Annotated in this window: 44 protein-coding genes, 1 tRNA gene and 2 pseudogenes (1 of these 47 running past the window's edge); 22 read left to right on the forward strand and 25 right to left on the reverse strand. The window is 66.7% G+C overall.

The genetic code is table 11. The annotated features are described in order from the left end of the window. The 3 genes and pseudogenes from istA to PE061_RS09375 all read left to right on the forward strand — a co-directional run. Window positions 1-104 (forward strand): annotated as a pseudogene (istA, locus tag PE061_RS09365) (IS21 family transposase) (it extends 1,410 nt beyond the left edge of the window). Next, window positions 91-819, forward strand: a complete 729-nt coding sequence (gene istB / locus PE061_RS09370; RefSeq protein ID WP_031304487.1) for an IS21-like element helper ATPase IstB — start codon at window positions 91-93, stop codon at window positions 817-819. Before istA ends, istB begins: the two are co-directional and overlap by 14 nt. 172 nt (window positions 820-991) lie before the next feature. Continuing rightward, window positions 992-1,300, forward strand: coding sequence for a hypothetical protein (locus PE061_RS09375; protein WP_271258820.1), 309 nt, complete (start codon window positions 992-994; stop codon window positions 1,298-1,300). Window positions 1,301-1,303: 3 nt separating this feature from the next. Here the strand turns inward: PE061_RS09375 and PE061_RS09380 are convergent. Together PE061_RS09380 and PE061_RS09385 are read right to left on the reverse strand one after the other, a co-directional pair. Beyond that, window positions 1,304-1,377, reverse strand: a tRNA-Gly gene (locus PE061_RS09380). Window positions 1,378-1,504: 127 nt separating this feature from the next. Further along, window positions 1,505-1,819, reverse strand: coding sequence for a hypothetical protein (locus PE061_RS09385; protein ID WP_271258821.1), 315 nt, complete (start codon window positions 1,817-1,819; stop codon window positions 1,505-1,507). Window positions 1,820-2,131: 312 nt separating this feature from the next. Here PE061_RS09385 and PE061_RS09390 point away from each other — a divergent pair, with 312 nt between their 5' ends. Beyond that, window positions 2,132-3,022: a LysR substrate-binding domain-containing protein gene (locus PE061_RS09390; RefSeq protein WP_271258822.1), complete on the forward strand. Its 891-nt coding sequence runs from the start codon at window positions 2,132-2,134 to the stop codon at window positions 3,020-3,022. Between the two features lie 255 nt (window positions 3,023-3,277). After that, window positions 3,278-3,670 (forward strand): PilZ domain-containing protein, encoded by a 393-nt coding sequence (locus tag PE061_RS09395; protein ID WP_271258823.1) that lies wholly within the window; start codon window positions 3,278-3,280, stop codon window positions 3,668-3,670. Window positions 3,671-3,674: 4 nt separating this feature from the next. Here PE061_RS09395 and PE061_RS09400 read toward each other — a convergent pair whose 3' ends face one another. The 3 genes from PE061_RS09400 to PE061_RS09410 are packed head-to-tail and all read right to left on the reverse strand — an operon-like array spanning window position 3,675 to window position 6,203. Continuing rightward, on the reverse strand, window positions 3,675-3,809 hold the full coding sequence (locus PE061_RS09400; RefSeq protein ID WP_271258824.1) for a DUF2474 family protein: 135 nt from the start codon (window positions 3,807-3,809) through the stop codon (window positions 3,675-3,677). Continuing rightward, window positions 3,796-4,800 (reverse strand): cytochrome d ubiquinol oxidase subunit II, encoded by a 1,005-nt coding sequence (cydB, locus tag PE061_RS09405; protein ID WP_271258825.1) that lies wholly within the window; start codon window positions 4,798-4,800, stop codon window positions 3,796-3,798. Before cydB ends, PE061_RS09400 begins: the two co-directional genes overlap by 14 nt. Continuing rightward, window positions 4,797-6,203, reverse strand: coding sequence for a cytochrome ubiquinol oxidase subunit I (locus PE061_RS09410; RefSeq protein WP_271259165.1), 1,407 nt, complete (start codon window positions 6,201-6,203; stop codon window positions 4,797-4,799). The genes cydB and PE061_RS09410 overlap by 4 nt, the downstream gene beginning before the upstream one ends. Before the next feature lie 220 nt (window positions 6,204-6,423). Between PE061_RS09410 and PE061_RS09415 the strand changes: the two genes are divergently transcribed. Both PE061_RS09415 and PE061_RS09420 read left to right on the forward strand, forming a co-directional pair. Continuing rightward, a complete protein-coding gene (locus PE061_RS09415) occupies window positions 6,424-7,239 on the forward strand; it encodes a ferredoxin--NADP reductase (RefSeq protein ID WP_271258826.1) in 816 nt (271 codons plus the stop codon). 54 nt (window positions 7,240-7,293) lie between these two features. Continuing rightward, a complete protein-coding gene (locus tag PE061_RS09420; protein ID WP_271258827.1) occupies window positions 7,294-7,965 on the forward strand; it encodes a peptidylprolyl isomerase in 672 nt (223 codons plus the stop codon). Window positions 7,966-7,969: 4 nt separating this feature from the next. Here the strand turns inward: PE061_RS09420 and PE061_RS09425 are convergent, their stop codons facing one another. Genes PE061_RS09425 through PE061_RS09440 form a run of 4 tightly spaced genes read right to left on the reverse strand, consistent with a single transcriptional unit; the run spans window position 7,970 to window position 12,481 of the window. Beyond that, complete coding sequence (locus PE061_RS09425) at window positions 7,970-9,154, reverse strand: dihydrolipoamide acetyltransferase family protein (protein WP_271258828.1); 1,185 nt, start codon at window positions 9,152-9,154, stop codon at window positions 7,970-7,972. A gap of 6 nt (window positions 9,155-9,160) precedes the next feature. Next, on the reverse strand, window positions 9,161-10,165 hold the full coding sequence (locus PE061_RS09430) for an alpha-ketoacid dehydrogenase subunit beta (protein WP_271259166.1): 1,005 nt from the start codon (window positions 10,163-10,165) through the stop codon (window positions 9,161-9,163). A gap of 13 nt (window positions 10,166-10,178) precedes the next feature. Continuing rightward, on the reverse strand, window positions 10,179-11,408 hold the full coding sequence (locus PE061_RS09435; protein ID WP_271258829.1) for a thiamine pyrophosphate-dependent enzyme: 1,230 nt from the start codon (window positions 11,406-11,408) through the stop codon (window positions 10,179-10,181). A gap of 17 nt (window positions 11,409-11,425) precedes the next feature. Beyond that, window positions 11,426-12,481, reverse strand: coding sequence for a Leu/Phe/Val dehydrogenase (locus PE061_RS09440; protein WP_271258830.1), 1,056 nt, complete (start codon window positions 12,479-12,481; stop codon window positions 11,426-11,428). A 120-nt stretch (window positions 12,482-12,601) separates the two neighbouring features. On the opposite strand from PE061_RS09440, the gene PE061_RS09445 reads away from it, so the two are divergent. Next, window positions 12,602-13,087, forward strand: a complete 486-nt coding sequence (locus PE061_RS09445) for an Lrp/AsnC family transcriptional regulator (RefSeq protein ID WP_420794386.1) — start codon at window positions 12,602-12,604, stop codon at window positions 13,085-13,087. Between the two features lie 14 nt (window positions 13,088-13,101). On the opposite strand, the gene PE061_RS09450 is transcribed toward PE061_RS09445, so the two are convergent. Beyond that, window positions 13,102-14,256, reverse strand: a complete 1,155-nt coding sequence (locus PE061_RS09450; protein WP_271258831.1) for an acyl-CoA dehydrogenase family protein — start codon at window positions 14,254-14,256, stop codon at window positions 13,102-13,104. A gap of 7 nt (window positions 14,257-14,263) precedes the next feature. Further along, on the reverse strand, window positions 14,264-15,616 hold the full coding sequence (locus PE061_RS09455; RefSeq protein WP_271258832.1) for an MATE family efflux transporter: 1,353 nt from the start codon (window positions 15,614-15,616) through the stop codon (window positions 14,264-14,266). 286 nt (window positions 15,617-15,902) lie between these two features. On the opposite strand from PE061_RS09455, the gene PE061_RS09460 reads away from it, so the two are divergent. Next, complete coding sequence (locus PE061_RS09460; protein ID WP_271258833.1) at window positions 15,903-17,336, forward strand: serine hydrolase domain-containing protein; 1,434 nt, start codon at window positions 15,903-15,905, stop codon at window positions 17,334-17,336. A gap of 5 nt (window positions 17,337-17,341) precedes the next feature. After that, window positions 17,342-18,556 carry a cytochrome P450 gene (locus PE061_RS09465; protein WP_271258834.1) on the forward strand — a complete coding sequence of 405 codons (1,215 nt, stop codon included), beginning with the start codon at window positions 17,342-17,344 and terminating at the stop codon, window positions 18,554-18,556. Here PE061_RS09465 and PE061_RS09470 read toward each other — a convergent pair. Continuing rightward, window positions 18,553-20,178: an N-acyl-D-amino-acid deacylase family protein gene (locus PE061_RS09470; RefSeq protein ID WP_271259168.1), complete on the reverse strand. Its 1,626-nt coding sequence runs from the start codon at window positions 20,176-20,178 to the stop codon at window positions 18,553-18,555. The two genes, PE061_RS09465 and PE061_RS09470, sit on opposite strands and share 4 nt — an antisense overlap. 87 nt (window positions 20,179-20,265) lie before the next feature. Here PE061_RS09470 and PE061_RS09475 point away from each other — a divergent pair, with 87 nt between their 5' ends. Further along, complete coding sequence (locus tag PE061_RS09475; protein ID WP_271258835.1) at window positions 20,266-21,366, forward strand: NAD(P)/FAD-dependent oxidoreductase; 1,101 nt, start codon at window positions 20,266-20,268, stop codon at window positions 21,364-21,366. Between the two features lie 7 nt (window positions 21,367-21,373). On the opposite strand, the gene PE061_RS09480 is transcribed toward PE061_RS09475, so the two are convergent. Together PE061_RS09480 and PE061_RS09485 are read right to left on the reverse strand one after the other, a co-directional pair. After that, window positions 21,374-22,009: a helix-turn-helix domain-containing protein gene (locus PE061_RS09480; RefSeq protein WP_271258836.1), complete on the reverse strand. Its 636-nt coding sequence runs from the start codon at window positions 22,007-22,009 to the stop codon at window positions 21,374-21,376. Window positions 22,010-22,157: 148 nt separating this feature from the next. Further along, window positions 22,158-24,521 carry a penicillin acylase family protein gene (locus tag PE061_RS09485; protein WP_271258837.1) on the reverse strand — a complete coding sequence of 788 codons (2,364 nt, stop codon included), beginning with the start codon at window positions 24,519-24,521 and terminating at the stop codon, window positions 22,158-22,160. A 359-nt stretch (window positions 24,522-24,880) separates the two neighbouring features. Here PE061_RS09485 and PE061_RS09490 point away from each other — a divergent pair, with 359 nt between their 5' ends. Next, window positions 24,881-27,709 (forward strand): TonB-dependent receptor, encoded by a 2,829-nt coding sequence (locus tag PE061_RS09490; RefSeq protein WP_271258838.1) that lies wholly within the window; start codon window positions 24,881-24,883, stop codon window positions 27,707-27,709. 152 nt (window positions 27,710-27,861) lie between these two features. After that, the gene (locus tag PE061_RS09495) at window positions 27,862-30,237 is read left to right on the forward strand and encodes a penicillin acylase family protein (protein WP_271258839.1); all 2,376 of its coding nucleotides are present in this window, start codon (window positions 27,862-27,864) and stop codon (window positions 30,235-30,237) included. Between the two features lie 27 nt (window positions 30,238-30,264). Here PE061_RS09495 and PE061_RS09500 read toward each other — a convergent pair whose 3' ends face one another. Further along, window positions 30,265-31,908, reverse strand: coding sequence for an N-acyl-D-amino-acid deacylase family protein (locus PE061_RS09500; protein ID WP_271258840.1), 1,644 nt, complete (start codon window positions 31,906-31,908; stop codon window positions 30,265-30,267). A 108-nt stretch (window positions 31,909-32,016) separates the two neighbouring features. Here PE061_RS09500 and PE061_RS09505 point away from each other — a divergent pair, with 108 nt between their 5' ends. The 4 genes from PE061_RS09505 (at window position 32,017) to PE061_RS09520 (ending at window position 37,464) form a co-directional block, all read left to right on the forward strand. Next, complete coding sequence (locus PE061_RS09505) at window positions 32,017-32,691, forward strand: helix-turn-helix domain-containing protein (protein ID WP_271259169.1); 675 nt, start codon at window positions 32,017-32,019, stop codon at window positions 32,689-32,691. Between the two features lie 218 nt (window positions 32,692-32,909). Continuing rightward, entirely contained in the window at window positions 32,910-35,210 is a 2,301-nt protein-coding gene (locus PE061_RS09510; protein ID WP_271258841.1) for a TonB-dependent receptor, read from the forward strand. Between the two features lie 38 nt (window positions 35,211-35,248). Further along, window positions 35,249-36,283, forward strand: coding sequence for a DUF1611 domain-containing protein (locus tag PE061_RS09515; protein WP_271258842.1), 1,035 nt, complete (start codon window positions 35,249-35,251; stop codon window positions 36,281-36,283). A 32-nt stretch (window positions 36,284-36,315) separates the two neighbouring features. Then, window positions 36,316-37,464, forward strand: a complete 1,149-nt coding sequence (locus PE061_RS09520) for a serine hydrolase domain-containing protein (RefSeq protein ID WP_271258843.1) — start codon at window positions 36,316-36,318, stop codon at window positions 37,462-37,464. Between the two features lie 35 nt (window positions 37,465-37,499). Here the strand turns inward: PE061_RS09520 and PE061_RS09525 are convergent, their stop codons facing one another. From PE061_RS09525 to PE061_RS09545, 5 genes are all read right to left on the reverse strand, one after another. Further along, window positions 37,500-38,459 (reverse strand): HpcH/HpaI aldolase/citrate lyase family protein, encoded by a 960-nt coding sequence (locus tag PE061_RS09525; RefSeq protein WP_271258844.1) that lies wholly within the window; start codon window positions 38,457-38,459, stop codon window positions 37,500-37,502. Between the two features lie 11 nt (window positions 38,460-38,470). After that, window positions 38,471-39,946 carry an aldehyde dehydrogenase gene (locus PE061_RS09530; protein ID WP_271259170.1) on the reverse strand — a complete coding sequence of 492 codons (1,476 nt, stop codon included), beginning with the start codon at window positions 39,944-39,946 and terminating at the stop codon, window positions 38,471-38,473. A 2-nt stretch (window positions 39,947-39,948) separates the two neighbouring features. Continuing rightward, window positions 39,949-41,334 carry an aspartate aminotransferase family protein gene (locus PE061_RS09535; protein WP_271258845.1) on the reverse strand — a complete coding sequence of 462 codons (1,386 nt, stop codon included), beginning with the start codon at window positions 41,332-41,334 and terminating at the stop codon, window positions 39,949-39,951. A 142-nt stretch (window positions 41,335-41,476) separates the two neighbouring features. Continuing rightward, window positions 41,477-42,244, reverse strand: coding sequence for a GntR family transcriptional regulator (locus PE061_RS09540; RefSeq protein WP_271258846.1), 768 nt, complete (start codon window positions 42,242-42,244; stop codon window positions 41,477-41,479). A gap of 114 nt (window positions 42,245-42,358) precedes the next feature. Further along, window positions 42,359-43,573, reverse strand: coding sequence for a CaiB/BaiF CoA transferase family protein (locus PE061_RS09545; protein ID WP_271258847.1), 1,215 nt, complete (start codon window positions 43,571-43,573; stop codon window positions 42,359-42,361). Window positions 43,574-43,808: 235 nt separating this feature from the next. On the opposite strand from PE061_RS09545, the pseudogene PE061_RS09550 reads away from it, so the two are divergent. Further along, window positions 43,809-45,168 (forward strand): annotated as a pseudogene (locus tag PE061_RS09550) (IS3 family transposase). Between the two features lie 30 nt (window positions 45,169-45,198). Here PE061_RS09550 and PE061_RS09555 read toward each other — a convergent pair. The 5 genes from PE061_RS09555 to PE061_RS09575 all read right to left on the reverse strand — a co-directional run bounded on the left by PE061_RS09555 (window position 45,199) and on the right by PE061_RS09575 (window position 52,556). After that, the gene (locus tag PE061_RS09555) at window positions 45,199-45,978 is read right to left on the reverse strand and encodes an alpha/beta fold hydrolase (RefSeq protein WP_271258848.1); all 780 of its coding nucleotides are present in this window, start codon (window positions 45,976-45,978) and stop codon (window positions 45,199-45,201) included. Window positions 45,979-46,015: 37 nt separating this feature from the next. Continuing rightward, window positions 46,016-48,478 (reverse strand): FAD-binding oxidoreductase, encoded by a 2,463-nt coding sequence (locus PE061_RS09560; protein WP_271258849.1) that lies wholly within the window; start codon window positions 48,476-48,478, stop codon window positions 46,016-46,018. Between the two features lie 83 nt (window positions 48,479-48,561). After that, a complete protein-coding gene (locus tag PE061_RS09565; RefSeq protein WP_271258850.1) occupies window positions 48,562-48,933 on the reverse strand; it encodes a c-type cytochrome in 372 nt (123 codons plus the stop codon). A 17-nt stretch (window positions 48,934-48,950) separates the two neighbouring features. Next, window positions 48,951-50,747: an SMP-30/gluconolactonase/LRE family protein gene (locus PE061_RS09570; RefSeq protein WP_271258851.1), complete on the reverse strand. Its 1,797-nt coding sequence runs from the start codon at window positions 50,745-50,747 to the stop codon at window positions 48,951-48,953. Window positions 50,748-50,891: 144 nt separating this feature from the next. Continuing rightward, window positions 50,892-52,556 (reverse strand): flavin-containing monooxygenase, encoded by a 1,665-nt coding sequence (locus tag PE061_RS09575; RefSeq protein ID WP_271258852.1) that lies wholly within the window; start codon window positions 52,554-52,556, stop codon window positions 50,892-50,894. A 414-nt stretch (window positions 52,557-52,970) separates the two neighbouring features. Between PE061_RS09575 and PE061_RS09580 the strand changes: the two genes are divergently transcribed. Genes PE061_RS09580 through PE061_RS09595 form a run of 4 tightly spaced genes read left to right on the forward strand, consistent with a single transcriptional unit; the run spans window position 52,971 to window position 57,567 of the window. Continuing rightward, a complete protein-coding gene (locus PE061_RS09580; RefSeq protein WP_271258853.1) occupies window positions 52,971-54,161 on the forward strand; it encodes an acyl-CoA dehydrogenase family protein in 1,191 nt (396 codons plus the stop codon). Beyond that, window positions 54,161-55,294, forward strand: coding sequence for an acyl-CoA dehydrogenase family protein (locus PE061_RS09585; RefSeq protein ID WP_271258854.1), 1,134 nt, complete (start codon window positions 54,161-54,163; stop codon window positions 55,292-55,294). Before PE061_RS09580 ends, PE061_RS09585 begins: the two co-directional genes overlap by 1 nt. Next, window positions 55,275-56,894, forward strand: coding sequence for an AMP-binding protein (locus PE061_RS09590; RefSeq protein ID WP_271258855.1), 1,620 nt, complete (start codon window positions 55,275-55,277; stop codon window positions 56,892-56,894). The genes PE061_RS09585 and PE061_RS09590 overlap by 20 nt, the downstream gene beginning before the upstream one ends. A gap of 28 nt (window positions 56,895-56,922) precedes the next feature. Beyond that, window positions 56,923-57,567, forward strand: a complete 645-nt coding sequence (locus PE061_RS09595; RefSeq protein ID WP_271258856.1) for a TetR/AcrR family transcriptional regulator — start codon at window positions 56,923-56,925, stop codon at window positions 57,565-57,567. Window positions 57,568-57,671 lie beyond the last annotated feature (104 nt).

Raw genomic sequence — 57,671 nt, forward strand, 5'->3', positions numbered from 1 at the left:
CACCCCACAGCATCGTCACTTCGGAAGACCGGATGCTGCAGCATCCTCCGCTCGCCGACTGTGCCCGCTATGATCTGCTGCGAGGCTATGATGCAGCGGCATGATATGATCGACACGATGCGCGGCCTCGGACTCAAGGGCATGGCGGCGGCGTTCGACGAGGCGGTCACCACCGGCCTCCAGCGCAAGCGCACCACCATGGAGATACTGACCGACCTGCTCCGTGCTGAGGCGACCCACCGGGATGCAGCCTCCATCCGCTATCGGATGACGGCTGCGAGGCTGCCCGTGGTGAAGGACCTGGAGCGGTTCAGCTTCGAGGGCACACCGATCAATGAGGAGATGATCCGCTCCCTTCACGATGGCTCCTTCCTCCCGCCTCGCCGCAATATCGTGCTGGTCGGCGGCACGGGGACAGGCAAGACCCACCTCGCCATCGCGATCACCGCCAATGTCGTGCGAAGGGGCGCTCGCGCCCGCTACTTCAACACCGTCGATCTGGTGACACGCCTCGAAGAGGAGACCCGGATCGGCAAAGGCGGGACCCTGGCGGCGCAGCTGTCGCGGCTCGACCTGATCGTGCTCGACGAGCTCGGTTATCTGCCGTTCGCCCGCTCGGGAGGGCAGTTGCTGTTCCACCTCATCAGCAAGCTTTATGAGCGGACCAGCGTCATCATCACCACGAACCTCGCCTTCGGCGAATGGCCGACCGTGTTCGGCGATCCCAAGATGACCACGGCGCTGCTCGACCGCGTCACCCACCACTGCGATATCGTCGAGACGGGCAACGACAGCTGGCGCTTCAAAAACCGCAGCTGACAGCCACCTTCGGCGCCTTCAAAAATCTATCTTGCGCTGCGCGCGCCTCCGGTCGGGCTACGCCCGCCCTCCGCCGCACGCAGCGCAAGGCCATCTTCAACAAACCAGCATCATATTATCCGAAAAGGGGGTCCCTCTTCGACGCCGATCGGGGGTCCCTTTTGAACGCCGTTTGACACACCTCGCGATCGAGGACAAATGGCTTTACCCCGCGCTGATCCGCGACGGCTCGACGCGCGCCTCGACGATGGCGCTCAACTTCCAGCGCGAGATGGGCAGCCTCATCGCGACCTTCAACGCCTACATGCTGGACTGGAACGAGGACCGCATCACGAACGAATGGGAAGCTTTCCAGACCGCGACATGGAAACTCGTCGAAGCGCTCGACCTGCGCACTCGCCGCGAGAGCGCCCAACTCTATTCGCTGGCGGAGGCGGAGCGGGCGGCCGTGCGGCCTGCGGGCGGCACGACCCGGCCGTAGCGCTGGAGCGGGTGAAGGGAATCGAACCCTCGTCGTAAGCTTGGAAGGCTTCTGCTCTGCCATTGAGCTACACCCGCGCCCTTCGGCAGCGTCCGCTTGCCACAAGCCTGCCGCGGAGGTCAACGTCGCTTCGCGATGTTTGCAGACATGAAAGGGCCTTGCCGGACGTGCGCCGGCAAGGCCCTTTCATCGCGATGCGGACGATCAGCCGGGATCGCGCTGCGCGAGCACTTGCGGGGCGTCCTCGCCGCCGACCCAGCGGTCGACCGAGGTGCCTTCCCACGTGCCGGTGATGTGGCCCTTGCGCGAGACGCGAAGCGCGAACGTCTTGCCCGTGTCGGGGTTTTCGCCCTTGAGGTAGAGCACGCCGCTCGCGGTGCGGCGGCCGGATACCTCGTAGCCGGTGGGCGCATGGGTGAAATCAATGCGCGAACGATAGTAGCTGTACGGATCGGCGGCAGCCGGTGCGGACACACCGGCGATCATGCCCACTACGGCCAGACCGAGAATGATCTTCATGATGAGTCTCCTTGCTCAGCAAACGATCAAAATCGTTCGTTTGTGCGTCGCAGCATATGAAACGGGGCGTTGGCGGCCATCGCGACCTTGACAACATGGATTTCCCGTTTTGCAACGATGGGCGTAAGTCTATGGAATCGTTCTGCGTGTGATCGGGGCGTATTCCGAATGAGGTTTCAACTCTTGCCAAAGTCGTGCTGCGCTGCAACAATATGCCTGCAATCGCCGCTCGCAAAGGCGCGGAGCGGGTGGAAGCTTGAGAGGCGATGATGTCTGTCCGGTGCCTCGTCGGACCGGCTGCGGTGGCCTGATATGCGCCGCCTGCCGCCGATGGGCTCGCTCGAAGCGTTTGTCGCGGCCTATCGCGGCGGGACGCTGCGCGCCGCCTCCACCGAACTCAACCTTTCCGTTTCGGCGCTGAGCCGGCGGCTCCAGTCGCTGGAGGCGCACGTGGGGCGGCCGCTGTTCGAACGGCGGCACCACGAGCTGAAGCCGACGCCCGAGGGCGCCCGGCTGTTCACGCAGATCGCGCCGCACTTCGATGCCATCGGCCGCGTTCTCGGCGAGGTGCGCTCGGACGGCGAACGCAGCCTCGCCGTCGGCGTGCCGCCGTCCTACGCGAGCGCCTGGCTGCTGCCGCGCCTTGCCCGCTTCCGGGCGCGCTATCCCGACATCGTGCTGCGCTTCGATTCCTCGGGCACGCCGTTCGAGAAGCTGGGCGCCAGCCTCGACGCCATCATCGTGTTCGCGGAAACCGTGCCCGAGGGGTTCGAATCCTGCAAGCTGAAGCCGCAGGCGGGTTTCGCCGTCTGCGCGCCGGGCCTCGTGGCGCCGGGCACGCCGGTGCGCGAAGCGCTGCGCGACCACACGCTGCTGCTGCACAGCGGGCTTTCGAAGGTGCTGCCGCTGTGGCTGCAGACGATGGGCCTCGACGAGCGCGCGCTGGCGCGTACCGAGCAGTACGACAGTGGCCCGATGCTGATCGCGGCGGCGGAGGCGGGGCTCGGCATCGCGCTGACGCTCGAGGATTCGGTGCGCTTCTACGAAGGCGACGCCCGACTCGAGCGCCCGTTCGGCGAAAGCGTCGCGACGCCCTACAGCTACTGGTGGGTTTCCCGGAAGCCGGGCGCGTCCGACGCCGCGCTGCGGCGCTTCCGCGACTGGATCTTTGCCGAATCCGCCGTTCGCGCCGCGGCCGCCTGATCCCCGCGAAAAAGAAAAGGGCCGACCCGAAGGCCGGCCCCGAAAAGTAAATCCTTGGGGAGGATCGCCATTTCTGGCAGGCCCTTTGTTGCACCTGCGAAGAGGGTGTGACCACCGCAAAGTCTGCATCGTGCATTGCAGGAATTGCAACGTTCGGTGGAATCAACTTCCGCGGGCATGTCTTAAGACTTTGTTTACACTTTGAGCGCAAACCGGGGCTGCGGGGGATCACGGGCTTCGGAAGGGGCGGCTCAGATGATCCAGTTTTTTGCACGGTTGCAGGACGTACTTCCCACGTGGCGCGGCGAGGACGGCAAGGCGCTCGCCGGCGGGCCGGAGCGGCGCGGCGCCACGCGGTCGCTGGCGCTGTTCTGGTCGGCGCGGATGCGGACGCGGGGATGGGCCGGGCCCGCGACCGTCGTCGAGATTTCCGCGCGCGGGATGCGGCTGCGCAGCCCCTATTACCCGGAAATCGGCGCGCGCGTGGTGGTGGACCTGCCGGGCAATGCGCCGCTCGCGGGCGTCGTGCGCTGGGCGGAGCACGGCCGGTTCGGGATGCAGTTCGACCGCGAGGCGGACGTCGTGACGATCCTCAGGGCGCACAAGCGGGCGACCGGTCGGCACCTCGGCGTGGACGAACCCGCCTGAGGGCTCAGCGCAGCCAGGCTTTCAGCAGCATCGCGACCGCGCCGAGCACGGCGACGCTCGCCGCCCAGATCGCCGCCATCCACAAGAGCCGCTTCCACAGTGGCGCGTCGGCGTCAGGGCTTCGCCTAGTGGTAGCCATGACTGCCGACCTTGCCGCGGAACACCCAGTAGGCCCAGCCGGTATAGGCGAGGATCAGCGGCATGACGAGGACGACGCCGACGAGCATGAACATCTGGCTGCGCTCCGGCGCGGCGGCATCCCAGATGGTGACGCTGTCCGGCACCACGTAAGGGAACATGCTGATGCCGAGGCCGATCGTGCCGAGCAGGAACAGCCCGAGCGAGAGCAGGAACGGCGACCACGTCGCGCGCTTTTTCAGCGTGCGGAACAGGAAGTAGCTGACGATCGCCACGAGCAGCGGCACCTGGCTGGTGAACAGCATGTTCGGCATCTCGAACCAGCGCTGCCAGTAGCGGTGCTCGAGGAACGGTGTCGCGAGACTGACCGCCACCATCAGCGCGAGCGTGGCGAGGGCGGCGCGGCCCGCGAGGCGGTAGGCGTGATCGAGCGCGCCGCCTTCCACCTTCACGATCAGCCATGTCGCGCCGAGCAGCGCGTAGCCCGCGACGACGCCCGCGCCGGTGAGCAGGCTGTAGGGGCTGAGCCAGTCGAGCCAGCCGCCCGCGTAGGCGCGGCCGTCGACGGCGATGCCTTGCAGGATCGCGCCGAGGATCATGCCCTGCGCGAAGGCGGCGACCAGCGAGCCGCCGGTGAACGCCATGTCCCAGAAGGCGCGGTGGCCGGGGTCGCGCCAGCGGAACTCGAAGGCGACGCCGCGGAACACGAGGCCGAGCAGCATGGCGATGATGAGCGGATAGGTGGCGGGCAGGATGATCGCGTAGGCGAGCGGGAAGGCCGCGAACAGCCCGCCGCCGCCGAGCACCAGCCACGTCTCGTTGCCGTCCCACACGGGGGCGATGGCGTTCATCGCCTGATCCCGCTCCCCGCCCTTGAAGACGGGAAACAGGATGCCGATGCCGAGATCGAACCCGTCCATCACGACATAGGCGAAGATGCCGAAGGCGATGATGAAGGCCCAGACGGTGGTGAGATCGACGTTGACGCTCATTGTCCGCCCTCCAGCGCGGATGCGGGGGTGATGCCCGCCGTTCGGGTCGGGCCGGGTTCGGCCTCGACGCCCGCCTCGCCGGACTTCGGCCGCTGCGCCATCAGCTTCAATATGTACCACGTGCCCGTGCCGAACACCGCGAAGTAGATGACGACGAAGGCGACGAGCGAGGCGCCCACGGCGGGCGCGGCGAGCGGCGAGGCGCTGTCGGCGGTCCGCAGCAGGCCGTAGACGGTGTACGGCTGGCGCCCGACCTCCGTGGTGATCCACCCCGCGATGACGGCGACGAAGCCCGACGGTCCCATCAGCATCGCGGCGCGGTGCAGCAGCGGCCAGTCGTAGAGGCGGCCCCTGACGCGCGCGGCGAGGCTCCAGAGGCCGAGCCCCAGCATCAGCAGGCCGATGCCGACCATGATGCGGAAGGACCAGAACACGATGCTGACGGGGGGATGCTCCCCGCGCGGCACGGTGTCGAGCCCGGCGAGCGGCGCATCCGCATCGTGCTTCAGGATCAGCGACGACGCCTTGGGAATCGCGACGGCGTAGTCGACGCGCTGCGCCTCGCTGTTCGGGATACCGAAGAGATAGAGCGGCGCGCCCTCCGGGTGGCTCTGATAATGACCTTCCATCGCCATCACCTTCACCGGCTGATGCTCCAGCGTGTTGAGGCCGTGCAGGTCGCCCGCGAGGATCTGCACGGGCGCGACGAGCGCGGCCATCCACATCGCCATCGAGAACATGATGCGCGCGTGCGGGTTCGCGCGGTCCTTCAGCAGGTGCCACGCGCCGACCGCGCCGACGACGAATGCCGTGGTGAGATAGGCGGCGATCACGGTGTGGACGAGGCGGTAGGGGAAGCTCGGGTTGAAGATGATCGCCCACCAGCTCTCGCCGGGCAGGAACTGGCCGTTTTCGCCGATGATGTGGCCCGTGGGCGTCTGCATCCACGAATTGGCGCTGAGAATCCAGAAAGCCGAGATGAAAGTGCCGACCGCGACCATCAGCGTCGCGGTGAAGTGCAGCCGGGGCCCCACCTTGTTCATGCCGAACAGCATGACGCCGAGGAAGCCCGCCTCGAGGAAGAAGGCCGTGAGCACCTCGTAGGCCATCAGCGGCCCGATGACCGGCCCGGCCTTGTCGGAGAACACCGACCAGTTCGTGCCGAACTGGTAGGACATGACGATGCCCGAGACGACGCCCATCGCGAAGGCGACCGCGAAGATCTTCAGCCAGTAGCGGAACAGGTCGAGATAGTGCTCGCGGCCCGTCTTCAGCCACAGCGCCTCCAGCACGGTGAGATAGCTCGCCAGCCCGATCGAGAAGGCCGGGAAGATGAAATGGAAGCTGACCGTGAACGCGAACTGGATGCGCGCGAGAAGCACGGGGTCCACGGCACCGAACAGTGATTCGAACGGGGCTTCGAACACGGCGGCGACTCCTTCGTTGTCGGCCTGTCTGCTTGATCTGCCGGACGCATGTCCTCCCTGTGCGCGAACGCGGCAATGCGGCGCGTTGTTCCGCGACGTTCTGCCTCGTTGAGCCGCCTGCGGATCAATATTTGCAAATCATTCTCAATAGCGTAGAAGGTGCGCCGATTCGTGGATGACGACGAAAGGCCCTTTCATGAGTGACCGCGCCGCGGCAGCCCGCGTCCTCGCGCCGTCCGATGCGCTGACCGTGGAGACCGTGCGCTCCGTTCGGCACTGGAACGAGCACCTGTTCAGCTTCACGATCACGCGGCCGCCGAGCTTCCGCTTCCGCTCCGGCGAATTCGTGATGCTCGGCCTGCCCGGCGAACGGCGCCCGCTGCTGCGCGCCTATTCGATCGCGAGCCCGGCATGGGCGGAGGAGCTGGAATTCCTCTCGATCAAGGTGCCGGACGGGCCGCTCACCTCGCAGCTCCAGCGCGTCCGGCCGGGCGACCAGCTCTTCCTCGGGCGCAAGCCGACGGGAACGCTCGTCGCCGACGCGCTGCTGCCGGGGCGGCGGCTGTTCCTGCTCGCGACCGGCACCGGCCTTGCGCCGTTCATGAGCCTCGTGCGCGATCCCGACATCTACGAACGGTTCAACCAGATCGTGCTCGTCCATTCGGTGCGGCAGGTGAGCGACCTTGCCTATCGCGCCGATCTCGAAAGCCATCTCGCGGGCGATCCGCTGGTGCAGGACCAGGCGCTGCTCCAGCTCTCCTACCTGCCGACGGTGACGCGCGCGCCGTTCCGCATCACCGGCCGCATCGACGCGCTGATCGACGACGGCACGCTGTTCGGGCCGCCGCTGACGGGTCCGAAAGCCTTCGATCCGGAAATCGACCGCGTGATGCTGTGCGGCAGCATGACGATGATCCGCTCGCTTGCGGCGCGGCTGGAAGCGGAGGGTTTCGCGGAAGGATCGAACGCCGGGCCCGGTCATTACGTCATCGAACGCGCGTTCGTCGGTTGAGGGGAGGCGGTTTTGCGATTCCGCCGGACGGCAAGCCGCACTAACCTTGCCGCCATGATTCGCCTGACCGCCCTTTGCACCGCGCTGCTCGCCGTTGCCGTTGCCATGCCCTCGCTCGCGCAGAGCGAGCCGCAGACCCCCGCAACACCTGCCGAAACGCCGCCTCAACCGCCGCCCGTGCCGGAAAAGGTTTACGAGACCGTGCGCGTCGCGATCGCGACCAGCGAGGGGCCGATCATGCTGGCGCTGGAAAAGGAACGCGCGCCGGTGACGACCGCGAACTTCCTGCGCTACGTCGATCAGAAGCGGCTTGACGGCACGGCCTTCTACCGCGCGCTGAAAGTTTCGGACGACGGCAGTTACGGCCTCATCCAGGGCGGCACGCAGGGCAACCTCAAGGCGATGCTGCCGCCGATCGCGCACGAGCCGACGACGAAGACCGGGCTTTCGCACATCGACGGCGCGGTCTCGATGGCGCGCGGCGCGCCGGGAAGCGCGGCCGGCGATTTCTTCATCACCGTCGGCGCGCTCGAATCGCTGAACGCGGACCCGTCGAAGCCCGGCGACAATCTCGGCTTCGCCGTGTTCGGCCATGTCGTCGAAGGCATGGACACGGTGCGCAGGATCATGAATGCGCCGACCTCGCCGACGCTCGGCGAAGGCGCGATGAAGGGCCAGATGATCGCCAGCCCCGTGCGTATCCTGACCGCCCGGCGGGCGCAGTAAGGGTTCAGCGCGCCAGGAGCAGCGTCGGGGCTTCGAGCAGCGCCTTCACCTCGCCGATGAACCGCGCCGCGTCGTAGCCGTCGACCACGCGGTGGTCGAACGACGAGGAGACGTTCATCATCTTGCGGATCTCGATCGCACCGCCGCGCACGACCGGGCGCTCGACGAGGCGGTTGGGACCGATGATCGCCACCTCCGGATGGTTGATGACCGGCGTCGTCGCGATGCCGCCAAGCGTGCCGAGGCTGGTGATGGTGATCGTGGAGCCGGACAGTTCCTCGCGGCGCGCGGTGCCGTTGCGCGCCGCGGCGGCGAGGCGGGCGATTTCGGCAGCGAGGTCCCAGAGGCCGAGGCTTTCGGCGTTGCGCACGACGGGCACGATGAGGCCATTGTCGGTCTGCGTCGCGATGCCGGCGTGGACGGGCGCGTAGCGGCGGACGATGCCGGCCTCGTCGTCGTAGGTCGCGTTGATCTGCGGGAACTCCGGCAGCACGCGGACGAGCGCCTGGATGAAGAACGGCAGCAGCGTCAGCTTCGGGCGCTCGTTTCCGTAGCGCGCGTTGAGTTCGGCGCGCGCGGCTTCGAGCGCGGTGAGATCGACCTCCTCGACATAGGCGAAATGCGGGATGCGCCGCGCGGAGATCTCCATCTTCTCGGCGATCTTGCGGCGCAGGCCGACGAGCTTGACCTCGGTGAATTCGCCCGCAGCGGGTGCTGCCTGCGGCTGCCGCAAGGCCGCGACATGCGCCTCGAAATCCGGGCGGCGGATGCGGCCGTAAGGGCCGGAGCCCTTCACGTCCTCCAGCGCGACACCGGCCTGCTTCGCGAGGCGGCGGACCAGCGGCGAGGCTTTCGGGCGCGAGGTCGCGGGCGCAGGGGCAGGGGGCGGCGCTTCGGCAGGGGCCGGAGCGGGAGCCGTTTCCTCCACGGGTTCGGCGGGCGCATCGCCTTCGAGCGCGAATTCCACGAGTGCCGAACCGATCTGCCGGAGCTGCCCGACCTCGCCGTGGATCGCGACGACGGTTCCCGAAACCGGCGAGGTGAGTTCGACGGTCGCCTTGTCGGTCATCACGTCGGCGAGCGGCTGGTCCTCCGCGACCGCGTCGCCGGGTTTCACGTACCACTGGACGAGTTCGGCCTCGGCGATGCCCTCGCCGATGTCGGGCAGCTTGAAGACGTAGTTCGCCATCGCGCCTCAGGCCTCCATCGCGCGCCGGAGCGCCTCGCCGACGCGCTTCGGGCCGGGGAAATATTCCCATTCGAAGGCATGGGGGTAGGGCGTATCCCAGCCCGTCACGCGTTCGATCGGCGCTTCGAGATCGAAGAAGCAGTGCTCCTGCACCAGCGCGGCAAGCTCGGCGCCGAAGCCGCAGGTGCGCGTCGCCTCGTGGACGACGACGCAGCGGCCGGTGCGGCTCACCGACTGCGTGATGGTTTCGAGGTCGAGCGGCACCAGCGTGCGCAGGTCGATGACCTCCGCGTCGATGCCGGTTTCTTCGGCGGCCGTGAGCGCGACATGCACCATCGTGCCGTAGGCGAGCACGGTGACGGCATTGCCGGCGCGCACGATGTTCGCCTTGCCGAGCGGCACGACATAGTGCCCTTCCGGCACCTCGCTCGCCGGGTGCTTGGACCACGGCTCCACCGGGCGGTCGTGATGCCCGTCGAACGGGCCGTTGTAGAGCCGCTTCGGCTCGAAGAAGAGCACGGGGTCGTCGTCCTCGATCGCGGCGATCAGCAGCCCCTTGGCGTCGTAGGGATTGGACGGGATCACCGTCTTCAGCCCCGCGACGTGCGTGAAGATGCCTTCCGGGCTCTGGCTGTGCGTCTGCCCGCCGTAGATGCCGCCGCCGTAGGGGCTGCGCACGGTGATCGGCGACCACCATTCGCCTCCCGTCCGGTAGCGCATCCGCGCGGCCTCGGAGATGAGCTGGTCGGTGGCGGGGTAGATGTAATCGGCGAACTGCACCTCGACCACCGGCCGCTTGCCGTAGGCGCCCATGCCGATCGCGACAGCGACGATGCCACCTTCCGAAATCGGCGCGTCGAACACGCGGGTGAGGCCGTGCTTCCGTTGCAGGCCGTCCGTCGCGCGGAACACGCCGCCGAAATAGCCGACGTCCTGCCCGAAGATGGTGACGGCAGGGTCGCGCGTCAGCGCCACGTCCATCGCGCTGTTCAGCGCCTCGATCATGTTCATCGTCGCCACGGCGCTACACTCCCGCCTGCCTGCGCTGAAGCGCGAGATGGGGCGGCATTTCCTTGTAGACGTCGTCGAACATGGTGGAGGCCGGGATGCGCGCGCCTTCCTTCAGAGTGCCGTAGCTCTCGGATTCCTTGCCCGCGCGGCGCACCTCGTCCTCGAGTTCCTTCTCGAGTTCGGCGTGTCGTTCCTCGCTCCACAGCCCCGCGCCGATCATGTGCGCTTTCAGCCGTTCGATCGGATCGCCGAGCGGCCATGCGCCGGCCTCCGCTCCGGGACGGTACTTGCTCGGATCGTCGGAGGTGGAATGGCCTTCGGCGCGATAGGTGAACAGCTCGATCACCGTGGGGCCGAGGCCGCTGCGCGCCCGGTTCGCCGCCCAGCGCGTGACGGCGTGGACGGCGAGGAAATCGTTGCCGTCGACGCGCAGCGACGGGATGCCGTAGCCGAGCCCGCGCGAGGCGAAGGTCGTGCGCTCGCCGCCCGCGATGCCGGAGAAGGACGAGATCGCCCACTGGTTGTTGACGATGTTGAGGACGACCGGCGCCTGATAGACGCTTGCGAAGGTGAGCGCATAGTGGAAGTCGCCCTCCGCCGTCGCGCCCTCACCGATCCACGCGGCGGCGATGCGGCCGTCGTTGTCGGCGGCCGACGCCATCGCCCAGCCGACCGCCTGGCTGTACTGCGTGCCGAGATTGCCGGAGATCGAGAAGAAGCCGGCCTCGCGGCTCGAATAGAACACCGGCATCTGCCGGCCTTTCAGGCGGTCGCGGCTGTTCGAATAGACCTGGTTCATCATGTCGACGAGCGGCCAGTCGCGCGCCACCAGCAGGCCCTGCTGGCGGTAGGTGGGGAAGCACATGTCGCCGTAGTCGAGCGCGAGCGCCGCCGCGACGGCGACCGCCTCCTCGCCCGTGGACTTCATGTAGAAGCTCGTCTTGCCCTGCCGCTGCACGCGCACCATCCGCGCGTCGTAGGCGCGGGTCAGCATCATCGCGCGCAGGCCCTTTTCGAGCATGTCCGGGGAAAGGCCGGGGTCCCAGTCGCCGACCGGATTGCCGTCATCGTCCAGCACGCGGATCAACGCCCATGCGAGATCGCGGATTTCGGCGGGATCGACGTCCTCGGCCGGGCGGCGGACCTCGCCCGCGGGCGGCACCTTGATGCGCGACATGTCCGGCGTTTCGCCGGGGCGGCAGCCGGGCTCGGGAATGTGCAGGCGCGAACTGTTCTTCAGCATCGGCGTTCCCTTGCGGTTCAGGCCGCTGCCCGCTGTCCGCGCGCGATGATGCGGCGGGCGAGGGTGTCGGCGACGATATTGGCCGGCAGGTTGTCCCGCGCGGTGACTTCGAGGATGCCGGTGAGGCGCGGCGCGATCTCGCCGATGCGTCGCTCGACCGCTTCCGGCGCTTCGCCGAGATACTCGGCGGAGACGTTGATGATGCCGCCCGCGTTCACGACATAATCCGGCGCATAGACGATGCCTCGTGCAAGCAACGCTTCGCCGTCTGCTTCGGTTGCAAGCTGGTTGTTCGCCGCGCCGCAGACGAGGCGTGCCTTGAGGCCGGGGATCGTGCGGCCGTTGAGGACGCCGCCGAGCGCGCAGGGCGCGAGGATGTCGGCGTCGGCGGCGAGGATGTCGTCCGCGCTGACGGCGCGCGCGCCGAGTTCGGCGACCAGCGCATCGACGCGGCGGCGGTCGACGTCCGCGATCGCGAGCCGCGCGCCCGCCGCGCGCAGCATCCGGCAGAGCGCCGCGCCGACGTTGCCGGTGCCCTGCACCGCGACGGTGAGGCCATCGAGATCGCTGCCGAGCGCGAAGCGGGCGGCTGCCTGCATCGCTTCGAACACGCCGCGCGCCGTCCACGGCGAGGGGTCGCCGCCGCTCTTGCCCGGCTCGGCGTGGAGTCCCGCCACATAGCGCGTGCGTTCGCGGACGCGTTCCATGTCGGCGACGGTCGTGCCGACGTCCTCGGCGGTGATGTAGGCGCCGCCGAGGCTTTCCACGGCGTCGCCGAAGGCGCGGAACAGCGCGGCGCGGTCGAAGCCGCCCTCGGGACGCCGGAGCACGGCCTTGCCGCCGCCGAGCGGCAGGTCCGCAAGCGCGTTCTTGTAGCTCATGCCGCGCGCGAGGCGGATCGCGTCGGCGGTGAGGTCGGCGTGGCTGTCGTAGTGCCAGAAGCGGCAGCCGCCCGCCGCCGGGCCGAGCGCGGTCGAATGGATGGCGATGACGCCGATCGCCTCGCCCTGCGCGTTGCTGACGACGTGGATGTCTTCCTGAAAATCCGTGACTTCGTGCGGCCGGTGGACCATCGGACCTCCCTTTCGCGCAACAGCGTATCACGGGCCCGGCTGATAAAAATTGCTCGTATGTGGGCGATGGGCGATTTATGGAATGTGTTATTCGATAAAGATGAAATAACGGAATAGATCATGCTGGAAGAGCTGGACCCGTTCGAGCGCAGGATCCTCGCCATCCTCCAGAAGGATTCGTCGCGGCCGACGACCGAGATCGCGGAGGAGGTCGGGCTGTCGCAGGCGCCCTGCTGGCGGCGCATCCAGCGGCTGAAGGAGGCGGGCTACATCAAGGCGCAGGTGAGCCTGCTCGACCGGCGCAAGATGGGCCTCAACACGCAGGTGTTCGCGCAGGTGAAGCTCACCCGCCACGGCCGCTCCAACCTCCACGAGTTCTCGGACGCGATCCGCGAGTTCCCCGAAGTGCTCGACTGTTTCGTGTTGCTGGGGCCGGTCGACTTCATGCTGCGCATCGTGACCCGCGACATCGAAACCTACGAACGCTTCTTCTTCGAGAAGCTCTCCCAGCTTCCCGGCGTGCAGGAGGTGCACTCGATGGTGGCGCTGTCCGAGATCAAGTCGACGACGGAGCTGCCGATCCTGGAAAGCGAGGGGGCGGCGTAGGGCTCAGGTACGCACTAGAACGACTTCGGCAATCCCAGCGCGTGTGTCGCCACATGGCTGAGGATGAGGTTCGTCGAGATGGGCGCGACCTGATAGAGGCGGGTTTCGCGGAACTTGCGCTCGATGTCGTATTCCTCGGCGAAGCCGAAGCCGCCGTGCGTCTGGAGGCACATGTCGGCGGCGTGCCATGAGGCTTCGGAGGCGAGCAGCTTCGCCATGTTCGCCTCGGTGCCGCAGTCGGCGCCTGCGTCGAACAGCGCGGCCGCCTTGTCCACCATTTCCGCCGCGGCGGCGACCTCGACATAGGCCCGCGCGATCGGGAACTGCACGCCCTGGTTTTCGCCGATGGCGCGGCCGAACACGCTGCGCTGCTTCGCATAGGCGGCGGCGCGGTCGATGAAGAAGCGGCCGTCGCCGATACACTCGGAGGCGATGAGGATGCGCTCGGCGTTCATGCCGGAAAGGATGTAGCGGAAGCCTTGCCCTTCCTCGCCGATCAGGTTCCCGGCCGGAACGGCGACATCGTCGAAGAACAGCTCGGTCGTCGCGTGGTTGAGCATCGTGCGCACCGGGCGGATGGTGAGGCCGTTCTTCACCGCCTCGCGGATGTCGACGATGAGGACGCTCATGCCGTCCGAGGGCTTGGCGACGGCCTCGCGCGGCGTGGTCCGCACCAGCAGCACCATGAGATCGGAGTGCTCGGCGCGGCTGATCCAGATCTTCTGGCCGTTCACGATGTACCTGTCGCCGTCGCGGCGGGCGAAGGTGCCGATGCGCGTTGTGTCCGTGCCCGCGCCCGGCTCGGTGACGCCGAACGCCTGCAGACGGAGCGCGCCGGAGGCGACGGCGGGCAGGTAGCGCTGTTTCTGTTCGGCGGAGCCGTGCTTCAGGATCGTGCCCATCGTGTACATCTGCGCGTGGCAGGCGCCGCCGTTGCAGCCCGCGCGGTGGATTTCCTCGAGGATCGCCGTCGCCGCGCCGAGCCCGAGCCCGGAGCCGCCGTAGTCCTCCGGGATCAGCACGGAGAGGAAGCCCGCGCGCGTCAGCGCCTCGACGAATTCCACGGGATAGGTGCGCGCGCGGTCGTGCCGCTGCCAGTATTCGCCGGGAAAGTCGGCGCAGAGCCGCCGCACGGCATCCCTGATTTCCGGAAACGACGGATCGGACATGATGACGCTACCCCCGGCCTTGTGCTGCACTCCTGCTATCACGCGCGGCCGGTTCGCCAAGGCTTTTCACGAGGCGCGGCAGGCAGACGCCGAGCGAGAGCGCACGGTAGGCGTAGCTCGCCAGCAGCGCGATCCAGACACCGACGTCGCCGAGACCGCGCAGGAGAAAGTCCGTCGCGAGATAGGCGATCGTCACCAGCACGCCCGCATTGCGGAGCACGCGGCCGCGCGTCGCGCCGATGAAGACGCCGTCGAGCAGCCAGCTCGGTACGCCGATGAGCGGCACGAGCGCGCAGAAGGGCAGCATGGCGTGCGCCTGCGCGCGCACGGCGGCATCCTCGGCGACGAGGTCGATGAGCGCGCCGCCGGAAAGCGCGATCAGGCCCGTAAAGACAAGCCCGCCCGCCAGCGAGAACTCGCCGGTGAGCCGCACGGCGCGCAAAAACGCCGCACGCGACCCGGCACCGATCGCCGCCCCGACGCGCGCCTCCGCCGTGAACGCGAAGCCGTCGAGCACGAAGGCGCTGACGCTGATGAACTGCATGAGGATGTGGTTCGCGGCGAGCGGCACCGCGCCGAGCCTTGCGCCGGAGCGGGCGAACCAGCTGATGAGGATGAGCAGAGCCAGCGTGCGGATCATGATGTCGACGTTGACGGCGAGGAGCCGCCGCGTCGGTTCCCATGCGAACAGCGCGCCGCGCGCGTGCCCGCGCCACCAGCCGGGGCCGAGCAGGCGCGAGACGGCAACGAGGCCCGCGGCGAGCGCGCACCATTCCGCGACCGCCGTGCCGATGCCGACGCCGAGCGCGCCCATGCCGAACACGGCGACGAGCAGCAGGTCGAGCACGATGTTGATGCCGTTCATGATGATCTGGCAGGCAAGCGCGGCGCGCGTGCGGCCGAGGCCGAGCAGCCAGCCGTTCACCGCGTAGAAGCCGAGCGCGGCGGGGGCGCCGAAGAAGCGGGCGAGGGTAAAGTCGCTCGCGGGCCCCTCGGCCTCCGGCGGCGCGGCCATCACGTGGAGCGCGGCCGGCACGACGAGCGGCGCGAGCGCCAGCAGGACGAGGCCGATACCGCCGCCCATCACGAGCGCGCGCTGCACGGTCGCCGAGACCTCCGCGTCGTCGCGCGCCCCGTGCGCCTGCGCCGTGATCCCGGTGACGCCCATGCGCAGGAAGCCGAACGTCCAGAAGACGAGGTTGATCACCGTCGCGCCGAGCGCGACGCCCGCGAGCGCGCCGGCATCGCCCGTGCGCCCGATGACGGCGACGTCGACGATGCCGACGAGCGGCACGAAGGCCTGCCCGACGATGATCGGCCAGGCCTGGGAAAAGACGGCGCGGCGCGACAGCGAACTCATGCGTCGGCGGCTTCCGGACAATGTGCGGTCACGCGGAAATGCTGCCCTTGCTCAGCCGGGTTTCGGTCCCGAGCCTTATGGGGATTTCGCGCCCGCGGGGGAAGCGGGCGCCTACGGCTGCGAACCGCTCGGCGGGGTGCACGAAAGCACGCATTCTCCGGCAATACACGGGCGCCGGTTTCATTGCGGCGCTGCCGCCTGTTGCATCGGATCGGCAAGTGCGTATAAGAATATTTTTCTTATACGCTAAATTCTGCTTGCATCCATCCATGAACGGGACCTCGGCATGAAACTGTCCATTCTCTGCGCCGTGTCGACGTTTGCCTTGCTGTCTTGCTCGCTTGAGGCTGGCGCAGCGGCGGGCGCGACGGAAGCCGTTGTCGCTGCCGATGAAGATGCGCGCGCCGATGCCGCCGCGCGCGCCGCGCTGGGGGACGGACCCTTCGCAGGCATTGCCGTTGCCGTCTCCCGCAACGGAAAGATCGTTTATCGGGACGGCTTCGGATTTGCCGATGTCGAACGCCGAATACCCGTGAACGCGGACACGCGCTTTCCGGTCGGCTCGATCACCAAGCCGATCACCTGCCTGTCCCTCCAGCAGCTCGCCGCCGCGGGCCGTGTCGATACGGACGCAAAGGCGGGGCTTTATCTTCCCGATCTTTCCGCGCCCGCCCGCGACGTGGCGATCCGGCATCTCCTCGATCATACCTCGGGCATCGAGAACTATATCGAGGTCGGGGAATTCCCGTATCGCCAGCCGACTGGCCTCTCGCGCGGCGACATGACGGCGTTCTTCGCCGGAAGGCCGCTGCGCTTCCCGTCCGGCGAAAAATTCAGCTACTCGAACTCGAACACCTACCTGCTCGGCCTTATCATCGAGGCGGTGAGCGGCGAAAGCTACGATACCTATGTGAAAGGCCACGTGTTCGCGCCGTTCGCCATGACGCGCAGCGACTTCGAGGCGCGGCCGGAGGGTGATGCGAACCGCGCGCTCGGCTATCAGAGCCGGAGCGGCACGTTCTCGCGGGCGATCGGCTATGATTGGCTGGTGCCGTTCTCGGCGGGCGCTGCCGTCTCGACCGCGCCCGACCTGCTGCGGTTCGCCGACGGCCTGTTCGGCGAGGCGACGAAAGGCGTGCGCGAGCGGTTGCTGGCGCACGGCACGCTGGGAGACGGCACGCGCAACGCGTACACGCAAGGCTGTCTCGTCGAGGGGCGGCTCGGCGACGCTCGCAGGTTTTCCCACTCCGGCGCGATCTACGGCTTCTCCGCCCATTTCGCGCACTACCCCGATCAGAAGCTGTCGGTGGCGGTGCTCGCCAACAGTCAGGGCGAGAACTTCGGCGCAATCACGCTGTCCAACCGCATCGCGCGGATTTTCCTCGGCCAGAGCGAACCCGAGCAGATCGACAGGCCGCTCGATACGGCGGCCGCGTCATGGATCGTGGGCGATTATCATGTCGGCAATCGCCGCCTCGGGATCGACCGCCTGCGCTTTTCCCTCCGCGACGGCAAGTTGTGGCTGGAGACCGGCACGCCGGGCAGGGGCGGGCAGCCGGGCGAAAAGCAGGAGATTCCGCTTGTCCATCTCGGAGAGGACCGCTTCGTTTCGCCGCGCGACAGCGAACAGCGCTTCCGGTTCGAGAAATCGGCCGAAGGCGTGAAGGTCCTTCTGGACTACCACGGCGGCGACATGCCCTTTCATCGTGTGAGCGAGTGAACCCGATGTTGTCACCCTATGCGATCTACGACGGCGCGCCGCCGCCCGGTGTGCCCGTTCTCGACATCGACCCGTTCTCGGCGCCGTTCTTCGACGACCCCTATCCGGCGCACGAGGCGATGCGGGAGGCGGGGCCGTTCGTATGGCTCGGCCGCTACAATATCGGGGCGGTGGCGCGGTACGAACACGTGCGCGAAGCGCTGACCGACTGGGAACGCTTTTCGTCGGCGCGCGGCGTCGGCATGGAGGATTTCGAGCGGCACGGCCGCTTCCGTCTGCCGAGCCTGATCCTGGAGGCGGACCCGCCGCTCCACACGCGGTCGCGGGGCGTCTTGAGCCGGGCGCTGTCGCCGCCCGTGCTGAAAGGGCTGCGCGCGCGCTTCGCGGCGGAGGCCGAAGCGCTCGTCGAACGTGTCGTCGCGGCGGGGCGTTTCGACGCGATCGGTGATCTTGCCGAAGCCTATCCGCTGCGCGTGTTCCCGGACGCGATGGGCATGAAGCGCGAGGGGCGCGAAAAATTGCTGCCGCACGCGGAGATGCTGTTCAATTCCTTCGGGCCGCGCAATGCGCTGTTCGAGGCCTCGCGGGAGAAGGCGAGTTTCGACTGGATCGAGGAGCAGGGCAGGCGCGAGAACCTGTCGCCGGGTCTCGGCCTCGTGATTCACGAAGCCGCCGACCGCGGCGAGATCAGCCACGAGGAAGCCCCGCTGCTGGTGCGCGCGCTGTTGCAGGCCGGGCTCGACACCACGGTGAACGCCATCGGCGCGGCGCTCTATTGTCTCGCGCGCTTTCCGGACCAGTGGGAGCGGCTGCGCGCCGGGCCCGCGCTCGCAAAGGCGGCGTTCGATGAAGCGATCCGCTTCGAATCGCCGGTGCAGACCTTCTTCCGGACGGCGACGCGAAACACCGAAATCGGCGGCGCGCCGGTGCAGGAAGGCGACAAGATCCTGATGATGCTGGCCTCCGCGAACCGCGACCCGCGCCAGTGGGAGATGCCGGACCGATACGACATCACGCGCAGGACGCTCGGCCACGTCGGCTTCGGCGCCGGCATTCATCAATGCGTCGGGCAAATCCTTGCGCGGATGGAAGGCGAACTGGTGCTGGACGCGCTCGTGCGGCGCGTGAAGCGGATCCGCATTGCAGGCGATGTGGTCCGCCGCCACAACAACACGCTGCGCGGGCTTGCAAGCCTGCCTGTCGAGGTGGAGCGCGCCTAGCGCCGGCGCGGCACGAACCGCCCCGCGGCGACGCCGGTCGGCGCGCCGTTCTCGAAGGCGACCTTGCCGTTGACGATCACGGTGACGATGCCAGTGGAAAGCGCGGCCGGGTCCGCATAGGTGGCGCGCGCATTGACGGTGGCGGGATCGAACAGCACGACGTCGGCGGCAAGCCCCGGCAGCAGGCGGCCGCGGTCGCCGAGCCCGAGATGCGCTGCGGGAAAGCCCGTCATCTTGCGGATCGCCTCCTCCAGCGGGAACAGCTTCAGATCGCGGCTGTAGTGGCCGAGCACGCGCGTGAAGCTGCCGCTGGCACGCGGGTGGGCGTAGCCGCGCGCCAGCGATTGCTCGTCGATGTAGGCGCCGTCGCTGGCGATCATCACCCACGGTTTCACGATGAGCGCGCGGATGTCGGCCTCGTCGATCGTGCCGAGCGTGACGCGGACATTCCTACGGGTCGCGAGATCGGCGAGCAGGTCGAACGGAGTGATGCCGCGCCTGCCTGCGAGCAACGCGATGTTCTCGTCGACGAGGTCCGGGTCCTCCGGCGCGTCGACGATCCGCATGTTCCCGTAGCCGACGGCCTTGATCCACGAGAAGCCTTTCCCGACGCCCGCTTCCGTGGCGTGGCGAACCGCTTCGCGGCGTGCCGGGTCAGCAAGCGCCGCACGGACTTCCGCCTCGGTCACGCGCCGGTCGCCGCGCCCGTCCGGGAGGACGAAGAGATCGTAGACGGCGCGCACGGTGGCGCCGTCGAACGGATACTGGTCCGCGACGATGGCGAACCCTTCATCGCGCACCGCCTCGACCATCGCGATGACCTCGCCGATGCGGCTGCGGTTGAGGAGGCCCGTGGCCTTGAGATGCGCCAGCTTCGCCGGGATGCCCACGGCCTTGCCGAGTTCGATCGCCTCGCGCTCCGATTCCACCATGCGGAAGCCGGGGTCGCGCGTGTGCGAATCATAGGTGCCGCCGTAGGGCTTCACCTCGGCTGCAAGCGCCTGCACCTCGGCTTTCGTCGCGAACATGCCGGGGTCGTACATGAGGCCGGTGGAGAGGCCGGCGCAGCCCATCTCCATGCCTTCGCGCACCAGCGCCGCCATGCGCGCGATCTCGTCGGGCGCGGCGGCGCGGCGCTGCCCCGGCATCACCGCGTCGCGGATGCCGTTGTGGCCGACGTAGCAGCCGTGATTGACGCCCATGCCCTTCGCCGCCAGCGCCCCGGTGAGCTGCCGCATCACGCGCGGCGACAGCCCGCCGTCGGGGCTCGCCATGATCGTGGTGACGCCCTGCGACAAGTCCTGCACGTCGATGAACGGCCCGTCGACGCGCTCCACGGCCTCGGGAACGTGGCTGTGCGCGTCGATGAAGCCCGGCGCGACGGCGAGGCCGCGCGCGTCGAGCGTGCGCGCTGCAACGACGCGGGCCGGGGCCTTGTCCACGAAGCGGATTTGCCCGTCCGCGATCCCGACATCGGCGCGGCGGGGCGGCGATCCCGTGCCGTCATAGACGAGCCCGCCGCGGACGAGCAGGTCCAGCCGCCCGGGCTGACCCGCACAGGCGGAGAGCATCAGCAGCCCGGCGATGACGCGGACGGCCTTGAACGAAACCGGGTTCAGCATCGTCACCTGATCAGGACCTTCCGCAGTTTTCGCTAGACGAATTGATTTTAGCGTATAGGAAACATTCTGGTCATACAAGGCTAGGTCATGCGTTTCGATTTCATCGTCATCGGCGGCGGTATCGCCGGCCTGTCGTCGGCTGCGGCGCTTTCACATCACGGCAAGGTCGCATTGCTCGAGCGCGAGGCCCAGCCGTGCCACCACAGCTCGGGGCGGTCGGCGGCGATCTTCGTGCGCAGCTACGGCAACGACACCGTAAGGGCGCTGACGGCGATCAGCGAACGCGCCTTTGCCGCGGATGCGGCCGCCGGCCACGAAACGCTGGGGCGCAGGCGCGGCATCCTGATCGTTGCGCGAAAGGATGGCGATCCCGGCGCGCCTGCGCACGGGCGGGAACGCATCCCGGCGGAGGCGGCCGCTGCGCACATGCCGCTGCTGCGGCCCGAACGTCTCTCCCACGCCTGGCTGGAGGCGGACGCGCGCGATATCGACGTCCACGCCATGCACATGGGCTACATGAAGACGCTGAAGGCGAACGGCGGATCGCTTCTGACCGGCTTCGACGCGCAGGCGGCGATCCGCCGGGAGGGCCTCTGGCATGTTTCGGATGGCGTGCGAACCGTGGCTGCGCCCGTCGCGATCAACGCCGCAGGCGCATGGGCGGATGCGGTCGGCGTCATGTTCGGCGCCGCGCCGAAGGGCATCCGGCCGCTGAGACGAAGCGCCGCCTTGATCGACCCGCCCGCAGGCAGCGCGATCGACGACTGGCCGATGGTCGTCGATGTCGAGGAAAGCGTCTACTTCAAGCCGGAGGCCGGGAAGCTGATGGTGTCTCCCGCCGACTGCACCCCCTCGCCGCCTTGCGACAGTTGGGCCGACGACATGGATATCGCCGTCGCGATCGACCGCTATCAGGACCTGACCGGTCAGGAGGTGCGGCGCGTGACGCACACGTGGGCGGGGCTTCGCAGCTACGTGGCCGACGAAAGCCCGCTGATCGGCGCGGACGCGGCCGTTGCGGGCTTCATCTGGCTTGCCGCGCTCGGTGGTTTCGGCGTGCAGACCGCACCGGCGGCCGGTGCCGTCGCCGCCGCGCTGGCGAGCCGATCGACGCTGCCCGAGGGCGTGACGCCGGCATTGCTGCGTGCGGTCGATCCGGCACGCGCCGGATGCACGGGTCCGGCTTGAAAACGCCTCAGGATTTGCGCCGGGCCGGGTGATCGACGGCGTTCACCGCGTCGATCAGTTCGGTCTCGTTGCCCGAGCACACCGCGAGCACGCGGCATGGCGCATCGCCGTGCGCGACGTAGGCGTGGCCCATCTGGCTGTCGAGCCACATCGATTCGCCCGCGTTCAGGATCACCGGCTTGTAGTATTCGGTGTGCACCTCGAGCGCGCCCTCGAGGACGTAGACGAATTCCTCGCCGCCGTGCCGCACGTAGTCGGGGAAGGCCGCGAAGGAATGCGACTGCGGGGTCGCGACGAGGGGCACGAACGCCTTGCCGGACACGTCGGTGCTGAGATAGCAGTGATCATAGTGCTCGGTGCGCACGACGACGCCGTCGCCGATCCGGTTGATGCTGCGCCGCCCCTTCGCCGAATTGTCGCCGGACGTTGGCGCGGGGCCGCCCAGCAGGTCGGCAAGATCGACGCCGAGCCCCTGGCAGAGCTGCGTGAGCTTGTCGTAGGTGAGCGACATCTTGCCGGATTCCACCTTCGAAAGCGTCGAAATGGCGATGCCCGTGCGGCGGCTGACTTCCGACATGGTGAGGCCCATGCGGCGGCGGAGCGCCCGCAGGGCTTCAGCCAGTTTCGTGGGCGGTCGGCCCATCCATGAACTCCCAGGCGATTTTCAACGAACAGACACGCATTAGGTCAAACGGAAAGAAAGCGGAACAGCCATCCATCGAACCGCCTTGTCGGCAATCCATTCCTATACGCTAAACTTCGCATTGGAAACAGCGATGGCCCGGTGCGGATCATTGTCCCGGCCTCAATGTCAGCACGCCCACGGCGTCCTTGCGCAGGTCCGCGGCGCTGCCCGCGAGGGTGAAATAGCGGCCTGCCGCCCAGTCTTCCGCGAGGTGGCCGAACCACGGCGACAACACGTTCCCGGAAACGCCGGGGGCGATCATGTAGAGGCTGCGGGCTGGATCGGCGAGGTCCACGATCTGCCGGTAGCGGGCGCCGTAGACATCCGCATACGGGTCGTCGCTCCAGAGCCTGCTGAGGCCGGCATTGACCGTGGAGGCGTCGCCCGGCGCGGCGGGCGACGCCACGATCCGCCGCCCCACGACGGGCAGGTGCGAGAAGATGTCGTGCCTGAAACGCACGCGGTGCACATCGCCCCAGCGCCAGCCGCGCATGTCGCCATGCTCTGCGCGCAGGTCCTGCGCCGCCGCGTCGAGCGCGTTGGCAGCGATGGCCCGACATTCCGGCGGCGCGCACCAGCCGCCTTCCCCGGCGAGCAGCCGTTCGAGGCGCGGCCTGTTCGACTCGAGATAGTCCTTCGCGAGGGCGCCGAGCCTCGGCTCCAGAAGCGCCAGCGCGGTTGCCCTGTACCATGCCGACCAGATCAGCGGCCCGGCGGCGCCGATCTCCATGTTTCCGTCCCAGCGCCGCAGCGCGGCGAGGGCGGCGCGACCCTCCGCGGTGGCGGGCGACATCGCCGTGAGCACCGGTTTCAGTGCGGCGACCTCCGCCGATACCGTATCGAGCTGGAGCCGCCGCATCGTTTCGCGATCGGCGCCGTTCGCCTTGCCGAGTTGGTCGACGATCCGCGCGGCGCGCCAGCCCGGTTCGAACGCGGTGCTGTCGTAGAGACGGTCGCCGATGAGCGTGCGGTTGTTGGCGTTGGCGACGTAGCCCGACATGGGGTTCACCGTTCGCGGCATGTCCGCGGGATAGGCATGGCCGTTCCACGCGAAGCGCGCCTCCCAGCCGGGGGCGGGCAGGAAGCCGTCGCCTCCGCGGCGCGGGATGCGGGCGGCGGTCGCCATCGCAATCGTTCCCGACCGGTCGGCGAAAGCGAAATTGTGCTGGAAATGGAAATCCCCGATCGCACGTTCAAACGTGGGCCAGTCGCGTGCTGCCGCGATCTTCGCGAAGGCTTCCATGATCGGCTGGCCGTTCGGGAACTGCACGCCCGCAAGCGCGACGACATGCCCCGGCGGCAACTGCTCCCGCGCCAGCCGCCCGGCGTCGGCGTCGATGTCGGACAGCACCGGTCCGTTCGCCGTGTAGCGCAGGACGACACGTTCGGGCGCTGCGTCCTTGACCGGAATCGTCACCGTCCGCGTCAGGAATTTCCGCGGCCCCGAGGGCGTGAGGTAGCGCGACGGATCGGCGGGATCGAGGCGTTCGACGAACAGGTCCGTCTGGTCCGCCATCACGTCGGTGATTCCCCACGCGATGTCGCGGTTGCGGGCGCTCGCGAAGCCCGGTGAACCGGGACGGGACGCGCCGACGATCTCGAAATCCGTGCCGACGATGCGGACGGGGTAATAGTCCGCGGGCGCCGTGAGCGGCCCGTGCGGGTCGTTGGCGAGCATGGGCTTGCCGGTCTTCGTGCGCGCGCCCGCAATCGCCCAGCTGTTCGACGCCGGGAGGGAACGGCCGAAGGGCAAGGGCTCTGCCGCCGCCGCATTCACCCGCGTCAAGGGCAGTGCGCCGCAGGTGTCGGCGGCCGGCGCAGCAGCCGCTGGCGGCGCGTCTGGATGCGTCGCCGGGCCGCCATCCGCTGGCGAAGCGAACAGCGAACGCAGCGCGTCGCAGCTGATCGCGGGGAGCAGCCGCGCGCGCAGCAACTCGTCGCGCCAGTCGCCGAAGCCGAGCGTCAGCAGTCCGGCGACGCGGCTGACGTCGCGTTCCTCCCAATGCTCCGGCGTCATGCCCGCCAGCAGGAATTCGGGCGGGGGCGGCCCGCGCCGTGCGTCCAGCGCCGCGTTGATGCCCGCGACATAGGCGCGGATCGCGCTCCGGGTTGCCTGCGAATATTGACGCTCCGTGCGCGCGGCGATGGCTTCGATGTCGAATGCCGCGACGAGCTTGTCGGTGGGAAGCGCGTCGCTTCCGACGGCTTCGGAGAGACGGCCGCGCGCGGCGCGGCGCGTCGTTTCCAGCTGCCAGAGCCGGTCCTGCGCGTGAACGAAGCCGAGCCCGAAATAGCCGTCCTCGCGCGTGGCTGCGAAAATGTGCGGAACGGCGCGCGCATCCCGCACGATCTCGATAGTGCCGCCGAGCCCGGCCACGCTGAGTTCGCCGGAATAGTCCGGCAGCGACGCGCGCAGCCAGCCATACGTGCCCGCCAACGTCAGCGCGCCGAAGACGGCGCCTGCGAGCATCCATTTGCCTCTACCGAACCTTTTCATTCCGTCGACCTGATCCTTGCCGATGAAGCATGAAGGCTTAGCCTTCGTACTCCGGCCGTATTTTCATATACACTAATTTCTGGCCATCGCCAGCCGTGGCGGGACGCTCATTCCTGTTTCTGTTTTCCTCGGAATTTTATCCTTTAAAATTCATGAGATATGATATTTTCGGTATCTGGCGCGTATGGTGACGGGCCGCACTGTCATGGTTTGAATGAAGCTGGATTGACATTATAGGAAAAGTTGGAGCTATATAGGAAAATTAATTGAACGAACCGCGCCGGCGGTATCCGAACGCATCGGGGGCGGGCGACGGGAGAGAGGGGGAAACAATGATACTGACGACGCGTGTGGAGCCGCCGTGTGGATCGCAGGTCCGTTCGGCGCCGTGGGGCAGGGCGATGGAAGTGGCGGTGCGGGCCGCGCTCCTGTCCGGCGGCCTTCCGGTGATGCTTTCGGTCTTCGTCCATCCCGCCAGCGCGCAGGACGCACAGGCCGGAGAGGCCGGAAAAAGCGAAGACATCGTCGTCACGGCATCGCGCATCACGCGCAGCGGCTTCACCGCCCCGACGCCCACCACGATGCTGGATGCCGACAACGTCGTGCTTCAGGGCGCGTCGACCCTCACCGAGGCGGTCAACCAGATCCCGTCCTTCCTTCCGAACACGACGCCGGCGACGGCCGGGAACAGCACGGCCACCGCCGGCGCCAACTTCCTGAACCTGCGCGGCATCGGCGCGCCGCGCACGCTGGTGCTGGTCAACGGCCGCCGGTTCGTGCCCTCGGCGACGCAGGCGGCGATCGCGGGAACGGTGGACGTCAATCTTATCCCGCAGGCGCTGATCGACAGGGTGGAGGTGGTGACGGGCGGCGCGTCCGCCGCATGGGGTTCCGATGCCGTCGCCGGTGTCGTCAACTTCATCCTCGACCGCGACCAGAAAGGCCTGGAAGTCGGGCTTCAGGCGGGGATCAGCAGCCGGGGCGACAACGCGGAGACGCAGGTTTCGGCGCGCTGGGGAACGGATTTTGCGGACGGCCGCGGGCATTTCGTGATCTCGGGCGAATATTTCGACAGCCGCGGCATCCTCAACCAGCAGGACCGGAAATGGGGCGCCGAAGGCTGGCAGGTGTTCGTCAATCCGCTGTATACGCCGACCAACGGTGAGCCCGCGCGCATTCTTTCCGCAGACGTCCACCAGTCCAACCGGACGGAAGGCGGCCTCATCCTCACCGCGGGGCCGCTGCGCTACCTTCAGTTCGGTCCGGGCGGCACGGTTTCACCGTTCGCGACCGGCAGCTATCTCGGCTCGACCTACATGGTCGGGGGAGACGGCATCAATCAGGGCAAATACATCTCGCTGGTGACGCCGCACCGCCGCCGCAGCCTCTACGCGATGTTCGACTACGACATCGCCGACAATGTCCGCCTGTCGCTCGAAGGCTCCTATGCGCGGTCGACGAGCAACAACGAGACGACGGCATCGTTCAGCCTGTCGCCCTACACGATCACGCAGCAGAACGCGTTCCTTCCGGACGCGGTCCGCGGCACGATGCTGACGAACGGCATCACCCAGTTCCAGATGGGCCGGATCAATACCGACTTCGGCTATATCACCACCGATCTCGACGCCAAGGTGTATCGCGCGGTCGCCTCCCTCGACGGCAACTTCGGCGACACGTGGCGATGGTCGGCCTATTACACCTATGGCGAGACCCGGCGTCTCGACAGGTCGCTCGGCAATGTCGTCAACGCCCGCCTGGCGGCGGCGATCGATTCCATCGTCGATCCGGTAACCGAACAGCCGGTGTGCCGAAACCTCGCGACCAACCCGGGCTGCGTTCCCATCAACCTGTTCGGCTACGGCTCGCCCTCGGCGGCGGCGATCGACTATGTGACCGAGGATCAGGTCGTCGCCTCCAAGATCCGGCAGCACGCGGCCGCGCTCGACTTTTCGGGGGAACCCTTCTCGACGTGGGCCGGGGCGGTCTCCCTCGCCTTCGGCATCGAGTATCGCCGCGAATCCGTGAGGTCCGTCGCCGACGCGATCTCTCTCGCCAACGGCTTCATGATCGGAAACCCCAAGAGCCTCGCGGGGCACTACGACGTCAAGGAGGCCTATGCCGAGGCCGTGGTGCCGCTGCTGCGCGACGTGCCGTTCGCACGGCTTCTCGAGCTCAACGGCGCGGTGCGCTACACCGACTACAGCACCGGCGCGAGCGTGACGACGTGGAAGCTCGGCGGCACCTACGTGCCGACGGACGGGCTGAAGCTGCGCGGCACGCTCTCCCGCGACATCCGCGCGGCGAACCTCACCGAGATGTTCAGCATCTCCGGCCTGAGCTTCGCCAATGTCCGCGATCCGCGCGACGGCTCGTCGCCTTTCATCAGCTCGCTGAGCGCAGGCAATCCCGGGCTCGCGCCCGAGAAGGCCGATACGTGGACGGCGGGCGTCGTGCTCGAGCCGGCGATGCTGCCCGGGCTGCGCCTCTCGGTCGACTACTACGACATCGACATCAGCGGCGCGATCGGCACGCTGACGACGCAGAACATCATCGACCGCTGCTTCATCGGCGGCGCCGCGCAGCTCTGCGACCTGATCGAACTCAATCCCGACACCAGCATCCGGCACGTCAACAACTTCTTCGTCAATATCCAGACCGTGCAGACACGCGGCGTCGACGCGGAACTCGCCTATCGAACCGCGCTGGGGTCGGACAGCCTCAGCGTCCGCCTGCTCGGCACCTACGTCGCCGATCTTGTCACCGGCGACGGCGTCACCTCGGTCGACCGCGCCGGGCAGGCGCAGGGAACCGGCGTGCCGCACTGGACGGGGCTGGCGAATATCGTCTACGCCACCGGTCCGCTGTCGCTGGGCGTATCGGGCCGCTATGTCGGCGGCGGCGCGTTCGACGTGACGTTCGGGCCGAACGACATCAACGACAACAGCATATCCGGCCGTTTCTACATCAACCTCTCCGCGCAGTACGACATCGGCCGGGGCGACGGCTGGACGATGGAACTGTACGGCGCCGTGAAGAACCTGCTGGACAAGGACCCGCCCATCGTCGGCTCGACCTTCCAGGCGCCGTTCGCGACCAACGGCGCGCTCTACGACATGGTCGGCCGCTATTTCACCGTCGGGGCGCGGGTGAGGTTCTGATCCCGTCGTCCTGCCGGTCCCGGAGATCGGGGCGGGCCCGCTCTTGCCTGTTGAGCCTGCCGGACATCCCGGCATAGATTGCGGCGCCGGTTCCCGCATAGGGTTGATCGGACTTGGGAGCGGTCCGGCTCGGCATGGCGGGAGGGTATGGCTTGACCAGAGGAATCCGGGCTTTCGCGGTATTCGCGGCCGCGCTGTCGGCGACGGCCTTGCAGGCGGAGCCCGTCGCCGAGAACTGGCAGGTCCGCGGCCTCGAGGCCCCGGCGGAGATCATCGTCGATCGCTGGGGGCTGGCCCATATCTACGCGGGGAGCGCCCGGGACGCCTATTTCCTCCAGGGCTACAACGTCGCGCGCGACCGGCTGTGGCAGATCGACCTGTGGCGCAAGCGCGGGCTCGGGCTGCTGTCGGAAAGCTTCGGAGAGGCCTATGTGAAGCAGGACCGCGCCGCGCGCCTGTTCCTGTATCGCGGCGACATGGCGGGCGAGTGGCGTCGCTACGCGCCGGGCGCGCGCGGCAACTACGAGGCTTTCGCCGCCGGCATCAACGCCTATGTCGATGAAGCGCTGGCCGGCAGGAAACCGATGCCGGCGGAATTCGCGCTTACGGGCAGCAAGCCCGCGCATTGGCGCGCGGAGGACGTGGTTCGTATCCGCAGCCACGCGCTGGCGCTCAACGCGCGCTCCGAAGTGCAGCGCGCGCGCCTGATCTGCAAGGGCGGGGTCGAGGCCGATCGCTTCAACCAGCGCCTCTATCCCGGCCATACGCCTCGGGTGCCCGAAGGTCTCGATCCGTGCTCCATCGACGCGGACGTCATGGACGAATACGCGCTGGCCACCGGCCCTGTCGGCTTCGAGGGTCTGGCGAGGCGGGTGGAGGCGTCTTCCGCTGCCCCGGCCGACGATGCGATGGAGGGTTCCAACAACTGGGTCATCGCGGGATCGCGCACCACCACCGGCCGGCCGATCCTCGCCAACGATCCGCACCGCGCGCTCACCGTGCCGGGCCTGCGCTACGTGGTGCATATGGAGGCGCCGGGATTGTCGCTGATCGGTGCCGGGGAGCCGGGGGTGCCCGGCATTTCCTTCGGCCACAACGGCAAGGGCGCCTTCGGCCTCACCATCTTCAGCGCGGATCAGGAAGACGTCTACGTGTACGAGACGCAGCCGGGCCGCCCCGACACGTATCGGTATCGCGGCCGCTGGGAGAAGATGCGCGTCGTCCGGGAAACGATCCCGGTCAAGGGCGGGAAGCCGGTCACGGTGGAGCTTCCCTTCACCCGGCACGGCCCCGTCATCCATCGAAGCGCCGAGCGCAATCGCGCCTACGCGGTCCGCTCCGTCTGGTCGGAGCCCGGAACATCGGCCTATGCGGCGGCCTCGTGGCTTGCAGGCGCATCGGGCTGGGACGATTTCAGGACGGCCGCGGATCATTGGGGCACGCCGCCGCTCAACCTGATCTGGGCCGATCCGGGCGGCGCGATCGGCTGGGCGGCCGCGGGCCTGACGCCGGTCAGGCGCAACTGGGACGGGCTGCTGCCTGTTCCCGGCGACGGGCGCTACGAATGGGACGGTATGCTCGCGCCGCGCCGCCTGCCCAGCGTCAGGGACCCCGCCGGGGGCTGGATCGCCACTGCAAACGAGATGAACCTGCCGGCCGGCTATCCCGCGGATGTGCCGATCGGCTTCGAATTCGCCGACCCCAGCCGGTCGCATCGGCTTGTGCAGCTTTTTTCCGGCAAGGACCGCTTCTCCGTGGCGGACGCGGCGGCGATGCAGATGGACACGCGCGATCTCTCGGCGCTGCGGCTCGTCGCCTTGCTCAGCGACATGCAGGGCTGGGATGCCGACAGCGCGCTGGCGCTGCGCCTGCTGAGGGAATGGGACGGCGATGCCCGCGCGGACAGCGCGGCCGCCGCGATCGCGGCGACATGGCTGGCGTCGCATCTGGGGCGCACGCTGGTCGCCCATGTCGTCCGGCCGGAAGCGCAGCCGCTGGTCCAGCGCGCGTCGGCCGATGCCGCGCTCCATGCCCTCGAAACGAACGACCCGCTGCTCGGCCCCGATGCCGCCGCCACGACCCGGAGGGTGCTGAAGGAGAGCCTGACGGCCACTCTGGAGGACCTTCGGCACCGGCTTGGCCCGCACATGGAAAGCTGGACGTGGGGCGCCGTGCACAAGCTCGAACTGAAGCCCGCTGTCGGCTTGCTCCTCCGCCCCGATGAGCTTGAGGCCGTGACCGTCGGACCGCAGCCTGTCGGCGGCTCGGGAACGACCGTTGCACTGGCATCGCCGGGCAAGGACCTCGCCGCCGTCCACGGTCCCTCGGTTCGCATCGTCATGGATGTCGGCGACTGGGACAGGTCGGTGTTCATGAACATGCCCGGCCAGTCGGCGGACCCGTCGAGTCCGCACTACCGCGATTTCCTGCCCGGGTGGCTCGAAGGCCGCTTCGCCCCGCTGACCTATACGCGCCCGGCCGTCGAAAAGGCGGCCGGGCGCGTGATCAGCCTGACCCCCGCGCGTTGAACCCGGGCCGGCGCGCGCCTGCCCTCGCTACCGCTTGCCCGCCTTGCCGGGCGGCATGTCCCCGCGTCGCGGAACGAAGCGGCCTGCGGCCACGCCCGTGGGCTTGCCGCCTTCGACGGCGACCTCGCCGTTGACGATGACGGCGACCATGCCTTCCGCGCGCGCAGCGGGGTTGCCGTAAGTTGATCGGGCGGCGACCTTCGCCGGATCGAAGACGGCGATGTCGGCGGCGAGGCCCGGTTTCAGAAAGCCCCGGTCGGCGAGGCGGAGATGCTCGGCGGGCAGGCCGGACATCTTCCGCACGGCTTCGGCCAGCGGGAAAAGCCCCAGATCGCGGCTGTAGTGGCCGAGCACGCGGGCGAAGCTGCCCGTCGCGCGCGGATGATAGCCCATGATGTCGATTTCGGCTCCCTCGGGCGCGCTGTAGCCGCCGTCGCTCGCGATCATCACCCACGGCTGGACCATGAGTTTCTGCACGTCGGCCTCGTCGATCGTGCCGAGCGTGATGAGCAGCGAGTCGGGCTGGTCCTCGACGAGCCGGGCGACGAGGTCGAACGGCTCCATCCCCCACGCCTTCGCCAGCAGCTCTATGTTCTGGTCCACGAGTTCGGGCGCGCCCGGCGCATCGACGATTCGCATGTTGCCGTAGCCGACGGCCTTGACCCACGAGAACCCGCCCGCCTCGCCGTGCTCGGTCGCTTCGCGGACGGCGGCGCGCTGTTTCGGGTCCTTGAGCGCGGCGCGGACCTCGGCCGCGGGCGGCATGTCCTTGCGGCCCGGCAGGACGAAGATGCCGCTCAGGGGGCCGGTGGCCGCCCCGTCGTAGGGGTACTGGTCGGCGACGACCTCCTGCCCCGCGGCGCGGGCTTCCTCGACCGCCGCGATCACGTCGCCGATGCGGCCCCTGTTGATGAGGCCGGTCGCCTTCAGGTGCCCGAGCTTCGCCGGGATGCCGGCCCGCCGCCCGATCTCGATGGCTTCCTTTTCGGATTTCAGCATCTGCAGGGACGGGTCGCGCGTGTGCAGATCGTAGGTGCCGCCGAACGGCTTCACGGCGTCCGCCAGCGCCACGATCTCGTCCGTATCGCTGAACATGCCGGGGTCGTACATCAGCCCGGTCGACAGGCCGACGCAGCCCATCTCCATGCCCTCGCGCACCAGCGCGGCCATCGCCGCTGTTTCGGCCGCGTTCGCCGGGCGCTGGATGCCGGGCATGACCTGCGCGCGGATGCCGTTGTGGCCGACATAGCAGCCGTAGTTGACGCCCGAGCCGCGCGTCTGGAGCTGTGCCGTGCGCTGCCTGATCTGCTCCGGGGAATAATAGCCGTCCGGGCCGAGCAGGATCGTCGTCACGCCCTGCAGCAGGTCCTGATCGTCGAGCATCGGCCCCGGGCGATCTTCGAGGCCGAAATCGACGTGGTTGTGCGCGTCGATGAAGCCGGGGGCGACGGCAAGGCCGCGCGCCTCGATGATCTTCGCCGCGCTGCCGCGCACGCGCTTGCCCACGGCGGCGATCTTTCCGCCGCTGACGGCGACGTCGCCGACATAGCCGGGCCGTCCCGACCCGTCGTAGATCGTGCCGCCGCGGATCAGCAGGTCGTAGTCGCCGGCAGCGGCGGTCGGGGTTGACGCAACCAGCATTCCCAGAGCCAGAAGTGCGGCCTTCGACATGCTATTTCCTCCCTGTACCCGATTTCCAATGCTTTCCGATATGGAAACATTGCGCCCTTGGCAATCCGTTGCGATAAGCTTCCGCAAGCAGTCGAAACGGTGAGCACGATGATCGAGCAGGGCGGCCTAGGCCAGAAAATCAAGGCATTGCGAATGGCCCGGGGCATTCCGCTCAGCGTGATGAGCGAGCGCACCGGCTATTCCGTGTCGGCGCTCTCGAAGATGGAAAACGATCGCCTCGGCCTCACCTACGACAAGCTGACGCGGCTCACGGGCGCGCTCGGCGTGGATATCGGCAGCCTGTTCACCGACCACGCGCAGACCGCAGTCCATGCCGGCGGCCGCCGCAGCGTCGCGCGCAAGGGGGAGGGGCGCAACATCCGCACGGGCAGCTACGACTATCTGTATGTCTCGCCGGAGCTCAGCCGCAAGCGCATCGTGCCGATCAAGGGGCGCGTGCACGCCGCGACGCTGGAGGAGTTCGGCCCGCTGATCCGCCACGACGGCGAGGAGTGGATATACGTGCTCGACGGCGTGCTCGAGGTGCACAGCGAGTTCTACGAGCCGGAGATCCTGCATCCGGGGGACAGCATCTACATCGACAGCCGCATGGGCCATGCGTACCTCTCGAAGACGCCCGGGGGCACGGAAATCATCGCCGTCTGCACCGAGCAGACCGACAGCCTCGTATACGGCGAGTCGCCCGCCGCCGCCGCCGACGACGACGCTATGCCGCCGCGTGCCGCGCGCAAGCCGCGCTCCGGCAAGTCGAGGGCGCGCTGATCCCGCGCCGCAGGACCTCTTTTTCGGGGAATGATGACAAAGCGCTGCATTCGACGCCTTCCCGCCATGCACGGGCCGCGTTTCCGTATTTCCAAAACAGAAATATTATTGACATGAAATAAACATTTGCTAGTTCTGGGACAGGGATGGCCCGAACGGGTCTGGGATGCGATGCGTCGCCGCAAGGCGGTCCATTCGCAAATGTGGGGGACTGGCAGATGTTTCGACGGCATGAAGGGTATCTTTCGGCGACGGTTTCGGCCCTGGCCTTGCTGATCGGCGCGCCCGCGATCGCGCAAACCGCGGGCGGCGAGGCCGAGGAGCTGACTGGCAGCGAGATCATCGTCACCGCGACCAAGCGCGAGCTGCGTCTCGTCGACGTGCCGCTCAGCATCAGCGCGATCGGCGGGCAGGACCTGGAGCGGCGCAACCTCACGCAGATCGCGGATTTCGTCTCGCAGGTTCCCGGCTTCTCCATTCAGGCGACCGGCAACGGCGCGACGCGCCTCGTGCTGCGCGGGCAGAACGCCGGCGCTCCGGGCGCTTCGGTCGCCACGATGGTGGACGACATCGTCGTGTCCTCGGCCTCGTCGCTTTCCAACGGCGCGCTGCTCACCGCCGATCTTCTCGCCTTCGATCTCGACCGCGTGGAGGTGCTGCGCGGGCCGCAGGGCACGCTGTACGGCGCCACGGCGCAGGGCGGCCTGCTGCACTACATCACCAACAAGCCGAAGCTCGGCGTCTTCGAGGCGCGCGGGCAGGCCGGTTTCGATTCCGTGCGCCGCGGCGAGACCGGCTGGATCGCGCAGGGCGTCGTGAATGCGCCGCTCGGCGACATGGCCGCGCTGCGCGTGACGGGCGCATATCAGGACGTCGCCGGCTACATTGACAACTTGACCCTCGGGAAAACGGACGTCAACGGCGGCGAGCAGTACAGCCTGCGCGGGCAGTTCCTCGTCGAACCCGCGGAGGGCCTGAGCGTGCGCCTGACCGCCGGCCTCCAGCGCAGCGATTTCGACGGCAGCGGTATGCTCGAGCTGGTCGGCGGAATGGACAACCATCCGTCCGTCGGCGCGAAGGTCGCGAACGGCGGCGACCCGGTGCTCCGCACCTATGCGCCCGAAAGTTCGCGGCGCCGCTTCCAGTACTACAACGGCGTGATCGAATACGATTTCGGCGCCGCCAGCCTGTTCTCATCGACCAGCTACAGCAAGTACAAGACCTTTTTCCGCAACGATATTTCGGACCTGCCATTGGTGCCGGGCGTGACCGCCGCGATGATCTTCGCGGGCGCATACGGAGAGCCCATTGCAATGTGGGGGCGCCAGGAGAACAGCTTCAAGAAGTTCAACGAGGAGATCCGGCTCGCCTCGAACGAGGATGTCGATCTCGGCTTCATGCGTTTCGACTGGCAGGTCGGCGGTTTCTATACCTACGAGGACATCACCTTCACCCAGTACTATGACGCTGCCAGGCAGAACGACATATCGGTGCTGCTGGAAGACCCGCTGCCCCTCGGCGGCAGCAATCTGCCAGCACGTTACAAGGAATATGCCGGTTTCGGCGAAGCCACGCTGAAGTTCGGCGACAGCTTTGAACTGTCGGTCGGCGGGCGTTATTCGCGCAACCGGCAACGTTCGCAGGTCACGAACGATCCCGGCCTGATCGGCAGCGGCGGACCGGAGCCCATCGTGAACCCGGAAATCCGGTCGAGCGAGGGCAAGTTCAACTACTCGATCGCGCCCCGTATCCTGCTGAACCCCAACATCTCGATCTACGCACGGCTGGCGACAGGCTACCGCCCGGGCGGCCCGGTGCTGACCGTACCCGGCGCTCCCGACGATTTCCCGACCTTCTACCGGTCGGACAACACGACGAACTACGAGCTCGGCATCAAGGGGTCGACAGCCGACAGGGTGTTCAGCTTCGATATCGCGGTCTACCGGATCAACTGGACCGATATCCAGCTCACCACGGATTTCGTATCCGAGACCAACGGCCAGACCTTCTCGGTGCAGGGGAACGGCGGCGACGCGCGCAGCGAGGGTCTGGAATACACGCTGAGCGTGAACCCGGTGAAGCCGCTGACCATCGCGGTTACGGGCGGCATCACCCATGCCCGGCTGACTGACGACGCACCCGCCTTCGGCGGCGCGGCCGGCGAGCGGCTGCCTTATGTGCCGGAATTCCAGAACGCGGTTTCGATCGACTATGTCCATGAGATCGGGGATGATACAAGCCTGTCGGCCGGTCTCACGTGGGCCTATGTCGGCGCCCGGTACAGCGACTTCTCGACCTCGCCCGCGACCGCGAACCACGTCCGGATCCCGGACTACAACACGCTCGACCTGCGGCTTGCCGCGCGGTTCGGGCAGATCTCGGTCGAGGCTTTCGCCAAGAACCTGAACGACTCGCAGGGACTCACCAACTATTCGAGCGGCGGCGGCATGGGTTTCCTCGGCAAGGGTGTCATCATCCAGCCTCGGACGCTCGGGATGCGGCTCGGCTTCAGATACTGAAGCCGGTTCCTCTGCGCCTTCGGACAAAGGTCTTCCGGGTGACTGATATCGCAAAGCCCTATCTGCTGTTCCTGGCGGACGCTGAAAACCCGGCGCTCGCCAAGACGGCGCTCGGCGTGCGGGACTGGGCGCGCGAGGATTGCGTCGGTCAGTTGCGGCTGACGCCGTCCACGATCGACATCGGGCTCCCCGACCTGACGCCTTCGGAGGCGGCGGCGCGGGGCGCGCGGTCGCTGCTGATCGGGGTCGCGCCGGTCGGCGGACAATTGCCCGAGGCATGGCAAACCATCCTGCTGGCGGCGCTCGAGGCGGGGCTCGACATCGTGAGCGGCCTGCACGTCCGGCTGGAGGCGTTTCCGGCGCTCGCCGAGGCCGCGGCGCGGCTGGGGCGCACACTCCACAACGTGCGTCACAGCGACACGGTCTTCCCGGTGGCGACCGGGCGCAAGCGCACGGGACGCCGCCTGCTGATGGTCGGCACGGACTGCGCGCTCGGCAAGAAGTACACGGCGCTCGCGCTGACGAAGGCGATGCGCGAGCGCGGCATTGATGCGACGTTCCGCGCGACGGGGCAGACGGGCATCATGATCGCCGGCGGCGGCATCGCCATTGATGCCGTCGTTGCGGATTTCATCGCCGGCGCGGCCGAAACCCTGTCTCCCGACGCTGCGCCCGATCACTGGGACGTGATCGAAGGGCAGGGCGCGCTTTTCCACCCGGCCTACGCCGGCGTGACGCTCGGGCTGCTGCATGGAAGCCAGCCGGATGCCCTCGTGCTCTGCCACGATCCGGCCCGCAGCGTGACGAGCTTCTTCCCGGACTATCCGCTGCCCACGCTCGAAGCCGCGATCGCCGCCTACCTGCCGCACGCGCAGCGCACGAATCCGGCGGCACGCTTCGTCGGCGTCAGCTTGAACACGTCGGCACTCGATGAGGATACGGCGCGGCGCGCGCTCGAAGACGCGCACGCGCGCACCGGGTTGCCTGTCTTCGATCCGCTGCGCTTCGGTATCGAGGCTGTCGTGGACGAGATGCTTTCAGGACCGTTTCAGGCCGCCGTTGCGGCGGCGTGACCGGGATTCAAGTGCAACGTGGGAGGTCTGACATGATCGTATCGGTGCGGAATATGGCGGCAGGCGCGGTGTTCAGCGTGCTGCTTTGCGGAACCGCGTTTGCGGCGGACAACGGCGAACTCGCGGCCGCCATCGACAAGGTCGCCCAGGACGCGATTGCCGCCGGCGAAAGCCCCGGTCTTCAGGTCGCGGTCTACAAGGATGGCGCCCCCGTGTTGGTGAAGGGATATGGGTCCGCCGATCTCGAGCTGAATGCCCCGGTGAACAACGACAGCGTCTTCCGCATCGGTTCCGTCACCAAGCAGTTCACGGCAGTCGCGCTTCTGAAGCTCGAGGAGGAAGGCAAGCTCTCGCTCGACGACAAGCTCTCCAAATACTATCCGGATTTCCCGCGTGCCGCCGATGTCACGCTGAAGCAGATGCTGCATCACACCTCCGGCATCCACAGCTACACCGACGACCCGAGCTTTCCCGAGGAAGCCCCGCTGAAGCGCACAACGGACGAATGGGTCGCGCATTTCGCGAAGATGCCCAAGACGCAGGACTTCGAGCCGGGCACGGGCTGGTATTACAGCAACACGGCTTATTTCATCCTCGGCGGCGTGATCGAGAAGGTGGAGGGAAAATCGCTCGCCACCGTCCTTCAGGACCGCTTCTTCGGTCCGCTCGGCATGAAGCACACCGCGCTCGACGACGAAGGCGCGATCGTGCCGGGCCGTGCCGCGGGCTATGACGCGGCCGGCCCCAACCAGTTCAGGAACGCCGCGTTCATCTCGATGACCATACCGGGCGCGGCGGGCGCCATGCGGTCGTCGGCGAGCGACCTCGCGCGCTGGAATGTCGCATTGTTCGGCGGCAAGCTTCTGAAACCCGCATCGTTCAAGGCGATGATCGCGCCGGGCAAGCTGAGCAACGGGCAGAACAGCGGCACGGTGATGCCCAAGATGGAAGGCTTCGGCCCGTTCGAATATGGCTATGCGCTGTTCATCGCGGACGTGGACGGGCACCAGCGCATCGGCCACGGCGGCGGCATCTTCGGATTCAGTTCCTCGCTGAACGAATTCCCGAAGGACCGTCTCACCGTCTCCGTCATCGCCAACGGTATCGGAAAGGGTGTCGGCGCCGGCAAGGTCGCCGATCGCATCGAACGCGTGGCTCTCGGGCTTCAACCCAAGGAGTGATCGCGCCGGCGGAGGTCCGCGGCGTCCGGCAATGCTCAACTCGCCGCGCGCCGCCGTTCGATGGATTGAGTTTTGTGCAGGAGCGACCTGGCTTGCTTGATGTGGGCCAGGTCGATCATTTTGCCGTCCAGTTGCACCGCACCCGCACCGCCTGCAAGCGCCTCTCCCATGGCGTCCTCGATACGACGTGCCCAGGCTATCTCGGCGTTGCTGGGCGAAAACACATGGTTTGCGTGCTCGATCTGGTCGGGGTGGATCGCCCATTTGCCCTCGAAGCCGAGCGCGCGCGCCCTGCGGGCACAGGCCCGATAACCTTCGGCGTCGCTGAAATTGGTGAACGGGCCGTCGATGGGCCGCAGTCCGTTCGCGCGGCAAGCATTGCCGATCCGCGCGAGTGGGTAGTGCCACTGGTCATTCCAGTGATAGGGCCGCTCGTCTCCTGCCGCACTGCCAAGCACGCCGTATGCCGGGTCAGGCGTCCCGTAGTCGGTTTGCGGCACCTGCATGGCCACCGAGTAGTCCCCGACGCCGAAGCACAGGCTCTCCAGCCGCGGCGAGGCGGCGGCAATAGCATCGACGTTGGAGAGTCCGGTTGGCGTTTCGATGAGCGCCTCGATGGCGACACGCTTTTCGCGCCCGAGGCTCGCCTCGATACCCTCCAGCAGCCGTTCGACGAAACGGATGTCGCCTGCGTCGGCGACCTTGGGAACCAACACTGCGTCGAGCCTCGGGCAACTCTCCACCACGTCGATGATGTCGCGGTAGCCCCATGCCGAGCCGATCTCGTTGACGCGGACGGCAAGGCCCTTGTCCCGCCAGTCGATGCTGTTGATCGCCTCGATGGCGAGGCCGCGCGCTTCGGTTTTCCGGTGCGGCGTCACGGCGTCCTCGAGGTCGAGGAAGATCGTGTCGGCGTCGCCCTCGGCGGCGCGGCGGAAGAAGCGCGGTGAAGTCGCGGGAACGGCGAGGACCGACCTCTGGAGACGGGTAGCCATTTCTATCTCCGTCAGCGGATCGTGAAGGGGTTGGAGAAACTGTCGGCGGTGGACAACCAGACGCTTTTCAGCTGCAGATACTGCCGGATCGCCTCGATGCCGTTTTCCTTGCCGGTTCCGCTCGCCTTGAAGCCGCCGAAGGGCGTCATGTAGCTGACCGCGCGGTAGGTGTTCACCCACACCGTGCCCGCCCGCAATCGCTTCGGCAGTTCGATGCAGCGCTTCAGGTTCTGGCTCCAGATGCCGGCGGCAAGCCCGTAGCGCGTGTCGTTGGCGATGTGCACGGCCTCGTCCTCGTCCCGAAAACGGATGACGGAGAGGACCGGGCCGAAAACCTCCTCGCGCGCGATCCGCATGGCGTTGGTGACGTTGGCGTAGATCGTCGGTTCGATGAACCAGCCCTTGCCGATCGCGGGATCGGGATCGGGCGTGCCGCCAAGTACGCGCTCGGCGCCTTCGGCTTCGGCGATCTCCAGATAGCCGCGAATCTTGTCGTACTGTGCCTTCGTCGCCACCGGGCCGATATTGGTCGCTGGGTCCATCGGATCGCCCGAGCGCGCCGTCCGCGCGATCGCCACCACCCGCTCAAGGAACGCGTCGTGGATCGAATCCTCGACAAGCAGCCGCGATCCCGCGACGCAGGTTTGACCGCTGGCGGCGAGGATGCCGGCGATCGCCCCGTTCGCGGCGTTGTCGAGATCGGCGTCCGCGAACACGATGTTGGGCGACTTGCCGCCCAGTTCGAGCGTGACGCTCTTGAAATCCTGCCCGGCGACCGCGTTGATGCGCCGGCCCGTCGTCGCGCTGCCCGTGAAGGTGATCTTGGCGACGTCGGGATGTCCCGTCAGCGCATCGCCGATCTCGGGGCCGAAGCCGCTGATGACATTGACAACACCAGGCGGGAAGCCGGCCAGCGCGAACAGCTCGGCAAACCGCAGCGTTGAGCACGACGCATGTTCGGACGGTTTCAGAACGACGGTATTGCCCGCGGCCAGGGCGGGCGCCAGCTTGTAGGCCGCGAGCAGCAGCGGCGAGTTCCACGCAGTGATCGCCGCCACTACGCCGTAAGGCTCGTGGTGCGAGAAATTGAATATGTCCGGCTTGTCGACCGGATGCACCATGCCCTCGATCTTGTCGGCGAGCCCGCCGAAATAGTAATACCACTGCGGGATGTAGCGGAGTTGCGTCAGCATCTCCGAATAGAGTTTGCCGTTGTCGCGGGTTTCGAGCGTGGCCAGCTCCTCCGCGTGGCTGGCGACGAGATCTCCAAGGTTCCGCAGCAGGCGCCCACGTTCGGTCGGCGTCAGGCGCGGCCACGGTCCGGTGGTGAAGGCCTCGCGTGCGGCGGCGACGGCGGTGTCGACATCCTCGGGTCCGGCGCGCGGTACCCGCGCCCACGGCTGCTGGTCATACGGATTGACGCTCTCGAATGTCTCCCCGCTTTTCGCGGCGACGGCCTCTCCGCCGATCAGCATCCGGTATTCCATGGTCAACTCACCTTTCCCGTCCGGCGCGCCCACACCAGCGTATCGTCGAGCGCGCGGCCGAAGCGCACAAACATCTCGTCGATCTCGTCTTCGGTGATGATGAGCGGCGGGCAGAACAAGGCAGCGTTGCCCGTGAAACGGTGGATGAGGCCGTGCTCGATGCAGCGTTCGCCGCAATAGGCGCCGATCCCGGCGCTGGGTTCAAACGGGCGCCGCTGCGCCTTGTCGGCGACGAGTTCCACCGCGCCGATCAGTCCCATGCCGCGTGTGTCGCCGACGAGCGGATGATCGAGGAAAGCGCGCAACCGATCCTGGAAATGCGGCGTCACCCGCCGCACCTGCGCCAGCATGTCGCGCTCCTCGAACAGCTCGAGCGCGCGCAGCGCGACAGCGGCGCTCACCGGGTGGCCGCCATAGGTGATGCCGTGCCCGAACACGCCCTTGTCGCGGCTCTGGTCGACGAGCACCTCGTACATCCATTCGGGGATGAGCACAGCAGCAATCGGCAGGTAGGCGGAGGACAGCTGCTTGGCGACGGTCATCGTGTCCGGCATCATGCCGACGCTTTCGCTGCCGAACATGGAGCCCGTCCGCCCGAAGCCGCATACCACCTCGTCGGCGATGCAGAGGATGTCGTGCTTCCTCAGGATCGCCTGGATCTTCTCGAAATAGGTGCGGGGCGGCGGAATGACGCCGCCGCCGGCCATCACCGGCTCGGCGATGAAGGCCGCGATGGTGTCGGGGCCCTCCCGTTCGATCAATGCTTCCAGTTCCGCTGCCAGCCGGTCTGCGAACGCCTCCTCGCTCTCGCCAGGTTCGGCGTCGCGGTAATAGTGTGGGCAGGAGACGTGGCGGATCATGTCGAGCGGCATATCAAAGCCGTTCCGGAAGGCGGGCAGGCCGGTGAGGCACGCGGTGGCTATGGTGACGCCATGGTAGCCGCCCCAGCGCGCGATGATCTTCTTCTTGCGCGGACGGCCGATGGCATTGTTGTAGTACCAGATCATCTTCATCTGGGTGTCGTTGGCTTCGGAGCCGGAGTTGGTGAAGAACACCTTGGAGGCATCGAACGGCGCCATCGCCTTCAGGCGCTCGGCAAGGTCGATGGTCGGTAGCACCGCCTTGTTGCCGAACCCGTGATAGAAGGGCAGCTTCCTCATCTGCGCGACGGCCGCCTCGACGAGTTCCCCTTCGCTGAACCCGAAGCTCGTGCACCACAGCCCGGCCATTCCCTCTATGTAGGACTTGCCGTTAACGTCGTAGACGTTGATGCCTTCGCCGCGTTCGATGACGAGCGCTCCCTTCTCCCTGTGCTCGGCAAGGTTCGTGGTGGGGTGCAGGACATGCGCAATATCGCGCGCGATGATGGAGTCGGAAAAGTTGCTCATCGGGTTTCCACTGCAGCTTTGGAGGCAAAAACCCCTTGTTTTTCTAACAGGCAACATAAATTTAAATATAACAGTATACTAACATACGATTAAACCTTGCGCAATGAGCGTTGTGTGGCGCATCCGCATGTTCACACCCATGTCAGGTCAGCGACGGAAGGTTCTTGTCACCGATGGATTCGAGGTCGATGGAGATGCTGTATCGATAGCGGTCGGCCCGCATGAACAGGTGCGTGACGGCAACGATCTTCTCCAGCGCATCGATATAGAGATGCTCCATGAAGAAAATCGGGTCGCCGAACTGGATGTGCAGAATCTTCGCGATATCCATATCGGCGATGGTGGCTTCGAGATGCTGTTCGATGCGGATGATCTTGCGGGGAAATCTCTTCTGCAGCATTTCGATGAGGCTGCCGGTGCCCTTGAAATCTTTCTTCTTCATCAGGCTTTTTGATTCCCGGGTGCCGTAGCTGACGTGATACGAGATCGGTTCCCCGTGGCGCGAGCGGAGCCGGCGCATTCTCCAGAGGTTCTCGTTCTCCGGCACGCTCAGCAGGTTGCGGACATGGATGGGCCCCCGATCGTCGTCGATGTCGAGCACCGCCTGGTCGACGTTCTGCGCCTTGCCGGACGCCCAGTTCAGCCAGTCGTTGAAGCGGCCCGACTGTTTGATGTTGATGACGTCGTCGTCGGCGGCGCGCACGACGATGGTGCCGACGCCCCTCTGCGTCTTCAGCCATCCCTCGTCTTTCAGCAGGGTGAGCGCCTTGCGCATTGTGATGTTGCTGACATCGAAGGCCTTTTCGAGCTTTATCGAAGCCGGGAGGCACTCACCGACCGGGTACTGCCCGTCGATGATCCGGGCTTTGATCGTATCTGCGACCTGGCGATAGAAAGGAACCGTTCGCACGTTTTCGTCCTGCTTGGCTAAATTCCTGGTATCCTAGCTGCTTCCGGTTTCGTATCAAGGTATACACCGCACGCTCGTGATCCGGCTGACCTGCGTAGCTGTCTTCGTGCGGTCCTAGATCACGCCTTCGCGCCGCATTTCGGCGATCTCGGTGCCCGAAAGTCCCAGAAGGTCGTGGAAGACCGTGCTGTTGGCATCGCCGAGCGCTGGGCCCAGGTGCCGTACGCTTCCGGGGGTCAGCGAAAGCCGAGGAATGACGTTGGGGACGACACAGCTTTGCTGGTCGGCGTCCATCATCTCGACGAGATTTTTGCGGGCGGCGAACTGTTCGCTTGCGAATATGTCCGCGATCGTCTGGATCTCGGCGCATGGCACGCCGGCGCGATCGCACGCGGCCACGGCCTCGCGGGCGCTAAGGCCCGACAGCCAAGCTTCGACGACGCCGTTGATGTACGCGGCATCGTCCAGGCGTTGCCGGGTTGCGGCATAGCGGTCTACAGCCGCCAGCCCGGGTTTGCCGATCATGCGCGCGAACCGCGCAAACATCTTGTCGCTGGAGCAGGCGAGGGCGATCCATATGCCGTCGCCGCAGATGAAGTGTCCATGCGGGCAGGCGTTGATCGTGCCGACGCCGAGCCGCCCACGAACGGCGCCGGTTCGCGCGTAGGTCGGGGCGATGTCGTCGAGCATGCGGAAGATGGACTCGTAGAGCGCCAGATCGATGTACTGGCCGCCGACCTTGTCGCGCGCCTGCAGCGCGATCAGCACGCCGATCGCGCCGTAGAGGCCCGATATATAGTCGGCCAGCGAGGTCGAGCCAGGGGTCAGCGGCGGCCCGTCCGGTATCCCGGTCAGATGCGTCAGGCCACCGAAGGCGTGGGCGATACGGGCGAACCCGGGCTTGTCGCGCAACGGTCCATCCTGACCGTAGCCCGACACGCGCAACATGATGAGTCGGGGGTTCTCCTGCAGCAGCGCCTCGAAGCCCACACCCCAGCCCTCAAGTGTGCCGGGACGAAAATTCTCGCACACCACGTCGGCCGAGCGCACGAGCTGCCGCAGCAGCGCGGCCCCCTTTTTGTGCGCAAGGTTGAGTGTGATCGAATGTTTGTTCCGCGCCTCGCTCAGCCAGCAAAGCGTTGCTCCGGGCGCAGACGGAGTGCCGAACTGCCGCAGCGGATCGCCCGCACCGGGCTTCTCGATCTTGATGACCTCGGCGCCGAACTCGCCAAGGATTGTTGCGGCATAAGGGGCGGCGATGAAGGTGCCGAGATCGAGGACCCGAATTCCTGCGAGCGGCAGAGGTTCGGTTTTCGATTCGTTGTCCATGTTCGGTTTCTCGCCAACTGCCGGACGCGGAGCGCCTTCACGACCTCCTTAGCGACTCTTAATAGTATATGTCTATACTAACATACTATAATGACCCAAGCCTCTCTGGTCGTGCTGCTGCGTCGAGCAGCGCCGAGAAGATGGTAGCATTGTCCGCCGTCAGCACCAATGGCACAGATTTGAGGTTGTGAAGTAAGGAGGATTTGGGCTTCGTCGTAGTGACGAAGGAACGAAGATGAAGCCCAAATCCTCCTTGAAAAAATCGGCCAAGCCCCTGCGGAACGGGTGGTGAAGGATATCCGGCGCGCGACACGCCGGCACTTCTCAGCAGAGGACAAGATCCGGATCGTACTGGAAGGGCTGCGCGGCGAGGACAGCATCGCCGAGCTGTGCCGCAAGGAAGGCATAGCGCAGAGCCTGTACTATACCTGGTCGAAGGAGTTCATGGAAGCGGGCAAGCGGCGCTTGGCGGGCGACACCGCCCGTGCCGCGACCACCGGCGAGGTGCATGACCTGCGCCGCGAAGCCCGTGCGCTGAAGGAATGCGTCGCCGATCTGACGCTGGAGAACCGTCTGCTCAAAAAAAGCATGATCGCGGATGGGGAAGGCGGCGAATGAGGTATCCCGCATCCGAGAAGCTGGAGATCCTCAGGATCGTCGAGCAATCGCACCTGCCGGCTAAACGCACGCTGGACCAGCTCGGTATCCCGCGCAGAACCTTCTACCGCTGGTACGACCGTTACCTCGAGGGCGGCCCGGAGGCACTGGAGGATCGGCCATCGGCTCCAAGCCGAGTGTGGAACCGCATCGGCGATGATATCCAGCAGCAAATCATCGACATGGCGTTGGATACAACCGATCTGTCACCCCGCGAGCTCGCGGTGCGCTTCACCGACGAGAAGCGCTACTTCGTGTCGGAAGCCACGGTCTACCGTCTGTTGAAGGCCCATGACCTGATCACCAGCCCGGCCTTCATCGTGATCAAGGCGGCCGATGCGTTCCACACGAAGACGACACGGCCGAACGAGATGTGGCAGACCGACTTCACCTACTTCAAGATCATCGGGTGGGGCTGGGTGTATCTGTCGACCGTGCTCGACGACTTCTCCCGTTACGTCATCGCTTGGAAGCTGTGCACCACCATGCGTGCCGAGGACGTCACCGACACGCTGGAGCTGGCGCTCGAAGCCTCGGGTTGTTCTTCGGCCAGGGTCGTGCAAAAACCGAAGCTGCTCAGCGATAATGGTCCCAGTTATATCGCTGAAGAGCTGGCCGAATGGATCGGCGCCAACGGCATGAGCCATGTCCGCGGTGCCCCGATGCATCCTCAGACCCAGGGCAAGATCGAACGCTGGCACCAGACCCTCAAGAACCGCATCCTGTTGGAAAATTACTTCCTGCCCGGCGATCTGGAGGCCCAGATCGAGGCCTTCATCGACCACTATAATCACCGCCGATACCATGAAAGCCTCGGCAACGTGACGCCAGCCGACGCCTACTTCGGCAGGGCACCTGCCATCATCAAACAGCGCGAAAGGATCAAACGACAGACCATCGAACATCGGCGCTTGCTGCACCGCAAGCTCGCCGCCTAATATCAGCCCCCAGACGAGGCCCGCGCTCCGCTAATTTACGCCGCGAGTTGCGCCAAATGTTCTGACGACGGACAAGACCGCGAGGTCGTCCTCGGTGAACCAGTGCGGCATCGCGGCGGGAGTCGCGAAACGGTCGCGCAGGCGGGCGCCGCGCGGCAGGCACAGCGCCCCGGCGCGGATCAGTTCAACGGGGTCGGCGCCTTCGAGGGAGAAGCCGGCCTCGATCATGGCGTCGCCGGAAACGCTCCAGGTGAGGTCGCGGACCCAGCCGGACACATCGGCCTCGATCTCGTCTATGATGTCCGAAAGGCCGCTGAAATACACCTGATAGAAGTCGAGATCGGGGCCCGAGATGCGGCGGTGGATTTCGTGCGGCGGCAGCTCGCCGAACGGGTTTCCCGGCAGCGCGATCTGGCCCCGGCCGGAAAACGGCACGCTCATGCCGAGCACGCCCGTGAAGATTTCCGGATGCTGCCACGCTGCCGTCCAGACGACCGGCGCGCCCCAGTCGTGGCCGATGAGAATCGCGGTCTTCTCACCGAGCGCGCGGACCAGCCCGACGAGATCCGCGACCAGATGGCGCAGGCGATAGCAGTCCGTCTGCCAGAACTTGGAGGATTGCCCGTAGCCGCGCTGGTCGATCGCGACGACGCGGTAGCCCTGCTCGGCGATCACCGGGATCTGGTAGCGCCACGAATACCAGAGCTCCGGAAACCCGTGGACGAGGATGACGAGCGGACCCTCGCCCATTTCCACGGTGTGGAGGCGGACGCCCCCGGCATCGACAAAGCCGTGTTTCCACGTACCCATTCTTTTCCTCTCCCCTGCAATCGGACGGGCGGCCGCGTCAGGCGACGGGCGCCTTGCCGAAGTTCCTTTCGATAAGGCTTTTCCGGAACGTGAGTTTCGTGAAGAGCCACTTCCCGATCGCCCGCGCCACGACCGTCGGCCGCATCAGCACGCCCGGCGGCGAGACGAAATGGGTGACGGAGAGATAGAGACGGTAGACGTCCGGCGCGTCGTGCATCAGCTCCATGACGCGGTCGATGTACCAGTTCTGCAGCTTCGCGAACGGCGGGCGCTTCTTCTCCACGTCCTTGATCCACGGGAAGCGCAGGTTCTGCTCGCGGATCACCGCCCAGACGAGGTCTTCAAGGCCCGAGACGTCCTGATAATAGGCCCTGACCGCTTCGGGGGCGCGCAGATCGGATGTTCGCAGGGCCTCGCGGAGCCTGCCGATCTCGAGCAGCGCCTTGGTCATGCCGGCGCCGGAAATCGGATCGGCACTCGACAGCGAGTCGCCGACGGCGATCAGCCCGCCGGGCACGCGGCCGAGCCGCTCGTAATGGTAGCGCTGCATCGTCGGATAGCGGAAGTTGTAGACCGGCGAGCACGGCTCGTAGTGATCGAGCTCCTCGCCCATGACCGGCGTCGGCATACGGTCCGCGAAGGCCCGGAACTCCTGCGCGTTGCGGGGCGGGTCATAGCAGTCGTAGCCGACGAGCGTGGTCGCCATGACGGTCCTGCTGCTGTCGGTGTAGTATTGGCAGCCGTAGTATTTCTGGTGCGGGCGGTAGCAGTAGCTGAGAACCATCACCTTGTCGTTCCAGACGCGGTCGGCGGGAACGCGGTGGTACATCGTGGAATAGAAGCAGCTGATATGGTCCTCTTCCAGTTCCGGAACGGGGAAGCCGTGCCTTGAAAGTATGTCCGGAACCGGCGTGTTCTTGCCTGCCGCGTCGACGACGAGCTCGGCCGCGACGACCTCGCCGGATTCCGTCACCGCGCCGAGCACGGAACCGGAATCGGGATCGAACACCAGATCGCGGACCGCCTGCTCGTAGCGGTAGTCGATGGCGGGCTCGTCATCGAGCCGCCGCCGCAGGCACCATTCGAGAAGCGGCCGGCCGGCGCAGACGATGTCGATGCCGCTTCTGACGACCTTCTTCCAGGAGCCTGCAAGCAGGATGCGGTATTGCTCGCCCATGTCGACGCGGAACGCGCCCGCCGCGACCATGTCGTCGATGATGCCAGGGAACACCGCTTCGGCCTCCCGCTGGCCGGCGATCAGCAGGTGGTGCAGATGCCAGCCCTGCGCCGCGCCGGGGCGCCCCTCGGTTCGCCGGTGGGTCTGGTCCTTTTCGAGGACGATCACCTTCTCATAGTGCTCCGAAAGCGCCTTCGCGGTGACGATGCCGGCAATCGAGCCGCCGATGACGAGGGCCGTTCCCCGGCCCGCCGTTCGCAGCTCTTCCGGGCGGGGGATGGCAAGCGGCGTTTTCGCGTCCTCGGCGTCTTGTCTGCGGGCGCTGGGCAGGAACTTCTCGAAATAGAGATTCGCCGCGGCGAGCTTGCGGGTCTCGATCCAGTCGCGAGCGGCTTCCACCATCGGCGCCGGGCCGCACAGGTAGACGTCGGCGTTGCCGCCGTTGAAGTCGTCCGCGTCGAACAGGTCCGTCACGAGCCCGGTCGCCCCGGTCCAGCCGGACGAGGGTGTCGAGACGATCGTCTTCCACCGGAAATTGCTGTTTGCCGTCGCCAGCCGCTCGAGCCGGTCGGTCAACACGAGATCGGGCGCTTCATTGACGCCGTAGTACAGCGTGACCGGCACGGAGACCTGCCCGGCGACGAGCTGCCCGGCCATCGCCAGCACGGCGGAGAGGCCGGTGCCGCCCGCCACCAGAACGATCGGCCGCTTCACGTCGCGCAGCCAGAAACCGCCCTTGGGGCCGCGCATCTCCACAAGATCGCCGGGACGCGCGCGCTCCAGATAGGCGGACATCACGCCGCCGGGTTGCAGGCGGATCAGGAATTCGGCTTCGCCGCCCGCGAAATCCACATCGGTGAAGGAATAGCTGCGCCATTCCGAAGTCCCGGGGACCTTGAGCTGGGCGAATTGCCCCGGCTGTGCCGCGAACGGGCCGTCGAACGCGGAGATGTCGAGGGTGAGCAGGACGACGTTGTCGGAGAGCCTGCGGACCGCGGTCACGGCGCATGTGCCGGAGAGGACGCGCGCGGCGTTATCGGCCAGAGGATAGTCGAATGCGATGACGCAATCGGACGCGGCGCGGGTCTGGCACGCGAGGATACGGCCTATGTCCTTCTCAGGTTGGCTCAGCCCGATCGAATAGCCCTGCTCATATTGACCCGACAGGCACTTGCCCACACAGGTGCCGCACACGCCGGCCTCGCAGGCGTGCACGATCGGAACGCCTGCCTCCTCCGCTGCATCGAGAATCGTCTGCGCAGGCCCAACCGCCAGCGTGCGGCTCGCGCCGTCTGAATAGCGAACTTCAACCTTGTACGTCATTACCGGGCTCCGGAGGGACCATGCCCATGCAATTGGAGCCAACCGGTGCCGGTTTCCATCACGCGAAATGGTGGCGAGGACAGCTATTTGGAGCGATCGTCCCCGGATGCGCCGGAATCTTGCTGCGCGAGTATCCAGACCGCGATCTTGCGGGCCTGCTCATCGGACATGCGCGGGTAGGCAACCATCGGGACCTGCCCCCACGTCCCGGCGCCGCCGCGCTGGATCTTGAGCCTGAGGCGTTCGACCGCAACGGCGTCCGCGCCTTCATAGACAGCGGCGACATCGCGGAAGGCGGGACCGATGCGGGTCTCCTCGATGTCATGGCAGCCGTTGCAGCCGAAATCGTTGAACACGATCCTCGCCTCTTCCCGCGTCCAGAGCGCGCCCTCCGCGGCCGGGTTTCCGGCGGCGGCCGCACCGGCGAAGAGGATGGCCGGGAACAGGAAATGCATCGGTGCTTCCTTTTCGATCAGTCGCCGACGTCGATGAGAAGACCCATCGAGGGGCCGGACCCGGCCGGATAGTTGCCGTAGGTGGCGACGAGCTGCCCGGTGTGCGGATGCACGGCGATCTGGCGCAGGAACGCCATCTTGCGCGGCAGCGGATAGACGGTCACGTCGCCGCTGTCGGGATCGAGCCGGTAGATGGAGTCGCTGTTGGCCGTTGCGACCCAGACCGTCTTGCGGCGTTCGTCCCATGTGACGGCATAGGGCGCGCTGGCGCGGTCGGGCAGATCGTAGGTGCGAAGCACGCGGCCCGCGCGCATGTCGATGCTCGCCACCTGACCGGTGCCGAACAGGGCGACCCACAGGCGCCCCGCGTTGTCCCGCATCATCCGGCGCGGACCGGTGCCTTCCGTGAACTCGACCAGCTTCGTGACCGTGTTCGTCTGCGTGTCGAAGCAGCCGACATGGCCGTTGACCTGCGAATACCATGCGTAGCGGCCATCCTCCGACAGGACGGTCGAATAGATCAGGTGGTTGATCGGGCTGAGGCCATTGATGGTGTTGGTATCATAAAACGAGACCTCGCCGGAATCCGGGTGCAGCGACCCCATCTGGTTCGTGCCGACAAGCGTGACCCAGATGCGCCCGGCCTGATCGCGCGCCAGATGCCCGCGCGAATCGATCGACATGTCGTGCACGATCGCCGCGCCCGCGAGCGACGGGTCCGTCGGCAGGTTCCCGGGCCGCAGGGTCCACAGCTTCCAGCTTTCGGTCTTCGGATCGAAGCGGCCGAACTGGTCGTTGTCCACCATCGAAATCCAGAGATGGCCGGTATCGTCCGGCACGATCGTGTGCGGTCCGGTCGATCCCTTGAAGTCGACGGGATACCATTTGGTCACGCCGGTCCTGGGATCCAGCCTCGCCAGCAGGTTGCGCCTGACGTCGGCGCCCCACAGGAACGGATCGGCGGGCGACGGCACGAGCTCGCGCACGAGCGCGTCGTCCGGAAACGGATATTCCCTGATGGTTGTTCTGGCCGTCACGCCGAGCGGCGCGCCGAGAGAATAGTCGTCGACCGAAAGCTGGTCCATCGCGCCGTGGAAATTCCCGGCAAGATACTGCGCTATGGTTTCGCCCTGATTCTCAGTGAAGAAATTCAGATTGGCGTCGATCGCGGTGGGCCAGTCGATGGCGTTGAGGTTCATAGCGCTTTCGATGGGGAGAACCGAGTAGTGCTGGGTCCGCATGTACTTGACGATGGTGCGCCATGCCTCGTGGCGGACGACCTTTCGCCACTCTTCGAGCGCGCGGCGGTCTCCGTCCGGGCCGCCGCGGACGGCGTCGATCTTCGCCGCGTAGTCGCGCATCTTCGGGCTGCCGGTCTGGTGGCAGCTCGAGCAACTGGCGATGGTGACGTTCCGGCCAGTGCCGGCCGGAGCGCGCGCAAACCACGCGGAAGCCGGGGCCTGAGAGGCAATATTGGCCGTGGGTTCGAGGAACAGCGTGGTTTCCCCGCCCGCTTGCGCGCCCGATGCGCCCTTCACCTGCCGGAAACCGAGCTTGTCGGCGGCCAATCCGGCGCCGGGAGCGGGCGCGGCCTTCGCATCCTCGAAGGTGAAGCGCCCTTCGTCGTCCGTGAACACGGTTATGGCGGCGGGTCCCGCCGTGCCGGAAGGCATGGAGAGCGTCACCATCGCCTGCAGCACCGGCTGCCCGTCGTGCAGGCCGATCACGCGCCCGACGAACTTTGCCGAGGCCGGCGCGCTGAGGCCGATGAACGCTGCGCCGAGCAGCAGCCACGCTACAGAGTCTTTTCCCATAGTCTTTCATCCACGACGTGAAGTGTTGACGGATAGGACGTGCCCGACGCCCGGGCTATCGCCTGTTCGGGGATGGCGATGCCTCCTTTTCGGGGATGGGCGCGGCAGCCTGCACGAACATGGCAGAGTGGTTTCATGTCCCGCTCACGCGCAGGACGGGAGGAACGCGAAATCGGCGAGGTCCGGCCCGCGCAGCATCCGTTCCCGGAATTCCTGCGGCGTCCGCGTCCAGATCGTGACCGTGCCGTTCGCATCGAGATACCAGCTCTTGCAGCCCGAGAGCCAGATCGTGTCCCGCGCGTGGCTCTGCATTTCGGCGACGAACCGCTGCTGGGCCTCGGCGCGCGGCACGACGGCATCGGCGCCGCTGTCTTCCAGCGCGTTGATCAGGCGCATGATGTAAGCAGTCTGCAATTCGGTGCAGCTCATCGTCGAGAGATTCCCGACCGTCGAATAGGGTCCGCCCAGCACGAACAGGTTGGGGAAGCCGCTGACGGCGACGGATTCGAAGCTTGCGGCGCCGTCTTTCCAGCTTTCCTCGAGGGACGGCCCGCCCGCCACCGAGATGTTCAGCGGCCGGCAGAACGCGTGGGTCTTGAAGCCGGTCGCCAGCACGAGCACGTCGAGTTCGTGCAGGGCGCCGTCCGCCGTTACGATGCCTTCGGGCACGACCTTGCCGACGGGTTCCGTCACCAGATGAACCGACGGATCCTGCAGGTCGCGGTAGTAGGTGCTCGAAAAGACGAGACGCTTGCACATGATGGGATAATCCGGCGTCAGCTTGCGGCGCAATTCCTCGTCCCTGATCGTTTCGAGGTTGGCGACGCAGGCGGACCGGAAGACTTCCTGCGCGTCCTGATTTCCGACGACGGCCGTGCCGAATTCGCCATTGTACCACGCGGCGAAAAACTCGAACAATCGGCCCATGAGTTCCGGGTAGCGCGACAGAACCTGCTTGCGCCGTTCGGAATAATGCTCGTTCGGATAGGGAAACACCCATTGCGGGGTGCGCTGGAACACCGACACGCTTTCGGCCTTGCCGGCAAGCGCGGAGACGATCTGCACGGCGCTGGAGCCGGTGCCGACGACGCCGATCTTCAATTCCTTCGGATCGAGACTGGGGTCCCATTGCGTGCTGTGCACGGCCTGTCCGTGAAACGTGTCGAGGCCCGGTATGTCCGGCCGGTGCGGGACGTGCAGGAAGCCGACCGCGGAGATGAGGATGTCCGCGTCCAGCGCGCGGCCTCCGGTCAGGCGGATATGCCAGTGATCCTGCTCGTAGGTGCAGGACGTGACCTCGGAATCGAAGCGGATCAACGGCGTGATGCCGTAGGTGTCCGCGACGCCTTGCAGATAGGCGCGAATCTCGTCTCCCGGCGCGAACATCTGCGACCATCCCGGATTGAGATGGAAGCTGAAGCAGTAATAATAGGACGAGACGTCGCAGGCGACGCCGGGATACCGGTTGTGATGCCAGGTGCCGCCCGGCTCGCCCGCCTTTTCGAGGATGGTGATGTCGGTGAACCCGGCCTGCCGCAAACGCACGGCCATGCAGATGCCGCCGACGCCCGCGCCGACGATCACGATCGCGGGCTGCTTGCGCCGGGGATCGTGGGCCTTGAATGCGGCCGGAATCATGGGAGGGAGGGGATCGCCGGTTTCCTCGGGAGGCAATTCGAGCAGCTGGCGCTCGATCCCGGCCTGGAGATCGGCGAGTTCCTGCGCCCGTTCTTCCGGGCCTCCGGACCGCAGCCGTTCCATCTCCGTGGAAATCCAGAGGTCAGCCAGACGTCTCGCTTCTGCAACCATGCGCGATCCCCTTCGTCGAGGGTGCGGCCGTCACATGCGTGAAGGCCGGCCTCGCTTTTTTTTGATTATTGAATCATAAATCATTATCTGTGCCTCGGGGAAGAGGATGTCAAGGCCATTTCTCGACGCGTGCGCGGCCGGTTCCGGCAGGGTCGCATAACGGGGCCGGCACCTTGCGGCGATACCGCGTTGTGGGGAGTGTCCGAAAGCAAATGGGGGGCATTGTCGTATGCCGCTCCGGGCTTGCGCGGATATTTTCCTTATAAGTCTTTCGGTTATCGGGCGCCGGTTCCGGCAGGGTGGGTTGAGCGCCGTTCGCGGCGAGGGTGTTTCCAGCGTGACATCTCTTGACATCACGTCGCCCCGGATGTGAATAGTGATCAATGAATCAATAATCAAATTCAAGGCGAGCGTGTGCTGCTTTCATCCGAGTTGCAGGCCTTTCGGGACGAGGTGCGGCGGTTTTGCGCGGACGAGCTGCCCGTACATCTCCGTGCGAAAGTGCTACACAATCAGAAGCTGGAAAAAGCCGATTACATCGGGTGGCAGCGGACGCTCGACCGTAAGGGCTGGTTCGCCGGCCACTGGCCCGTCGAGCATGGCGGACTGGGCTGGAGCGCGCTGAAGCGCTGGATCTTCGAGGAAGAGCTTTACGCGGCCGGCGCACCCTGGCTGATTCCCTTCGGCATCTCCTACGTGGGGCCCGTCATCTACACCTTCGGCAACGAGACGCAGAAGCGGACGCATCTGGGGCCGATCCGGCGTTCGGAAATCTGGTGGGCGCAGGGGTATTCGGAACCGGGCGCGGGGTCCGATCTCGCCAGCCTTTCGACGCGGGCGGTGCGCGACGGCGATCATTATCGCGTGACGGGCCAGAAAATCTGGATCTCCTACGCGCACTGGGCCGACAAGATGTTCCTGCTCGCGCGGACCTCGACGGAAGGCAAGCCGCAGGACGGCATCTCCTTCCTGCTGCTCGACATGGAAACGCCCGGTATCGTCGTGCGCCCGATTCCGACCATCGACCGGTATCATCACGTGAACGAGATTTTCCTCGATGACGTGAAGGTGCCCGCCGCCAACCTCGTCGGCGCGGAAAACCGCGGCTGGACGCAGGCCAAGTTCCTGCTGGACAGGGAGAGGCTGCTGACCGCCGAGGTTGGCAAGGCGAAGCGGCTGCTGCAGCGGCTGCTCGGCCTTGCCCGCATGACGCCTTCGGGAAGCGGATCGCTCGCCGGGGACCGGCACTGGCGCCTGAAGTTCGCGGAGATCTATTCGGAAACGCTGGCGCTCGAGGCGACCTGCCTCGATCTGCTGACCGAGGCGCAGAACGGCCGCGACCCCGGCCCCGTCGCTTCCATGCTCAAGATCGTCGGCTCCGAGCTTCTGCAAAGGATAAACGGAATGACGATCGACGTGCTCGGCCGTCACGGGCTGGCCTATGACACCTCCGGGCTCTCGGCGGACGATCCGATGACCGGGCCTGCGCAGTTCGCGGGCAGCGTCCGCGAATATCTCTATTCGCGCGTGCTCAGCATCTATGGCGGCAGCAACGAAATCCAGCGCAACATCATCGCGCGCGCCGTGCTCGGGCTCGGCCGGTAATGGCGATGCTTGAACCGGACATCGCCCGGCTGTTCGAGCGCGAGGTCGACCGCTTCCTGGCGGACCGGAGTCCGGCGGACCACACCGGCGCGGCGGCGGCGGGCGGCTGGCAGGCCTATGCCGATCTCGGCTGGCTCGGCATCATGGTGCCGGAAGCGTATGGCGGCATGGGCGGTGGGCTGTCCGACTATCTGATCGTCGCGCGCGGCATCGGCGGTGCGCTCTTGAAGGCGCCGATCACCCTCGCGGCCGTCGTCGGCACGGAACTCGCGCTTCACGTGGACGACGAGGGCCAACGGCAGACGCTGCTGAACGGACTTTGCGACGGTTCGCTGGTCCCCGGCCTCGTCCGGTCCGGGGCCGATACGCCGGGCGCCGGAAGCGAACCCGTGACGGCATCGCCGGACGCCGGCGGCGTGCGGCTGACGGGGCGCTGCTTTTGCGTTCCGCACGCCGGGGATGCGAACCTCCTGCTGGTCGTCGCGCGGTCGGTGGGAGGAGACGATGGCCTCTATCTCGTGAATCCGGCGTCGGACGGGCTGGAACTGCACAGCTATCCGATGATCGACGATCGCAACGCGGCGACGGTGACATTCGATCGCGTGTTCGTGCCGGGCGATCGCAGGCTCGCCATGTCTTCGGTGGCTGCGGCGATGGAAAAGGCGGGCCTGTCGGCAGCGGTGGCGACCGCGGCCGAGGCGGCCGGGGCGATGCGCGCGCTCAACGAGCTGACGCTTGAACATGTCCGGTCGCGGCGGCAGTTCGGCCGGGCGCTCGCGGACTTCCAGGTCCTCCAGCACCGGCTGGTCGACATGATGATCGCGGAGCGGCGGTCCGCGGCGATCGTCAGGACGGCGGCGGAAGCGATCGACACGGGTTCACCCTTCGCGGCCCGGCTGACCGCGGCCGCGAAGATCACGGCCGACCGGGCCGGGCGTTTCGTCGGAGAGGCCGCGATCCAGCTTCACGGCGGCATGGGGATGAGCGAGGAATGCGCGGCGGGCCGGTATCTCAAGCGCCTGCTGTATCTCGCCCAGAGCTGGGGCGTCGCCGACGATCATCTCGATCGCCTGGCCGACACGATCATGGATGAATTGGAGCAGGAAACCGCTGATGTCCGGCATGACGCGTAACCGCCCGGCCGTGGACCGCTACGCTGCGTCTGGCGTCTGGCGCGAGCGGACCGTTGCGATGGACGCGCTCGACCGCGCGCTCGCCGATCCGGACGGCGCCGTGTTCGTCGGCGAGGACGCGCCGTGGACATATGCGTCGGTGATGTCCGATGCCGAGGCGCTGGCGGCGAGCCTCCACGATCTTGGCCTCAGGCCCGGCGACGTGCTGAGCTTTCAACTGCCCAACTGGCCGGAAACGGCGGTCATCAATCTCGCCGCCTGCCGGCTGGGCCTCGTGTGCTGCCCTCTGGTGCCGATCTACCGCGACAACGACCTGTCGTTCATGCTGCGGGATTCGCGAAGCCGGATCCTGTTCATCCCCGGCACGTTCCGCGGCTTTTCCTACACGGAGATGCTGGAGCGGTTGAGGGCGTCGCTGCCGGACCTGCACATCGTGACCGTGCGCAGCCGCGCGCCGGGGATGCCGGATTTCGGGGATCTGGTGGCGGCGGGCGCCGGGCGCCGCCTCGATTGGCCCGAGGTCTCGCCGCGAGCCACGAAACTGCTGCTCTATACATCGGGCACCACCGGTCTGCCGAAAGCGGTTCTGCACGACCACAACACGCTCGCGCGCGCCATATCGGTGAGCGCGGACCACTGGGGCGTGCGGGGCGGAGACGTGGTGTTCATGCCGTCTCCGGTCACGCACGCCACCGGCTACAGCAACGCGCTCGAGCTTCCGTTCATGGCGGGAACCCGCTGCCTGCTGATGGAGCGGTGGGAATCAGCCGCCGCGGTCACGCTGATCGACAAGCACCAGGCCACGATGACGGTCGGCGCCACGCCGTTTCTCAAGGAACTCACGGCGTCGGCGCTGGCGGTGGCGTCCGACCTTCCCAGTCTGCGGATCTTCGCCTGCGGAGGCGCATCGGTGCCGGAGACGGTCATCGACGCGGCAAACGCGGCGTTCAGACAGAAGCCTGCCTTCCGCGTCTACGGCAGCACGGAAGCACCCTATATCACGCTCGGCTTTGCGGGCTCCGACCCGGCACGCCGAGGCGCGACGACGGATGGCGCCGTCGTCGACTACGAGGTGCGGGTGCTAGATGACGCCGGCGCGGACCTTCCGCGTGGAAGCGAAGGCGAGATCGCCGTGCGCGGCCCCTCGCTGTTTCGCGGCTATCTGCGCGAGGAAGACAACCAGAGCAGCTTCACCCCGGACGGCTTCTTCCTGACCGGCGACATCGGCATCTATCGCGACGACGGGGCGATCCTGATCACCGACCGCAAGAAGGACCTGATCATCCGCGGCGGCGAGAACATCAGCGCCAGGGAAATCGAGCACTATCTTCATCGCCACCCGGCCGTTTCCGAAGCCTCCGTCGTGGCCATGCCGCACGTCCGGCTGGGTGAGGGCGTATGCGCCTTTGTCATACCGGAGGACGGGCGGACGCTCACCTTGGGCGAACTCGCCGACTTCCTGCTGGCCGAGCGGCTCGCCCCGCAGAAGGTGCCCGAGCGGCTGGAAATTTTGCTGGACTTTCCGCGCACCCCATCTGGTAAGGTCAGAAAAAACGTACTGCGGCAGATGGCGCTTGAAAGCCCTGCCGACGGGGGGTGAGGACAAGTCCGGAAAGGAGCGGAAGGACGTGGCAAAGGCGGCGGCGCGGCGCGGAAAGAGCGAAGCGCGGATCAAGAAGGATCAGGCGACCCGGCTGCTTCTCATCGAGGCGGCCGGCAAGCTGATCGGCGAGCACGGCTACGCCGGTTGCTCGATTGCGCGCCTGACGCTCAGCGTCGGCATCGCACACGGCGCCTTCTACCTGCACTTTTCCTCGCAGCAGGATCTGTTCGATCAGATTCTGCCGACCCTCGGCACGGAAATGGCCGATGAGATCGGCAACGCGGTTCGCGACTGCAAGAACGTCGTGGAAGCCGAGCGGCGCGGCTTCCTGGCGAACTTCGAATATCTGAACCGGCATCCCTACATGTACCGCGTGATGGCCGAGGCCGAACTCTTCGCGCCGCAAGCCTATATGCTCTACCAGCAATCCGCGGTCGAGAAATACGCGAAGTCGCTGAAACGGAACATGGCCCCGGAACTGGCCGCCGGGTTTGAACTGGAAGAACTCAAGGTGATTGCGACCGCGTTGATCGGCGCGCGGATCAACCTGCTGCGGAACTACGGGGTGAAGGACTGGATGATCCACCCGATCCCGCCCGGCGTCCTCGATGCCTATGAACGCTTTACCGCGCACAGTTTGCGCGCGCTTGTATCGGACCCGCGCGCCTGAGATCCCCGGGCGGCGTTGAGACGGTTTTCGCGGCCGCTTCCAGCGATCCGGCGATCGTCGAACAGGCGGACGGTCCAGCGGTCGGCTGAGCCGCGGCAATAATA

The sequence above is a fragment of the Sphingosinicella microcystinivorans genome, from assembly GCF_027941835.1.
Classification (GTDB): domain Bacteria; phylum Pseudomonadota; class Alphaproteobacteria; order Sphingomonadales; family Sphingomonadaceae; genus Sphingosinicella.

What these genes read in the sequence shown, in the direction of transcription:
- PE061_RS09385 (WP_271258821.1), bottom strand. Translation starts at nt 1,819, where the DNA reads ATGAAGATCATTCTCGGTCTGGCCGTAGTGGGCATGATCGCCGGTGTG.
- PE061_RS09440 (WP_271258830.1), bottom strand. Translation starts at nt 12,481, where the DNA reads ATGGTCCACCGGCCGCACGAAGTCACGGATTTTCAGGAAGACATCCAC.
- PE061_RS09590 (WP_271258855.1), top strand. Translation starts at nt 55,275, where the DNA reads ATGTCCGGCATGACGCGTAACCGCCCGGCCGTGGACCGCTACGCTGCG.
- PE061_RS09420 (WP_271258827.1), top strand. Translation starts at nt 7,294, where the DNA reads ATGATTCGCCTGACCGCCCTTTGCACCGCGCTGCTCGCCGTTGCCGTT.
- PE061_RS09555 (WP_271258848.1), bottom strand. Translation starts at nt 45,978, where the DNA reads ATGGGTACGTGGAAACACGGCTTTGTCGATGCCGGGGGCGTCCGCCTC.
- PE061_RS09400 (WP_271258824.1), bottom strand. Translation starts at nt 3,809, where the DNA reads ATGGCTACCACTAGGCGAAGCCCTGACGCCGACGCGCCACTGTGGAAG.
- PE061_RS09565 (WP_271258850.1), bottom strand. Translation starts at nt 48,933, where the DNA reads ATGCATTTCCTGTTCCCGGCCATCCTCTTCGCCGGTGCGGCCGCCGCC.
- PE061_RS09435 (WP_271258829.1), bottom strand. Translation starts at nt 11,408, where the DNA reads ATGCTGAAGAACAGTTCGCGCCTGCACATTCCCGAGCCCGGCTGCCGC.
- PE061_RS09575 (WP_271258852.1), bottom strand. Translation starts at nt 52,556, where the DNA reads ATGGTTGCAGAAGCGAGACGTCTGGCTGACCTCTGGATTTCCACGGAG.
- PE061_RS09425 (WP_271258828.1), bottom strand. Translation starts at nt 9,154, where the DNA reads ATGGCGAACTACGTCTTCAAGCTGCCCGACATCGGCGAGGGCATCGCC.
- PE061_RS09490 (WP_271258838.1), top strand. Translation starts at nt 24,881, where the DNA reads ATGATACTGACGACGCGTGTGGAGCCGCCGTGTGGATCGCAGGTCCGT.
- PE061_RS09570 (WP_271258851.1), bottom strand. Translation starts at nt 50,747, where the DNA reads ATGGGAAAAGACTCTGTAGCGTGGCTGCTGCTCGGCGCAGCGTTCATC.
- PE061_RS09525 (WP_271258844.1), bottom strand. Translation starts at nt 38,459, where the DNA reads ATGGCTACCCGTCTCCAGAGGTCGGTCCTCGCCGTTCCCGCGACTTCA.
- PE061_RS09535 (WP_271258845.1), bottom strand. Translation starts at nt 41,334, where the DNA reads ATGAGCAACTTTTCCGACTCCATCATCGCGCGCGATATTGCGCATGTC.
- PE061_RS09445 (WP_420794386.1), top strand. Translation starts at nt 12,602, where the DNA reads ATGCTGGAAGAGCTGGACCCGTTCGAGCGCAGGATCCTCGCCATCCTC.
- PE061_RS09475 (WP_271258835.1), top strand. Translation starts at nt 20,266, where the DNA reads ATGCGTTTCGATTTCATCGTCATCGGCGGCGGTATCGCCGGCCTGTCG.
- PE061_RS09585 (WP_271258854.1), top strand. Translation starts at nt 54,161, where the DNA reads ATGGCGATGCTTGAACCGGACATCGCCCGGCTGTTCGAGCGCGAGGTC.
- PE061_RS09520 (WP_271258843.1), top strand. Translation starts at nt 36,316, where the DNA reads ATGATCGTATCGGTGCGGAATATGGCGGCAGGCGCGGTGTTCAGCGTG.
- istB (WP_031304487.1), top strand. Translation starts at nt 91, where the DNA reads ATGCAGCGGCATGATATGATCGACACGATGCGCGGCCTCGGACTCAAG.
- PE061_RS09395 (WP_271258823.1), top strand. Translation starts at nt 3,278, where the DNA reads ATGATCCAGTTTTTTGCACGGTTGCAGGACGTACTTCCCACGTGGCGC.
- PE061_RS09450 (WP_271258831.1), bottom strand. Translation starts at nt 14,256, where the DNA reads ATGTCCGATCCGTCGTTTCCGGAAATCAGGGATGCCGTGCGGCGGCTC.
- PE061_RS09430 (WP_271259166.1), bottom strand. Translation starts at nt 10,165, where the DNA reads ATGAACATGATCGAGGCGCTGAACAGCGCGATGGACGTGGCGCTGACG.
- PE061_RS09560 (WP_271258849.1), bottom strand. Translation starts at nt 48,478, where the DNA reads ATGACGTACAAGGTTGAAGTTCGCTATTCAGACGGCGCGAGCCGCACG.
- PE061_RS09460 (WP_271258833.1), top strand. Translation starts at nt 15,903, where the DNA reads ATGAAACTGTCCATTCTCTGCGCCGTGTCGACGTTTGCCTTGCTGTCT.
- PE061_RS09390 (WP_271258822.1), top strand. Translation starts at nt 2,132, where the DNA reads ATGCGCCGCCTGCCGCCGATGGGCTCGCTCGAAGCGTTTGTCGCGGCC.
- PE061_RS09505 (WP_271259169.1), top strand. Translation starts at nt 32,017, where the DNA reads ATGATCGAGCAGGGCGGCCTAGGCCAGAAAATCAAGGCATTGCGAATG.
- PE061_RS09470 (WP_271259168.1), bottom strand. Translation starts at nt 20,178, where the DNA reads ATGCTGAACCCGGTTTCGTTCAAGGCCGTCCGCGTCATCGCCGGGCTG.
- cydB (WP_271258825.1), bottom strand. Translation starts at nt 4,800, where the DNA reads ATGAGCGTCAACGTCGATCTCACCACCGTCTGGGCCTTCATCATCGCC.
- PE061_RS09545 (WP_271258847.1), bottom strand. Translation starts at nt 43,573, where the DNA reads ATGGACAACGAATCGAAAACCGAACCTCTGCCGCTCGCAGGAATTCGG.
- PE061_RS09485 (WP_271258837.1), bottom strand. Translation starts at nt 24,521, where the DNA reads ATGCTCGCAGGCGCCGTCTTCGGCGCGCTGACGTTGGCGGGCACGTAT.
- PE061_RS09455 (WP_271258832.1), bottom strand. Translation starts at nt 15,616, where the DNA reads ATGAGTTCGCTGTCGCGCCGCGCCGTCTTTTCCCAGGCCTGGCCGATC.
- PE061_RS09480 (WP_271258836.1), bottom strand. Translation starts at nt 22,009, where the DNA reads ATGGGCCGACCGCCCACGAAACTGGCTGAAGCCCTGCGGGCGCTCCGC.
- PE061_RS09510 (WP_271258841.1), top strand. Translation starts at nt 32,910, where the DNA reads ATGTTTCGACGGCATGAAGGGTATCTTTCGGCGACGGTTTCGGCCCTG.
- PE061_RS09530 (WP_271259170.1), bottom strand. Translation starts at nt 39,946, where the DNA reads ATGGAATACCGGATGCTGATCGGCGGAGAGGCCGTCGCCGCGAAAAGC.
- PE061_RS09415 (WP_271258826.1), top strand. Translation starts at nt 6,424, where the DNA reads ATGAGTGACCGCGCCGCGGCAGCCCGCGTCCTCGCGCCGTCCGATGCG.
- PE061_RS09465 (WP_271258834.1), top strand. Translation starts at nt 17,342, where the DNA reads ATGTTGTCACCCTATGCGATCTACGACGGCGCGCCGCCGCCCGGTGTG.
- PE061_RS09500 (WP_271258840.1), bottom strand. Translation starts at nt 31,908, where the DNA reads ATGTCGAAGGCCGCACTTCTGGCTCTGGGAATGCTGGTTGCGTCAACC.